This is a genomic window from Bradyrhizobium sp. 197 (genome assembly GCF_023073375.1).
Lineage (GTDB): Bacteria > Pseudomonadota > Alphaproteobacteria > Rhizobiales > Xanthobacteraceae > Bradyrhizobium.
This window is the reverse complement of the sequence record NZ_JADPJJ010000172.1, coordinates 1-57421: the sequence shown is the minus strand read 5'-3', so window position 1 is coordinate 57421 and position 57421 is coordinate 1. Positions and strand designations below refer to the sequence as shown.

The following is a 57421-nucleotide window of genomic DNA, read 5'->3' as shown; positions in this document are numbered from 1 at the left end:
ATTAGGGCATTTCAAAAGCTAACCGACCACGGCACACGGCGCGCGGTGCTCTTGTACGTCGAAGATCAGGTTCAGAAGCAGCAAGCCGAGGGATCGGTCGAGTGCTCCACCAAGTCCTCGCCTGGGAATGGCAGCAGCATAACCGTAGATTCGTAGTCGTCGGCCTGCAGACATGCAAAGCTAAGGCATATTTCGCGTCTCGGAGGAGAAACCCGATGCGCCTTGCATTGCCTTATCTAGGAATTGGTCTCTGTGCGTCGCTGGCAGCATGGATGTCGGTGATGCTTCGTCCGTCGATGCGGGCGATCCTTAACTGTCTAGCCGGGAGGGTCGTTTCCCTTCGGTTCCTGCAAGAATTTTGGCAAGTGTCCACGCGCTTCACGACCGCGTGGAGCGGGGCGCTCGGACGGGTCTCGGCCGAGCTTGGCCTGCAGCTCGACGAGGTCGGTGAAGACGTCGGCCCGGCGGCGCAGCTCGTCGGCGATCATCGGCGGCTGGCTGGCGATCGTGGAAATCACGGTGACCCGCACGCCGCGGCGCTGAACGGCCTCGACCAGGGAGCGGAAGTCGCCGTCACCCGAGAACAGCACCATCTGGTCGATGTGTTCGGCGAGCTCCATGGCGTCCACGGCGAGCTCGATGTCCATGTTGCCCTTGACCTTGCGGCGGCCGGAGGCGTCGATGAACTCCTTGGTCGCTTTGGTCACGACCGTGTAGCCGTTGTAGTCCAGCCAGTCGATCAGGGGGCGGATCGAGGAGTATTCCTGATCCTCAATGATCGCGGTGTAGTAGAATGCCCGCGTCAGCGTCCCGCGGCTCTGAAATTCCTTCAGAAGGCGCTTGTAATCGATATCGAAGCCGAGAGTTTTCGCCGTCGCGTAGAGATTGGCTCCGTCAATGAAGAGCGCGATCTTGTCGGTAGAGGAAGGTGACATTCAGTTTGCGCTTTCGGTGAGACAACGCGGATTAATCTGGAACCATCGCAGGCGCGCGACGCGGATGCCGGTCGCATTCTATATAGATCGCTACCGAAGATCGTCGCGGAGACGGATGTTTTAAGCTTCAACTATTTTCAAATCGTATCACGCCTTGGAAATCTGATATCAGCCGAAAGTTGGCCTGTCAGATTTGTAATGTGTCCGGTCTTTTTCCAGGTGCTTGTTTCAGGGTGCTCGCGCCGTGACCGTTGGCGATTTTGCTCTGTTTGATCTTTGGATCCACCGGCGCGGCCGCGGCTGGCGGTGGTCTGTCTCAGCTCCAGGCACAGACGTTCTGTTGGTCGGAGCCGAGCGAAGCCGACCCGCAGCCCAATACATGGCTGCTCGAGCCGTGTTTCAGTTGCTGCTGAGCGCTACTTATCGCAATGGAATGAGATCTAAAGATAGGTCGGCGCCTTGCCGTCGACCTGAATGCCACAAGGGGTTTTCGGCGGTGGATAGCTTAGGCCGAGAAGGACGTCGCAGTCATTGAGGCGGGTCTGCAGTTCGGAGCGCGTGAGCGGACAGGAGCGGGTGACTTTGAAGACTGGTGCACCGAGCAGACCGGTACTAGCCGAGAGAGATTTTCGAAATGGCTTCGGCGCAAGGGGCACCGCGTCGGGAGTCGATCAATGAGGTTAGGGAGAACCTTAGGTGGCAGCCCGATGCCCGAGTGCTTCCAAGTTGTTCCTTCAAGATGCACGCTGATGCTGCCCCTTTGAGCCGGCTTTTCACTTCGCTGCTCGGAGTGGTGGGACTGGTGCCTGAACCCGTTCTCGCCGGTTTGTGAGCTGGCAGTGCTCGAATCCGGAGAAGATCCTGGGGTAGTACCTGGGCCCGCACCGCTAGAGGGTTTGCCAGCACTAAACGCGGCCCGATGTGCTCAATTGGAACCTCCTTCACGATTGGCGTGTTCATCGACAAACAACCCACAGGAGTTTGCCTTGAACAGAATGCTTTTGTCGCTCGGGACAGCAACCTTGATGGCACTCTCAATTGCCAACGCAGCTGCGAAAGATAAGCAAAGCGAAACGTTCCTCAAGAAGGCAATCGAGGGCAATTTCGCTGAAGTGAGCATGGGAGAGCTGGCGCAGCAGAACGGTCAAAGTGATGCCGTCAAGTCATATGGCAGAATGCTTTCCACAGATCACGCTGCCGCCAATCAGGAGGCTTTAGATGCTGCCCAAGGACTGGGAATGAACTCACCAAGCGGGCCGAATGCGAAGCAAAAAGCCGACCATGACAAGATGTCAAAAATGTCCGGCGCAGGCTTCGATAAAATGTTCGCGGCTCACATGGTCGCAGACCACCAAAAGGATATCGCCGAGTACAAGAAGGCATCAAAAAGTAAGGATGCTGCCGGAGAATATGCTTCCGGCCAAATAGATACGTTGCAAAAGCATCTGGACACCGCAAAATCGCTGAAGGCCGGTAAATAGTCCGACGCCGGAATTGGTCGGCAGGAGCGCGGCAAGCCAACTTCACGATAGCGGGCGTTTCATGGAGCAGCGCGAAGACTACTTGCTCCGGCTGGCGAGCGTTTTGGAAGATATCGGGGCGGACCAGCAGGTGACAATTCGGGACCGGTACATCGAACAGGCGTTCGGCGGCAATGGTGCCCTCGCACTTGCAGAGGCCGGAGTCCTCGTCCGCGCTCATGGCTGCACGTTTCGTTACGATCGGATTGAGCAACGAGGCGTCTTCACCCGGTCGTATCCCGCCGGTGGACGGGCTTAACCTGGCATTGAGTCGTCAGGGCAGTTTGGCACTCGCCTCCGGTTCGACGGCCGGCTGATCGGGTTTAGGTACTGCGGGTTCTCGCACACTATCTTTGGGCGCTTGTCGGTTGCTAGACGGGCGATCATTCAGGAGATTTGTTGGTCCGCATGACAGAGGCCAACCGAATGCTGCTAGCACAGCTGAGGCGGATCGACCGCCAGACTCGGCGACAACAGCGACTGAGCGGGGGGGGTGACGCGCGTAGCCGGCCGTCCGGCTGTTGTGAGATTGCCGCGACCATCGGCCATCAGTTCGTCGGACTTCGTCGCGCCGAGCCCAGCGTACCTCGCCGCCTCGCTCGCACTTAGTAAAAGCGCGGTGTTCGCTTCTGACGGCCGAACGGAAACGTTAAAGCATTACCGCTCCTGGACCCGAAGCAGACGGAGCCCTGGGAAGGTATACGACAGCCGAACCCTTCGAAATGGGCCAGGCACTGACGGGAGCGCAACGACGGTCGTAGTGAGCTCTTAGTCAGTGTTTCTGACCGCCTCAGCCAGCATGGAGTAGAGCAAACCGTTGGATCGGATATTTATTGTCTCGCGGTCAGCACGTCCTGGTAACGGCGGACGTACTCATGCGCCATTCGTTTCGCGGTAAACCGCTCCTCAAAGCGCCGGCGCACCGCGCGCCGATCTATTCGGCTCAGCCGCTTGATCGCCTCGATGGCTTCGGCCTCGTTGTCGACAACAAAGCCGGTGACTCCCTCGTCGATCACCTCCGGCACCGAACCGGACCGATAGGCGATCACGGGCGTCCCGCAGGCCATTGCCTCGATCATCACCAGCCCAAATGGCTCCGGCCAGTCGATCGGAAACAACAAGGCCGCTGCCTCCGAAAGAAATGGCTGCTTCGCCGCGTCATTGACTTCGCCAACGAGCTGTATGTCCTGCCCGTCGATCAGCGGCTCCAACTGTCGTTTGAAATAGCCGGTCTCGCCTCGCGGCACCTTGGCCGCCATCCGGAGCGGCATTCCGGCGGCACGCGCGATGCGAATTGCCCGTTCGGGGCCCTTCTCAGGGGTGAGCCGGCCCAAGAAGGCCAAATACATTCCGGGACCGTATGAAGGACGAAGCAACTGTTCCGGCAGCCCGTGATACACCGTGCCACACCAGTTCGCACCGGCTAACGGAAGACGCTGGTTGTCGGAAATCGAAATGAAGCAGGCCTCCGGAAAATTCCGGAATACGTCGGCTAATCCGGGCAGGTCCAAACGTCCATGCAAGGTCGTGACAAATTGCAGGCGCAATCGGGTGAGCAACGGCAAATGCAGCCAATCGATATGGGCGTGTATGACGTCAAACTCGCTGGCCCGCTGCGACACCGCTTCCAGCAAAACGGCGTAGGCCGCATACGGATCTACTCGCGGTCGACCAAGGCGAAGTGCCCGAGCGCATGCGGGGTGAAGTGCGCCGCGGGTCTTTGAGTCTCCACTTGCAAACAAGGTGACCTCGTGTCCGAGCTCCACGAGTTCATCGACGAGCCATGCAACGACTCTTTCGGTGCCGCCATAGAGTTTGGGAGGGACGCTCTCGGCCAAGGGTGCAATCTGGGCAATGCGCATGAGGCTCTTCTCCAATGTTCCGCGGAGACGAGGCGGATTGGAGAGCAAGCAACGGCCTTGAGGGATACGCGTTCCGTAACGGCGGCAACCCGCGATCCAAACGCAATGCGTGCGGAGCAAAATCGGAAGACGGGATCGCTTCGAAATTACATCTTGGCGCGACTGGAGTGCGCCCGGCGCACGCTCGCTGCGGTGGGGGAACAAGTGGCAATCTGGCCGGTTGTGATCCGAGGCGTCAGCTTGCTCTCTGACGCCTTGTGCAATTGGCGACGCCGCAGCTGTGGACGGGAAGATTGCTCGATCTCTGGTACAAGAATGCCGTCATCTACAGCCTGAACGTCGCCACCTACAAGGACGGCAACGGCGACGGCATCGGCGACTTCGCAAGGCTGATCGAGCAATTGGATCATATCGCCCAGCTGGGGGTCACTTGCCTGTGGCTGCTTCCGTTCTATCCCAGTCCGGGGCTCGATCACGGCTACGACGTCACAGATTACTACAATGTGGCGCCGGCCCTCGGCACGCTTGGTGACTTTGTCGAGTTCAGCCATCAGGCGAGACTCCGCGGATTGCGGCTGATCGTCGACTTGCCGATCAACCATACTTCGGAGCAGCACCCGTGGTTTCAGCAGGCGCGAGCCGACCCTGCATCGCCCTATCGAAAATACTATGTATGGGCGAACGCGGAGCCGGAGAACAGCGCAGACGGGGTTGTGTTCCCTGGCTTTCAATCCAGCGTCTGGACCTACGACCTGCGCGCCCGAGCCTGGTACTATCATCGCTTTTTTCAATATCAACCCGACCTCGACATCACCTGCCCCGCCGTTCGCGAGGAAATCTTCAAGATTCTCGGCTTCTGGCTGGAGCTCGGTGTATCCGGTTTCCGGATCGATGCGGCCCCGTTCGTCGTCGAAGAGGTCCGTCCGAACCGATCTCCGAAACGTCACTACGAGTTCTTTGGCGAAATGCGCGACTTCCTGTCGTGGCGCAAGGGCGACTCGGTGCTGCTGGCGGAAGCCAACGTGCGCGCCTCCGAACTCCCGAGATATTTCGGCGACGGCTCGCGCATCCACATGCTGTTCGCCTTCCTGGTCAATCAGCACCTGTTTCTATCGCTTGCGGAAGAGCGAGCCGAGCCCTTGCGGCAATGTCTGACCACAGTTCCGAAGCTGCCGCAGTCGGCCCAATGGGCCCAGTTTCTGCGCAACCATGATGAGTTGGATCTGGGCCGCCTGCCACCCGAGCAGCGCGATCAAGTATATGCGGCGTTTGCACCAGAACCGAAAATGCAACTGTACGGACGAGGCATTCGCCGCCGCCTCGCGGGCATGCTGGGCAATGATCGCCGGCGGATCGAGCTGGCATTTAGCCTCTTGTTCAGTCTTCCGGGCACGCCGGTCATCTATTACGGCGACGAATTGGGAATGGGGGACGACCTCAGTCTGCCCGAACGGTGGCCGGTTCGAACGTGCATGCAATGGACCGACGACCCCAACGGCGGATTCTCGACGGCACCGAACGACCGTCTGCTGCACTCGGCGATCACCGATGGCGAGTTCGGTTCGAAGCAAGTCAACGCCGCCGCGCAGCAGCGCGATACGAATTCACTGCTCAACTGGCTGCGTCGGCTCGTCGAGGTGCGGCAATCCTGCGCGGAGATAGGCTGGGGTGCCTGCAGCTTGCCGCAAGCCGATACCTCCTCGATTCTGGTGCAGCATTATTCGCTCGAAGCCAAATCCGTCCTCATCCTGCACAACCTTGGGCCGAACGAGTGCAAAACGATGCTCGATGATATCCCAAGCAGTGACAAGCTGACCGATGTTTTCGGAAATCGAGTCTATGCGACCAAACGCACCGCGGGTGGCGAGATCGAACTCGACGGCTATGGCTATCGTTGGTTTCGGATCGACTCTGGCTGATGCCAAGGACGGCGGAATAAACTATTCGTGGCGGCAAACGAAGATGCCGAATCTGCATGAGCGCCTGCCAGGAGCGGGCACAAGCAGCACCTGTACTGGAATCGGCTGAAGTCCACCCGGAGAGAAACAACGTATCAGAGGAATTCGGCGGTCGGCTGATACCGCTTCAGCCGTTCCTAAGCAGGACGCGAAGTCTCCGCGCGTGTTGTGACGTAAGGCGGCGGCGACGGTAGCGTAGCTGTTTGATGAACCCTGTCCTTTTCGACAGGTGCGGCCGTCCCGAGACGTGGGCATGATCGCGGCAAAAAGGACGAAGGCCGCGGCGGATGAGACGTTACTACTTCCGGATTTTCCACAAGGGAGAGACGCATGCGGATGATGTGGGAGAGCTATTTGGCTCTGCTGAACTAGGTATCAAATATGGCGTGTCGCTCGGGACATCGCCAGTGATCCCGAATATGACCGTGGTGCGGGCACGATCGTAAATCGTGGTTGGCGCGTCGGATACCGAGATCGCGCGGCACAGGGTCGGTAGTGTTACCACAGCTGTCTAGCAGGAGAGCGTTATGGCTGCGGTCAAGGCCGCAAAGACGGGGTGGGGGTGAGGGGCTAAGTTATCTCGAACCCCTTGCCGTCAGGTCGGCCGACGTCCAACGCCGATATCGCCGGTGAGGCCGAACAGCGGGCCGGCGTTGAACAACAGTCCAATGACGTTCCGTCGGGCCGGCGAGCTAACAGCCGTTCGAGGTTATCTTGCGCAGGTGCAGTGGGAGCTGCCGGAGGTCATCCCCGCCCATGGCGAGAACGTCAAACACGTAGAGCTGCACCTCGTGCTTGCGGGAATGCAGCGCGTTGAAATCGGAGATGCCATCGATGCCGAGAATTACCGCCTCGCCGTCGATGATGAAATGCTTCTGCCGCTCCTTGAGCGCCGCCTCGGCAATCCACGGATAGCGCTTGGTCCAATCGGTCCCGTTCCGGGAGAGCAGCCCTACGCGACGATCTCGTGATGACTAGCGTCCGGCACCGGTCGTGCCTCATTTCGTGGATCCGGTCCGGCCCGAGGCGACCTGCTTGCCGACGTCGCCAGGCAGAGCTCGTACGCCATGTGCATCTGCGAAAAGATAGGTTTCGGCGGTATTTGGCCGTCGGGAACAACCGGCAATCCGGGGGCGTTTTCTTCCAGCTCCGGGCAGTGTCTCGGAGCAGCGTAGCGTAGACTCCCGGCCTCAAAGGATTGATCCTCCTGAGGGGCCGGCTTTTTGGGCGCCGGCATGGCATGCGGCCGGTTCACGCTGGTAGTTTTTAGTGGGTCGCAACCAGCGCTGCCATGCTGAATGCGACTACGCAGGCAGCAGCCAAGGACCAGAGCGCTATAGCGATCTCTTTGGGCATGGTCGTGGCCTCCTGACGAAAGCCGCCTAACCCTTACTGCCGTACGAGCTTAGAGCGCATACCGATGAGCATTGTGTAGGCAAGCCGACGCCAAATCAGGTTCATCAGGACTAGCATGTGGCATCCCCGTATTTGATACGGTCAACGTCGACCTGTTATGTTTCAAGAAGATTTCGCCGGGGGTGCGAAATGGCTTCGTGCCGGTGATGGAGAGGCAGCCCGGCCCGTCACGCTGGCGGGCCTTTCTGGGCGGAGACACGGCCCCGGCTTCGGGTCGGTTGGGGATTAAGGGCCGGGGCCGCTCCGCCAGCTCGGGCGTGAGCCAGCGATGACTCAAATGTCCGCCGGCGCTTGTCGTTCCTTCAGGCGTGACCATTTCCATTACGGCGACAGGTTGCGGCGATCAGCTTTCATCTACGTTATGGCGCGTAGCGGCTGTGTGATATCAATCATCAATTGCCAATTGCAGGGATTAGAGCCACATGATTACGGCCTCCAAATGCAAGGATCTCGCAAAACAGTACAAGTCCCTTTCCTCAGCTCCCAATACCTCCGAAAACCGAGCCTTTTTATTGAGAAATATTGCCAAGAGCCTTGCGGGTTTAGCCGGTCAACTGGAGAGACTTGACACGCTGATTAGAGACGAGAAGCCCCGGAGGCGGGCCTCAGCCCGGTAACACCCGCTCCCATATATCTCATTGCGTTTCGTGAACTCGCACGCACGATGGGCGGCATCGGCGGCAGCGCCGACGCTCGGTCCCCGTGCTGCGGATCAGGTGCGGACCTCCGATGCAGAGGCCGATTTGCCGTTGCAAGGACACGTTCAGCGATCCCTTTTTAGCTTGCGCCGCCCCCCAATGCGGCTCCTTTCCCTTCGGGTTAAAATCGGGAACGTGTGCCGGTTCAATGCCCGCATGATGCCGATCCGGGCGAAGATGGTCGGGCCGCCGCCTTCGGCTACCAGGATCAGGGCCTCCATCGCGGCTTACCATTCAGGCGCGGCGTGCTCCTTCTTCGGCAGCGTAGAGATGTACTCGCCCGTATCGAGCAATGTCACGATCTCACCGCCGTCTGGCAGCACGATCGGCGCGTCAAACGCGGCGGACCAGGTCATGCCTTCGCCAGCAAATCCTCGCCCGGCGTCAGCAGACGCACATAGGTCCCGCTTTCGTGCAGCTCTAGCCAGCCCTTCTCGATCGCGTATCGGATGCCGGCGCCGAACTCGGTGCCGCTTCCCTTAAGCGTGTAGAGGAAGGGATAGTTGACCTTCTCAGTGTGGATGCGACCGTCCTGTACCGGCTGAATGGCGGCCGCAAGTTCGACCAGCTTACGCGCGGCGACTTCCGGATCAGCGAAGGGACGTTCTGTCACGAGTTTCATTGCGGAATCAAAACCTCAACCCCCATGCTTGGCCTGACTTGCCCGCGACTGTCATGCCAGTTCGGGACGATATGCACAGATCCTGCGGCGGCGCATGCGGAGCAGACCAGGCGCAAGCCGACGCGCGACCACGGCTGATCCTGCGGGAGTGTATCGAGCCGCACGTCGGCCCTGCGATGACAGCGGCCGTTCAGGCATTGGATGTTGCAGGTCATATGGCCGTCGGCCAGCCATTCCGCAGGGCTGCGGGGCGGATAGTGGCGGGACCATTTGGTGTATCGACGAGCGCGCATGCCGCCATCAAAGCGGCATCGTAAGCACCTCGCAAATTATCGATTCCTAGTAGCCCGGAACGCGCGCGAGCTACCTCTTGTCGTAGGTGGGGAAAAGTCCCTTGAAGCTCCGCCGGTTCACGCTGGCAGGTGCTCGCCTGAGCCGACAAGCTAAATAAGGCCGCCGGGCAAACAATACCTTGTCCCGGCGGCTCGATATCCGTCCAGCCCCGGGACGGGATTAGCAAAAATCCCGGATACTCCTGAGTATTGGCGCAGAGTGTGAAGGTTCAGTTCGCTTCAGAAAATGTACCACAAAGCCCGCCGGCTCACGTTAGCAAGCTGCCATGCTACAATCGAAGAGCGATCGGGAGTCCTCTGCCCGCAGTGGCTGATAGCGATGCCGAGGGCCGTGCCACTAGTTTCCTTGTAGCGATTCAATCAGCTGCAGGTAGGGAGTGCGCAGAATGATTAGGCCGATTTTATTTGCTTCCGTTGCTTCGGTTCTGGTCGGCGGCGCTGTCCAGGCTCAGCAGGGCGGGGCTCGCAACCTTCAAAATTGGAAAGGTGCCAGGAGCTCCCTACCGAACGCGGTTTTTCGAGCGCGGGCGGAAGAGCAAAGGGACAAGGGCACGCATGCACGGGAAGCAGAGCTGAGGGGCCATCTTCGGACGGGCCGGTTCACCGGGCCATTCTTTCTTGGAAGGAAGCGACGATAAGCGCCTGGGCCGCTTGGGCTGGCCTCCGGATGATGTAAGTTTCCTTGCAAATCCCTAATGATTCGGGGGGCCGTGGGTACTTTCTTACTCTCGCTCGCAGCGTGCGCTGTTGGTGTTCTTCTCCTACTTGCATTCAGCTGATAGGACCGAATCCAGACGCATGAGTTGCCTTGAATCCTCAGCCCAGCGCCGAGGTTAAGCCTTTCGGCGGGTTGTTTTTGACTGTGTGAGATTGAGCGCGTTCACTCCATGACGTGGATGGAGACGAACGTGATCACTTGGCTGCTAGTCATCATCATCGCGGTCAGCGTTGCGATCCTGATCGCCCACGCGATTGACGCCATACGTTCCTGAAAGCGCAGGGCAGGGGCGCGAGACGTCTGAGGTACGGCAGCGGTTCGCGCGAGAGTTCATTCGAGATGTCCCCACTCTGTAGGTCTAGCGCTTAATCGCGGCCGCAAGCTGATTGCTGGGGCGCTCAATTCCTACCTTCGTGATTATTCCTTCCTATTCGCCGAACGGCCATCATGACTCGCTGACCCACGCAGGATCGCGCCGCGCTGGCCACAAGGCTCACCGCCCCTCGAGATCGGAGAGCCTGCATGTCCGTCGGAGAGGCCGCAGCACCGCCGCAGGCGGCCGCGCGGGCTATTTGATCGACCTGTCTGATGTGCAAAGGCGGCCGGGCTCGCCGCCGGCGGCTGACCAGGCCGGCCTCGTGATCGACGTCACGCCGAACCCTAGCTCATGAACGTGCCGCCCGGAATCACCTGGCGGCCTACCGCAGGTCATTAGCTGGAGCCGGTGGGCGAGATTGGTGCGCTTACCTGATTGATCAGCGGATCAAATGAGCGTTTCCTCCTCCGCCTTTCCAGCAATGAAGTCAGCAATGCGCTGAGCCTCTCGCGGATTTCCTTGCATCCACAGACCTATAAAAGCGGAGGACACGATCGCCACTGGAATGAGACCGGCCTTCTGTCCAACCTGACTGAAAAGAAGGTGAGGATCTCGGTTAGCCTGGTTGACCTCCTTGACCACCGTTTTTACTCGTTCTTCTTGCTCCGGCTGATGCGATTAGGGAAGGTAACCCTCGGCCGCAGGTCTCGGCTCCTGAAGTCGCTTTTTGCGAGCCGTAACCATCGACCTGATTCAGAGGTGAAATGCAGGTGCGGTGAGAATGCGGCACCATCCGCGTGCCGCGATCTTGACGCTGGCAGTTTCTCCGACGTGCTCCTCCAGGTGCCGCCGGCTCTAGAAGTTGCGCCCAACGGGACGGTGCCCGCCCCTCCGAGCTGCTGGTTGAGTGGTGCCGTCCCGGACCTGGCGATGGATCTCTCCATCGCAGGCGCGCGCCCTGCGCAAGTATTCACATGGCACTGGGCACATCCGGCCAACCCCGCGACCGTTTTGGTTGCTGCCCGCGTCTCGCCCAAATCGCGCCGGCTGCCAAAGGCCGCACCGTCGGCAAGCCGCATTGCCACCGGTGAATATCGGCTGGTGGGATCTCGTCCCGCTCAGGCTCGGGCACTGTCAGTTCCTCAATCGTGCTCGGTCCACGCGTGACGACATTGACGAAGCGAGCGCTTGTCCGGCACGTCGTGCCAGGCGAAATACGTAGTCCCGCCTAGTGAGGCGCACGACATAAAAATATGTCGGCGCTCACGAAAATAGGAACGAGGTGTCCGCTTTCACATTCCTTCCGAAGTGCAATCGGGAGCCTCAGCATGGCAACGCAGATCGTGATGGATCACAGCGGCGACAGCCGCTACTTCTTCGACAACTCCAGCGATGATGCTCTGGCGGAGGCGGAGAGACGTTTTCTTGAATTCACCGCGAAAGGATACACCGCAGCGGTGCGGAGCGGCCCGGAGGAGGTAACCAGGATCACCACATTTGATCCGACCGCCGAAGAGACATTGTTTTTTCCGCGGCTAGTCGGTGGGTGATGGCCAGGTGGAGGAACTTAGCTCGAGTCAGTCGGTGGTCCCTTCGTAGCCTGTCTATAGGGAAGCTCTATGAAGCATCCAAGGACGAGAAAACGATTTACGCTCGTGCGCTACGCCTCCTTCGTTCTTGGCTTTCGCCTCAGCAGAGGGCGGACTTTGATAGGAAGGGATATTTCGACGTCGTGGGATGCGATACTGGGAAGCGATACCGAATCCGGCGTGGGACGTCCGCCAACGTCAACGAGATAGACGAATACGGGCGGCTCGGAACGGGGCACTGCTTCGTCCCGTTAGGTGGCTTGGCTCAGGGCGACGTCATGCTTGCCCAGAAAGTAGCTCTCGAAACCGACGAGAACCGCGCGTGAGCATAGCCAACAGCTTCCCGGGACCGCTAAGCTGGCGCCTACCCAGGCGTCGCCCCCCGGACGCTAGGAGCTCGGGCGTACGCCTTTCCCCGAGCTAGACTCGAGCCACGGTGCTGCTCAATGCGGTGACGCTACAGCGGCCTCTCGATCGCAACCACAACCTTGGTGGTTGACGACTGTTGGATCATCTGTCCGGTACCACCGATGGCGCACATTGCCTTGTTGGTTTCGGAGTGCAGCCCCAACCGATCGGTTCTTGAAATCGGCAATACGGGAAAGGTCTTCGTCGTCTGCTGAGTAAGCCGCTATTCGGCCTGAGCGATAACCCAAGGAATAGGGCGTTCAAACGGCAGCTACTTTGTCTCAAAAAATGCAGTTCTGCACCTCGTTTTCTTGAACGCGGCCCTGGATGAAAAGCGCCGAAGGGCTGCGGGGAAGGGCAAGAACAGTCCACCGCCTTCGGATTAATTTCCCCCTGGAGTGACGCTGCCCGGACGCGCAGGAAAGCTCGACACAAAGGTGGCGCGACGTGAAAGCCTTCAGTTAGGGTCGATGGAATTCGCCCGCCCGCTGTTTCAAAGAAACTCTAGCCGCGAAGCCTGCCTGCAGCCACGCCATGGCCTGCGTGTGCCCAGCTTTGCGTGAACTCTCATTTCCCCACCAGGCACTGAACTCATAAGCTGACGGCGGTAACGGCCTCTCGAGAATTTACTCGATTTCCGAGAACGTGAGCCGAATAGTTTGCGCTCTTGTGCGCCCCAGCTCCCTCGATTGCGGATCGTAAACGGACATGACGCTCGGCTCGTCACGTCGGCCGGTCATCGCCGCTCGCGGGAATGTTGAAGCCGCGCGCTGCAAGTTCTAGCTCGAGCTCAGTGATCCGCTCGAAGATGCGAGCAGCAATCGCCTCGGAATCTTCAGCGCTTAATGACCGAATGCCTCTTAGAGATAGCTCGTCCCTGAGAACCTTCGCCACAAGCAGTTGGATTGCCATTGGATTAAATCCTAAAAAGACGATCCAACCGCAACCGAAGGGCGGACGCAAGTGTTAGGTGGTGCTGCCGTGCTTTGGCTAGTTGTCTTGGCTCGGAATGCTGAAGCTCCGCAGCTACTCGCACAAGCGTTTCTGCCGCAGCCCTTAACAGCAAACCCGTGTGCCCCATCGGGTGCCCTAACCCGCGTGATCTGTAGCCGATTGGCCGTCTCGCTTTGCTTGAACACGAGTCGTTAGCTTATCCAGCTTCGATTGCTCCTCGCTGAGACGTCTTTCGACATACTGCCGTTCGAACTCCGTCAGAGTGGTTTGCAATAACAGGTGGTAGCGTTGAATATTGTTGCGATGTGCCCGGACCAAATCGTCGTCAATCATCGTCGTCGGCTTTCCGGGAGTGAAACGACAAACAATTCATCATCGAGCGAGATGGGCAGGACCGAGCAACAGTAGGCCGGAGCATCTCCGCCGCTCTCTGCATGCTAGTGAGCTTTTCTTTCCCAATCTGTGAACTATTTCACACGGCCTTGCGATCGTCGGCTAGGTGGCAGCAGACACAGTGCAGTGGTTTGACCGGGCGTGGGTCGGCTGCATCCAGCCCGATGACGGCGGTATGGATGCCTAGCACAGTGGGGCGCGCCGGCTCATCGAGCTTGGCTGAAGGCCAGATGGTTTTCTATGAAGTCCAAGTCGATCAAAAGCGCAGGAAAAGAGGTGCCAAGTCTATGCGTCTGACGACTGTGGCGCCAATGGCATGGCGGTTTGATCACTGCATTTTCTGCGCGAGGTCTCTCAGCAGCGTGTGAAGAAAGTCGCTGGCATGGTCGTATTGCGCGTTGCCGTTCGTGATTTGACGGACGCGTGGATCCATTAAGCGACCAACGGTTTCGGAGCCGAGCAACTCAGCTCTGTCCGACCACTGCTGCAGCAGCGTATCGGGTATATCGTCCGCAGATCCAAACGTCCGCAAAAGGGAATGTCCGGCCTCAGGCTTGTGGTCGTGATGAGCCTTCGCCGCATAGAAAGCGAATAGCCCCCGGAAGGCGTCACGGGAAACGGCAGGTTTTCCCATCGCAATGTCCCATGAAAAAAATACGTTCTCAATGGACGCAAGTTTGACGCCTCCGATCGGGAAAAGCTACAAAAAACCAATTCGAAGGGTTTGCCGTCGGACGCTGAGTGAAATGCCAACCCGTCAATGATCGTGACCGATTTTGACGGCGGCCTGGTTGGGCATTCGAGGCGCTCTCTGGCTGTTCTTGTTCCCCAGCCGCTCCATTGGCTGAAGCGCGAGCCGGCGGAGGGGCCATCTGTAGGAGCCAGCGCAGAAGTTGCGCCGACCGCGCGGCTTGCACTAAGCTCATTCGATTAGATCCGAATTGTTTTGTGGAGTAGCGTCATGTCGAGTGCAATTGAGTTGATTGTGGATGGCTACGCAAGAGTGAAAGACCGCCAGTCGCTTGAAGAGCTGAGGATCCATCGCCGGCGACTTGCCGGAGACCTGAAAGCCTGGGTGGGCTTTGACTGCAGGTTGTCGATTGCGCAGATCGAGCAGGACATCGCGGCAATAGAGGCGGGACTGGAGACGTTGTCGGGGCCGGTCGGCGGCTAAGCTAAGGAGCCTCCCGATGGCGGCGTGCGCGCAAGGAGGGCAAGTGCTGCGATCTTTCGTCATGGCTGCCCTCATAGCGGTTTGGCCGTGCTCGTTTGCGCTGTGCCTGACGTCGGAGGAGATTGTCGCTAAGCTTCGCGCCGCAGGCTGCTCGCAGATCGAGGTAGTGCCGGCCGGAAAGATCAAGACTTACAAGGCCGTCAAGAAGGTACCGCGCGCTCGCTAATCGTCGACAGCACTGGCCACATTGCAGAGGTGGCAAGGTAGCTAGACGGGCAGACGTAGCCAGACATCCTTACTGGACAGCGTGCCTGTTGGGGTCGCAATCTCCATATCGACAACACGAAACGAGCCATGACTTTCATATACGTAGCGAAGGTGCCAGACCGGGCCGGGTTCCGGCGAGATGGCGAAGTCGTCCAAGGCAGACGCGACGTATCGAATGGCATCGCGATGTCGCATCGGCGCGGAGAACATCGCCTCTATCAGCGCGGCCAGGCTCATGCCGCCGACCAGCATGGCTCGTGCCGCTTCGTCGCCGTGAGTAAGCCGGAGCGCGGTCCGATTGCCGCAATAGCGTCGGGGTTCTTCAGAGCCACGGTAGATTCGCTTCCGCCAGCAAAACCATAATGCGGATGCCACCCCTTTCGTGCAAGCGGCATCGATTCTCCGCCAACTGTCCCAATGGCTAAATGCCCAGGGCGAGCCGCCCTTGCGAACTTCGATCAGCAGTATTGATGGTAGTGCCTGAGCGGAGCAGACGGGAAAGCTGCGGCTGGGGTACGGCTTGAGCCGTTCTCAAGGTCCTCCGTCTATGAGGCCTCGACGACAGCGCGTACCTTGAGGGGCGCTCACCGGTTCACGCTGGCCTGCCGTGCGGCGAAGGCCGCAGCGGGAGGTTAACTCGCTGCGGCTCACGCGTCGTCAAATGAAGTCGGGTTAAAAACACCAAGTGAAATATATAGCCAGCCCCGGTAGCAAAAATTCTGCCGCAGCTTTGTCTCTTTTGCAAACGCAATTTCGGTAGAACAGAAATCCACCAACCGGGCATTCTGTTCCGATGCCGGAACAATTCTGCTTTTCTACCGCTGGGAAGCGAGGGGGCGCTGCACAGAGACCCAGTCAATCTGGCCGGTTGAGACCCGGTTACGGGCATTACGCCGATAGGACCGACTGCGGACGCAAGAGTTGCCTTGAGTCCGCAGCCCCGCGCTGAAATTAAGCTTTTCGGCGACTTGTTTTTGACTGTGCGCGTTTGAGCGCGTTCACTCCATAATGTTGATGGAGACGAACGTGATCAGTTGGTTGTTAGTGATCATAATCGCGGCCAGCGTTGCGGTCCTGATAGCTCACGCGATCGACGCCATCCGCTCCTGAAGACGAGCGCAGCGGCGGAAAGTGGCGCCCAATCTGATGACTATTTGAAGGACGGAGCATCCGTCGGCTTGCTATTCCACAAAATCCGGGTGGCGGATGCTTGGCGAGAAGCGCCCTGTGTGCGTTTCGGATCAATTTCGCCTGAGTTAAGCAGAACGGCCGTAGAAGCTAGGTGGCGACTATATAGCCGTCGAATGAACAGTTCCTGTACTTCCAGATCGGCCGGGCGCAGCGTTGCTTGGCCTCGAACGAGACGGCCGAAACAGGGGCAACAGCGGTCCTACAGTGATGAGCAGGGCCAATGAAGCCGCAGGATCGCTCAGTGTCATGCAAACGGAGGCGGTTCGCCGCCAGTACGCTTCAACTAAAAGGGACCCCATATCATCGACTGATCAGCTTTCGAAACGAAAGCCTTTTCAACATGAAGAGAGCGCGGGTGCTACGGCTCCTTGCAAGGGAGCCGCCAGCTTCCGCGATCAGATCACACGATTGTTTTTAGATACAGACTGGGATCGAAATATTTGGTTGCCGGCGTGGAGTCCTTGATGCCTGCGTTGGCCATGAAGAAATCTGTCGACTGCTGCAGCCAGTTGGTGACCGTCCCGTCTGAGTACATTCGCTTCCACTCCCTGGACGTGAACATCTTCTGGGCCTTGAACGATTCGTTGATGTCGGCCAGCGGGGTTTGGCTATAGTGACCCTTCTGCAGCTTCTCCATCGCTTCGTTGCTGTTCGCGACAATGTAGTCATTCGCATCCGCCCAGCCACGGATCAGCTTCGCCAGCGTTTCCTTGTTTGGTTCGGAATAATCGTTGGCCGCCGCCCAGCCGCCGATGATAGCGGCCTTTGGATAGTAGGCTGACGCATCGGCGAGCTTGACCGCCCCTGGCACCTTGTCCCGAACCGTGACGTTGAAGGGTACCCAAAGAGCGACGGCCGGTACCGCGCCGGAGATAAAGGCGGTCACGGCCGCTGGCATGGTCTGGTTGACGAGTTCGACCTCCTTCGGATCGACCTTGTTGGCGCGAAGCGCGGTATCCAGGAACACATGCGCGGTGGTACCGGTCGCGGTCGCGATCCGCTTGCCCTTCAGGTCATCAAACGACTTGATGCCCTGGTCGCCGCGAACCCAGAGCTGTGCGGTCGCGACCTCAATGTCGTTGATCAGGAACACCTTGCCCTGCCCCCGGGCAGGGAAGTTCGAGAGCACGGCGCCGGTGGCCAGTACGTCGAGGCTGCCGCCGATCAGCGCCTGGAAGATCTCGAGGCCGGTGTTGAACTGTCGCAGCTCGAGATCGAGGCCCTGCTTTTCAAAGGAACCGCGATCCATGCCGGTCCAGATCTGGCCGTCGACCGCGACAGTGTGCAGATAGCCGACTCGGACTTTCGTTTTCGCTTGCGCGATCGCCGGTGCTGAGGCCGTGAAGGTGCCGAGCGCAAGGCCCGCCGTCGTGGTCAGAAATTGTCTGCGGTCCATGGTATCCTCCGTTTTGTTTGTTATTCCGAGAATGATGCCGGACGCATTTGCGCCTGCTGCGCGCGATACTCGTCCATGACGAGCTGCCTGATGTAGCTTCGCAACTCGGCGAATTCGGCCCGCTCCTGGATTGATTCATCGCGCGGATAGGCGAACGGCACGTCGATGATCTCCCTGATCCGTGCCGGCCGCGCGGTCACCACCACGATGCGGGAGGCGAGGTAGATCGCCTCTTCCACGGAGTGGGTGATTAGCATGACAGTCTTGCCTTCGGTCTCGAGCACTTTCAGCAGTAGGTTCTGCATGTTGGATCGGGTCTGGGCATCGAGCGCACCGAACGGCTCATCCATCAGCAGGAACTGCGGCTTGACGGCATAGGCACGCGCGATCGCGAGCCGCTGACGCATGCCGCCGGATAAATGCTTCGGATAGGAGCTGGCGAAGTCGGACAATCCCATCAGACCGAGATAGTGATCGCAGATGGCATCGCGCTCACCGGCCGGGACGCGGTTGGCGCTGAGCTTCAGGCCGAAAGCTATGTTCTGCTTCACGGTCAGCCACGGGAAGACGCCATATTCTTGAAAGATGACGCCGCGCTCGGGCCCGGGGCCCGCGACGGGACGTCCGTCGAACAGCACATTGCCGGTCGTGGGCCTCTGGAAACCCGCGAGCATGCTCATCATCGTGGTCTTGCCACAGCCGGAGGGGCCGATCACCGCGATGAAATCCCCATCGTTGATGTCGTAGCTTACGTCCTCGACGACGTTGAGGCGGCCCCTCGGAGTTTCGAATGACAACGAAACCTTTTCGAACTGCGCACGCTTCTTCATGCGATGACCCGATCCTGCCACACCAGCAACCGCGCCGTGATCTTGCGCAGGATCATGTCCATGAGCAGAGCGATCAGGCCGATGCAGATGATGCCAACATAAATGACATCGAGCAGGAAATAGGTGGAGGCATTCTGGATCATCGCACCAAGTCCGCGCTGGGCCGCGATCAGCTCAGACGCGACGAGAGTTGCCCAGGCCACGCCCAATGCGACCCGCAGCGCGGTGAGGATATGCGGGACGGTGAGGGGAATGATGACCTTGCGGAAGATTTCCGCCTGAGTGGCGCCGAGGGTCTGCGCCACGCGGATGTAGAGAGGCGTGATCTGCGAAACGCCTTCATACATCACGATCACGCCGGAGAAGAACGATGCGTAAAGCAGGATGACGAGTTTTGCGACCTCGTCCACGCCGAAATAGACAATCACCAGCGGGATCAGCGCGATTGGTGGCAGCGCGCGGAAAAAGTTGATCATCGGGTCGGCGAAGGTGCGGGCCGGGCGATACCAGCCGAGCAGGAAGCCAACGGGCACCGCTGCAAGAATCCCGAGCGCGACGCCGAAGAAGACGCGTCTGGTCGAGGCGAAGATGTCGACGAGGAGGCCTTCCTTCGTGAGAAGCTCGAAGAACTTGGCGGCGACCTGGTGCGGGGCGGGGATCAGCGAGACGTTGACGAAGCCGCTCCAGCGCACCGCGTACCAGAGCAGGATTGCACCGATCCACGGAATCAATCCGAGACCAAAGCGTCTTACGCCAGCTCCGTTCATTCGACGCGTCCACCCGGATAGCGGTTGATATTTCCAAGGGTCATATTATAAATAGGATGACCATACAAGAGCGCCTTTGGTCATAGGCGTCGCAGGCCTTCTGAGCATGACATCGTCGCCTTTCACCATTCGCAGCGTCCAGGCTTTCGGCTATCGCTATCCGTTGACGACACACGTCATCACCTCGTTTGGGCGGATGGCGGATCGGCCTGCCGTTTTCGTTTGCGTCGAGGATACGGACGGTTACGTGGGTTGGGGCGAGGTGTGGTGCAATTTTCCGGCGCCGGGCGCCGAGCACCGTGTTCGGCTGGTCAACGAGGTTCTCGCGCCAGCCCTTATCGGATTTAGTGCGCAAGACCCATCAGCTGCTTTCGAGCGCCTGACGCAGGGAACCTCGGTGCTCGCGCTACAATCCGGCGAAGCGGGTCCGTTCGCGCAGGCTATCGCCGGCATCGATCTTGCTATCTGGGATCTCCACGCGCGCCGCCAGAACGTTGCGCTGTGGAAACTGCTCGGCGGATCCCGGAACAGGATCAAGGTATATGCCAGCGGCATCAATCCCGCAGGGTCAGAGCGAGCCGCAGCGGCATCCCTCGCGCGTGGCTACCGCGCCCTGAAGCTGAAGATAGGTTTCGATCCGGTGGCCGACCGTGCCAATCTGGCGGCCCTGCGGCGGCTTGTTGGCGAAGGCCTGCTCGCCGCTGACGTTAACCAAGGCTGGACCATCGCGCAGGCGCTTGAGCTTGCTCCGCAGCTGGAGGCGTTCGGCCTTGGCTGGCTCGAGGAGCCGATCCGCGCCGACCGCCCGCGGCAGGAGTGGAAGCAGCTCCGCCAGTTAATCAGCTTTCCGCTCGCGGCGGGCGAGAACATCGCCAGCCACGCCGGATTTGCCGAGGTGCTGGGTGAGCCGGTTCTCGGCGTGGTCCAGCCGGACATCGCGAAATGGGGTGGACTCTCGGCGTGCGCGGGCATCGCCCGCGATATCCTGCAGTCAGGCAAGATGTTTTGTCCGCATTATCTTGGTGCCGGCATTGGACTTCTCGCATCGGCCCATCTTCTGGCCGGCATCGGCGGCGACGGGCTGCTGGAAGTCGATTGCAATGAGAACCCGCTGCGCGATCGCTTCTGTGGCCCCGTGCTTGATGTCCGGGAGGGTGCGATCGAACTCGGCGACGCGCCAGGTCTTGGGCTCACGCCTGATCTTGCGTCGATCGAACAGTACCGGACCGCGTGATGTCACCGCAGGGCTACGATTACATTATCGTCGGCGCGGGCTCCGCCGGCTGCGTGGTCGCAAACCGGTTGTCAGCCGATCCCGCCTGCCGCGTGCTGCTGCTGGAAGCCGGTGGATCGGACCGGAATTTTTGGCTCAGGCTTCCGGTGGGGTACTATCGGACCATCTACAACGAACGTTTCTCGCGCCTGTTCAGGACGGAGCCGTCGGAAGGCAGCGGCGGCCGTTCCATCCTCTGGCCGCGCGGCCGTGTGCTCGGCGGATCCTCGTCGATTAACGGCCTGATCTTCATCCGCGGCCAGCACGAGGATTTCGACGACTGGGAACGCCTTGGCGCCGATGGCTGGAGCTATCGTGACGTCCTGCCGTATTTCCGGCGCTACGAACGCTACCGCGGAGGCGAGAGCCAGTTTCACGGCGGCTTCGGCGAGTTCGAGGTCTCTGATCTCCGCAATGACAATCCGGCGTCCAGGGCGTGGGTCGAGGCAGGCGCGCAGTTTGGCCTGCCACGCAATCCGGACTTCAACGGCGCAACCACGCTCGGCGTCGGCACCTACCAGCTCGGCATCGGGCGTCACTGGCGGACCAGCTCCGCCTCTGCGTTTCTGCAACCGATTGCCGGCCGTCGAAACCTCTCCATCGTTACCCATGCGCATGTCAGCAAGGTCGTTTTCAACGGACGCGTCGCGACCGGCGTCGAATGGATCAGCAAGGGACAAGTGCACCGCGCGACAGCGGATCGCGAGGTCATTTTGTCAGGCGGGGCGCTGCAGTCGCCGCAGATCCTTCAGCTTTCCGGCGTGGGTCCGGCTGATCTACTGCGCAAGCTCGGCATCACCGTCGTTGCCGATGCTTCGGAAGTCGGCGCAAATCTTCAGGACCACTATCAAGCCCGGCTGATCGTCCGCCTGAAGGAGCGGATCTCGCTCAACGATCAGGTCCGAAATCCGGTCGAGCTTGCGAAGATGGGCCTGCAGTGGATGCTGGCAGGCAGCGGCCCGTTGACGGTCGGCGCAGGGCAGGTGGGCGGCGCAGCCTGCACCGAATACGCCGTCGGCGGCAGGCCAGACGTGCAGTTTAACGTGATGCCACTGTCGGTCGACAAGCCCGGTGAGCCCCTTCACACCTATTCCGGATTTACTTCTTCGGTCTGGCAATGCCACGGAAAGTCGCGCGGCCGGCTTGCGATCAGTTCGACCGATCCGTTCGAGCAGCCGCGGATCGCGCCCAACTATTTTGCTGAGGAGACCGATCGCAAGACCATCGTTGCGGGCCTGAAGATACTGCGCGAGATCTATCAACAGAAGGCGTTTCGTCCGCTGTGGGACGTCGAGGTGGTGCCGGGAGACGCAGCAAGGAACGATGCCGGGCTGTGGGATTTCGCGCGCAACACGGGTGGCACCGTGTTCCACTGTGTCGGGACCTGCCGCATGGGCCGTGATCAGCGAGCGGTGCTCGATCCGCAGCTGCGCGTGCGCGGCGTCGAGCGGCTCCGCGTGATCGATGCCTCGGTGATGCCGCAGATCACTTCGGCCAACACCAACGCGACCAGCCTGATGATCGGCGAGCGCGGTGCAGCTCTTGTCATGGCCTGATCGGTTCATTGATCTTCCGGAGGCGAGATGGAATTGAATTCCGACAGTCACGTCCCCAAATACGCGCAGATTGCCGACATCTTCCGCCAGCGGATTGCGCGCGGCACCTGGACCCGCGGCTTTCGCCTGCCAGCCAATGAGGAGCTTGCGGCCGAGTTCGGGGTGTCGCGCGTCACGATCCGCCAGGCGGTCGAGCTGCTTGCCCGCGACGGCGTCATCGGGGCCCAGCAGGGACGCGGCACGTTTGTCACGGGCTCTTTGCGGCAGGATCGCTGGCTCAAGGTCGAGACTACGCTGTCGGACCTTGCGGACATGTACCGCGACACCTCGCCGGAGATCATCAACATCTCGGAAAGCCGCAGTGATGCGCCGCTGCTTCCCGAAGACGGCAAGCCGGCCGAGAAATACGTCATTATGCGCCGCCTGCACTCACGCCAGAAGCAGCCTTACTGCGTCATTTCCATCTATCTCGACGAGAAGATCTTTCGCAGGTCGCCAAAGCGCTTTCGCAACGAGACCGTGATCCCGATCCTCAACGATCTCAGGGATCCCGCGATCGCCAGCGCCCGTCAGACGCTTACGATCGGCACCGCGGATCTCGAGGCGGCGCGGCTGCTTCGCGTGCCCCTCAACTCGCCCGTGGCCGAAGTCCGTCGTGTCTTCACAACCAGCGACCGTACAGTGATCTATCTCGGCGAGGTCACCTATCGCGGCGATTTCGTGCGTATCGACATGGACTTGCGGCCGTAAAAGCGCGATGCGGCTTTCCGGCCAAGGTCATGCTCAAACCCGGGCTTTGACCGTCTACCGGGAAAACAATTCCTGGTTCCGACGCTCGAGTTCTTCGCCATAGGTGCGCAGCACGTGGGATTCGCTTAGCGTTCCGATCGCTATGCGACTGTCGCCGCGGTCAACGACTGCTAGGACGTCTGCCTCGCTGCGCTCGAAGGCTTTCAGGATCTCACGAACCGACGTAGTCGGAAGCAGGCATTCATCCTGTTGCTGCGCCAGTGATCCGAGCGGCTCGTCGTCCCGGTTGGCGACCGAATGCAGCGTCGCGGCCGGAACGATGCCGGCATAAGCGTCGTTGGGATCGAGCAGCACGACCTGCCGGACCAGCGCCGGCGAAAACAGCCTTTGCGCCTCGCCGATCGGCATCGTCGTCGGGGCGTTCTCGAAGTCCGTGCGCATCAGGGACGCCGCGCTCATTTGTCTGGCCCAGCCGATGTCCTGCGGGCCACGGATGACCTCGCCCCTCAAATGGAAGCGCCACGTCGCAAAGCTGTAGCCGAAAAGCTCGCGGACAATGAGCGCGCAGACCGATGATGCGACTACCGCGCCAACCGTGACGGAGAAGTCGCCGGTGATTTCAAGCGCGAGACAGACCATGCTGAACGGCGCGCCCAGCACGCCGGTGCCCAGCGCAGCCAGCGCGGCAATGGCAGCGGTGCCCGGTTGCAGGGCGAGCGTAGGAAGAAGGCCGGTCAGCACGATGCTGTAGAGCTGCCCGATCAGCGCGCCGAGCAGTAGTGAAGCGAAGAACAGACCGCCACGGAAGCCCGAGCCGAGCGAGATGGCTGAGGCAAGAATCTTGAACACGATAGTCGTGGTGAGCAGGAGCCATGTCGGATTGCTGACGAGAAGGATCTGCATCGCGCCATGGCCGGCGCCCAGCACGGTCGGCGTCAGCAGGGCAAGACCGCCGAGCAGCACGCCTCCGAGGATCGGCCGTACGAATCCCTTGAATACCATGATGCGCTGAAAGCACCGTTCCGAGAATGCGACTGCGAGCATGACGATAATGCTGACGAAGGCGCAGATGACGCCGATCAGCACGGTTTGCCCGATCATCTCGACGGACACCGGTGAGGGGAAGCCGGGCACCATCAGGAACGACTGGTGCGTCAATTGCCGCGCGACCAGCCACGCAGTAACGGCGCTAGCGGTGACGGGAACAAGTGCGGCGGAAGTGTACGCGCCCAGCACGACCTCGAAGGCGTAGAAGGCGCCGGCCAGAGGTGCAGAAAACGCAGCGCTGATCGCACCCGCGGCGCCGCAGGCGACCAGGAGCCGCATATCGTTACGTCGTGCGGCGAGGCGCTGCCCGACATGAGAGCCGAACATCGCGCAGATCTGGGTGTAGCCCGCCTCCAGTCCGACTGATCCACCGAAACCGTTTGAGAGCAGCGTCTGCATCGAAATCAGGAGGCTGCCGCGAAACGACAGCCGGCCCCCATAGAGCGCATTCGCCTCGATCGCGTCGGCGAGCTGCTGGCCCTTTACGCGTCGGGCGAAGTAGAGCCCGATCAGCGCCAGCACCAAGCCGCCGAGCATCGGGATCAGCAGTGTTCGCTGCCACGAAATCACGCCGGTGGCGCTGAGATGTGCGTCGACAGGAATGTCGAACAGCAGTGCGTGAGAGACCTGGCTGAGGCTCGAGATCGCGGCCACGAGCACGCCGCTGAGCAGTCCGACGACGATGGCGACCAGCACGAGGCCGGTCTCGCGATTGCGCACGAAATTGCGCAGGAACAACGGCATCAGGCGGACGCCGGGAGTACCGGCCGGCTTCGCAGGATGGGGTGCCGACTCCATAACTACGCCGGATCCCGCAGCGGCTCGGTACGCACGACGCGGAAGCCGATATTGCTCGACGAGGAGTTGGGCGTATTGGAGCTTCGCGCCGCGACGCGGTAGCGGTTGCAGTAGGATTCGTGGCAGAGGAAGGATCCGCCGCGCATCGAACGGTTCGGAGCCGGTTCGCGGTTCAAGGGATCGTTAGATGTTGTGAGGCGGTGATAGCTCGGCGAAAAATAGTCCTCGCACCATTCCCAGACGTTTCCGGCCACATTGTGCAGACCGTATCCGTTTGGGGCGAATGCATGAACGGGCGCTGTACCAAAATAGCTATCATCCATGGTATTGCGGTCGGGAAAGTTGCCCTGCCAGATGTTGCAGCGATGCTCGCCGTCGGGCTGTAGCTCGTTGCCCCATGGATAGGTGGCCTGGTCCAACCCGCCGCGCGCGGCCATCTCCCATTCCGCTTCGGTCGGCAGCCGCGTCCCTGACCATGCGCAGTAATTCTGTGCGTCGTTCCAGGAGACGTGGACGACGGGGTGGTCGAGCCTGTCGAGAATGCTGCTCGCCGGTCCCTCTGGCTGTGCCCAATATGCGCGCAGCACCGGAAGCCACCATGGTGTTTCCTGAACGCGTGTCAATTGGACGGTGCGCGTTTCTTCCGGCAACAAGTCTTCAAAGACAAAACTCCAGCCGTAGCGTTCGGCCTCGGTCGTATAGCCCGTAGCGCGGACGAAGTCGCCGAACTGCAGATTGCTCACGGCATGACAGGCGATGGCGAACGGCGACAAGGTGACCGGCCGCACCGGGCCCTCGCCATCTTCGACGAACCTTTTGTCGGCCGAGCCCATGTGGAAGGTGCCACCGACCAATGAGCTCCAGCGGCGCTGGATCATCGTCGGACTACGGGGGATAGCTCCTTGCGCCTCGCTGGACGGCGCCGACTCCTTGCCCGCGTCGCCTCGGATGCAGCAATGTGAACGATCCCCGGTCATGTGCTATTTCTGCTTCTCTTCTTCCCAGAAGGCCGTGCCGCCTTCCGCCTTCATCAATTCGAGAATCTTCTCGCGCGGTATCACGCCGCAACGATTAGCCCATTGCTGATACTGCGCCGTCATCTCGCGGACGCGATCCGGATGTTGCGCGGCTAGATCGTTCATCTCGGTGCGGTCGGTTTCCATGTCGTAGAGTTCCCAGGGGCGAGGATATTTCCGCACCAGCTTCCACTTGCCGGTGCGCACAGCCGCATTGCCTTCGTGCTCCCAGAACAGCGGGCCCCGATTGCCATAAGCCGCCCCGAATGATGGCACCAAGCTCTCACCCTCGCAGGGCAAAATAGTGTTGCCGTTGTATTCACTGGGGTAGGTGGCACCGGTGACGTCGAGAATGGTCGCCATCACGTCGGTGAGCTGGCTTGGATTGTGCCGCAGGCCGCCCTTTTCGGAGATGCCGCGCGGCCAGTGCACAATGAACGGCGTGGCGATACCTCCCTCGTGAACCCAGTGCTTGTAGAGCCGGAACGGGGTGTTGGAGAGATTGGCCCAGGCGGTGCCGTAGCTCTGGTAAGTGTCCTCGCCGCCGGGCATAAGGTTTGGATCGTTGCCGAAACGCACCGGGCGGCCGTCGCGGGTCTTTGCCTGCGCGATCATGAGCTGGTCGACCAGCTCCTTCGCAGTGACGCCTTCCGGAATGTCCTCGGCGCAGGCGCCGTTGTCCGAGAGGAAGATGATTAGCGTGTTGTCCATGTGGCCGGTTTCTTCCAGTGCCTTCAGGATCCGTCCGATGCCCTGGTCCATCCGGTCGATCTGGGCCGCGTAGACTTCCATGCAGCGCAGCGTCCATTGCCGCTGCTCGGCGTCGGTCCACGCGGGCTGCGTCGGATCACGATCGGTCAGGCGCCAATTCGGATGGATGATGCCGTCCTCGACGAGGCGCTTGAGGCGCTCCTCGCGCAGCTTGTCCCAGCCGGCGTCGAAGCGGCCCTTGTATTTTGCTGTGTCCTCGTCATGGGCGTGGAGCGGCCAGTGCGGCGCGGTGTAGGCGACGTACTGGAAGAACGGTGCGTCGGGCTTTTCCGCCTTGTGCTGACGGATGAAGGCTGCCGCCTGGTCGCTGATCGCATCCGTAAAGAAGAAGGACGGGTCCTTGACGGCCTCGTGCTCGATATTGTCGTTGCCGCGGGTCAGCGTATTCGGGTGATAGAAACTGCCGGCACCAATGATGGTGCCATAGAAATGGTCGAAACCACGCTGCATCGGCCAGGCGTCGGTCGGCTCGGTGAGGCTGCTGGCGATATGCCACTTGCCGCTGAGGTAGCTGGTGTAGTTCCTGCTCTTGAGCGCTTCAGCGATCGTTACGCAGCTCTTGTTCAGATTGCCGGCATAGCCTTCGGGACCGTTGCTGTAGGTGAGGATGCCGATGCCGGTCTGGTGCGGATGCAGGCCGGTGAGCAGCGAGGCGCGAGACGGGCTACAGCGCGCGGTGTTGTAGAACTGTGAGTAACGCAGCCCGTTCGCCGCAAGACGATCGAGGTTCGGCGTCTGGACCTCGCCGCCGTAACAGCCAATATCCGAAAAGCCCATGTCGTCGTTGAGGATGAGCAGGATGTTGGGCCTATCAGGGGTTTTTGCGCCATTCGGCATATTTGTCTCCTCGTTATTGACGTGTGGCGATCTTAGTGGCGACGCGTCAGGCTGATGCTGAGGCGGAAATATTTCGGCAGGTAGACCGCGCGCAGTAGCTCCAGCGCCCGTCCGTCCTTGCCGAAGGTGACGCGCTCGATGGCCAGCAGGGGGGACCCGACCTTCACGCCAAGCAGTTTTGCGCTGCCGGCGTCGGCAAGATCGGCGCTGATGGTTTGCTGCGCATCCTTGATGGCAAGGCCGAGCTCGTCCTCAAAGACGCGGTACATGATAATCGAGACCAGGTCGCGCTTTTCGAGATCGAGACCGATGTCAGGCGGATAGAAGGCGTGCTCGATCGCGATTGGCGTCTCGTCTGCGAGCCGCAGACGCTTGAGTTGCCAGACGGCGCGCTCGCGCAGCTGATCGCGAACGGCGGAGTCGTGGCGATTGGTCATGCCTTGCTGCAAAATCCTCGCGCCGGCATGGTAGCCGGCGTCGCGGATGGTCTCCGAAAAGCCCATGAGGCGGCCGACCCAGTTCTCAGGCTGGTTCGAGCGCAGGAATGTGCCGCGGCCGCGTGAGCGGTCGAACATGCCTTCGTTCACCAGCGGCGCAATGGCATTGCGGATGGTGATGCGGCTGACGCTGAAATGACGGCCGAGCTCCGCCTCGGTCATCAGGCGGCCAGTTGCGTCAATCAGCTTGCCGTCGCGAACCTGACTGCGAATGGACTCGCGAATCTGGACGTGCAGGGGCGTCGAGCCTTCCGCGACGACATCGCTGCCGAGCGGAGCGGGTTTCTTCTTGCGGGTTTGAACAGCCATGGTGTCAGAGCCGCATGCGGGTCGTTGGATCAAACAAGTGAATATCTTGGGGACGGGCGGTGATCGAGATGGTCTCGCCTTCGCCGGGAATGTTGCCGTCGCTGACGCGCATGCGGATCATGATGCCGGCGCAGTCGAGATCGAGTACGGCGGTATCTCCGAGGTCCTCGATCAGATCGACGCGCGCGCCGAGTCCGCCCTCCGTCATGCGCAGGGCGCCGGGACGAAGCCCGACCACCACATCACGCTCGCCCGCGGTTGTGGTCGTCGTCTTGAGACGATGCCCGGCAATGATCACGTCGCCGTCGACGTAGCGGGCGGGGACGAGGTTCATCGGGGGATTGCCGATGAAGCCGGCAATGTCGATTGAGTTCGGGCGCGCGAACACCTCAGCGGGCGTGCCGATCTGCTGGATCTCGCCTGACATGAACACCGCCATGCGGTCGGCCAGCGTCATGGCCTCTTCCTGGTCATGGGTGACGTAGACCGCGGTGACGCCCAGCGAGCGCTGCAACTTCTTTAACTCGGCCCGGGTCTCCAACCGAAGCTTGGCGTCAAGGTTGGAGAGGGGTTCGTCGAGCAGGAACAAGCGCGCCTTGCGCACGATGGCGCGGGCAAGTGCGCAGCGCTGCTGCTGACCGCCCGAGAGCTGGCCCGGCTTCCGGTCCAGAAGGTGGTCGATCTTCACTTTTCTTGCTGCTTCTTGCACGGCGGAAGCAATCTCGGCCTTCGGAAGCCTGGCCATCTCGAGTGGGAAGGCGATGTTCTCGGCGACGGTCATGTGCGGATAGAGCGCGTAGCTTTGAAACACCATGGCGATGTCACGATCGCGCGCGTCAGTCGAGGTGACGTCCTTGTCGTCGATCAGCACGCGGCCGGCGGTCGGCGCATCCAGGCCGGCGAGAATGCGCAGCGTCGTGCTCTTGCCCGAACCAGAGGGGCCGAGCAGCGCGAAGAACTCGCCCGGCTTGATGTCGAAATTGACGCCCTTGAGCGCGGCAAACTCGCCGTGCATCTTGACGATGTTGCGAAAACTGACCTGACCCTGGCCGCTCATCGGCGCCCTCCGCCTTTGACTGCACCGACCGTCAGGCCCTTTACAATATGCTTCTGTGCGACCACGCCGAGCACGACGACCGGCAGCATGGCCAGGACCGAGACCGCTGCGAGCTTGGCCCACAGCGTCTGCTCGACGGAGACAAAATTAAACATGGCGACCGTGACCGGCCGCACCGTATTGCCGCTGAGCACAACGGCGAACAGGAACTCATTCCACGCATTGAGGAACACAAACACGACGGTTACGGCGATGCCGCCGCGGACCTGCGGAATGATGATGCGCCACAGCGTCTTGAGCCTGCTGGCGCCGTCGAGATAGGCGGCTTCCTCCATCTCGAAGGGAATGTCCTCGAAATAGGATACCAGCAGCCAGATCGCGAAAGGCAGGGAGAACGACAGGTAGATCAGGATGATGCCCTGATAGGTGTCGATCCAGCCGATGTTCCGCAGCACCAGGAAATAGGGGATGATGATGCCGACCGGCGGCAGCATCTGTGTCGCCAGGACATAGAAGCCCGCGAACTTCTTGCCGCGAAAGCGCAACCGCGCCAACGCATAGGCCGCAGGCACCGCCATCAACATGGTGACGATAGTAGTGCCGACCGAGATGATGGCACTCGAAAGGAGGTTCGGGAGGATCGATCCGGAGCCGAACAGCACGTCGCGGTAGGCCTCCAGCGTCGGCGAGAAAACGAGCTTGGGCGGATAGGCGAGCACGTCGGAATCGGTCTTGAGCGAATTCAGCACGCTCCAGATGATGGGGAACGCCCAGGCCAGCAGGAAGACCATGGAAATCGCGAGCAGGGCGATGGCACGGAGGCGCTTTGCCGTCACTTCGCCCTCCGCAGGGCAAACAGGATGCCGGAGATGATGATGGTCACGATCAGCAGCGCCACCGCCAGCGCCGCACCGTACCCGATTGACAACTCAGTGAAGGATTTCCGGTAGGCATAGAGGTTGAGGATCTCGGTCGCGGTCCCGGGGCCGCCGCCGGTGACGGTGAAGATCGCAGCAAACGCGGTCAGCGCCACCATCGTCCGCATGATGATGACCATGACGATCGCGGGCCGCAGCAAGGGCAGGGTGATGCGGCGGAAGCGCTGCCAGGCCGAGGCCCGATCGAGCCGCGCGGCCTCATAGATGTCCTCGGGGAGTGAGGCCAGCGAGGCCAGCAGCACCATGAACGCGAACGGCGTCCATTGCCAGGTATGGATTGCAATCACCGAGACCATCGCAAGCGTTGGATCGCCGAGCCAGTTCTTGCTGCCGAGACCGGCGTTGATGGCGAGGAAGTCGACGATGCCGAATTCCGGTGCCAGCATGAAAGTGCGCCAGATCATGCCGACCACGGCCGGAGACAGCACGACAGGCAGAATCGCGATGACACGAAACCAGCCCTGGCCGCGCTTCATGTCCATGACCAGCAAGGCGAGCGCCAGCCCGATGATGACCTGGAGCGCGACGGTCGAGCCGGTGTAGACGAGGCTTACCAGCAGCGAAGTCCAGAAGCGCTCGTCGGAGAGCAGCACCTGGTAATTCTCGAATCCGATGAATCCGTTGGTGAACGGCATCGCCAGATCCATCCGGAACACGCTGGTATAGACCAGGAAGAGCAGCGGGAACGTCGTCGTGGCGAGCAGGGCGGAAAACGCCGGTGCAAGCAGGGCCGCTGCAAACCGGCGCTCGCGCTGCGCCAGGACGCGGCCGAAATCGCTGCGCGGCGCCTCGCTCGCGATCCCGGCCGATGTCACCGCTGTCGTCGCCATGGCTCAGCCGCGCATCATCGGTTCGATACGGCGCTGCGCATCGTCCAATGCGGCCTTGATCGTGGCCTGCCCGGAGAGGGCCGACTGGATCGCGGTTGCCATGGTGTCGCCGATCGCGGGCCATTGCGGCACGCGCGGACGCCAGTCGACGTCGGTGTCCTCCTGCAGGGCGCCCATCGTGGCCTCGACGAAGTTCTCGCCAAAACCGTTCATCAGCTTGATGTAGTCGGGATCCTTCCACACCGACGTGCGGTTGACGCCCGAGCGTTTGGTGGGACCGGCGAACTTGTGCGCGGTGCGCGCCTGGGTCTCGGCGCTCGCGGCCCACTGGATGAACAGCCAGGTCGCCTTGCGCTTCTTCTCCGGCAGAGCGGAATTGATCGGGAAGCCCCAGTTCCAGATCGACGTGGTGCGCTTGCCCGAGGGGCCCTTGGGCCAGCGGGCATAGGCGACCTTGCCGATCACCTTGGACTTCTCGGGATTGTTGATGACCGAGGCGGACGAATGTGCGTCGATGTAGCTGGCGACGGTGCCTTGCGAGAAGGCGTCGGCGATATCCGGCCAGTTCCAGTTCGCCGCCGCCGTCGGCGCGTACTTCTTCATAATGTCGACATACCAGGCAAGCGCCGCCTCGGCTTCGGAGCCGTTGACGGTGAGCTTGCCGCCCTTCATCCAGTCGCCGCCGAACTCGCGGAAGATCGAGGGATAGATGTACATGTTCTGGCCGGCACCGGCGACGCCGCGCAGCGCTGCGCCCCAGACCCGATCGTTCGGCGTGTTCAGCGCCGCGGCGTTTGTCATGTAGGCTTCCAGCGTGTCGGCCGGCTTGAGGCCTTTCGCGTCATAGAGGTCCTTGCGATAGACCTGGATGGTGACCTCGCCGTCATAGGGCATGCCGTAGAGCTTGCCGTCGATGCCGTTGGCGCTGCGCCAGGCCGGAATGATGTCGTCGAGCTTGAACCAGGTCTGATCGGTCAGCGATTTGTCTTTCAGATAAGTGTCGAGCGGCTCGACCCACTTGTTCGCGGCATAGAGCGCATAATACATGGGGTCCGCGGCGTGGGTCGCGTAGGTGCCGGTCTTCGAGGTCAGGTCGATGACGCTCTTTTGCCGGATCTGCGCCGGTGGGATTTTTTCGAAGCGCACGTCGATGCCGGTCAGCGCCTTGAACTGCGGCGCCAGCGTGATCAGGTTTTCGAAGTAGCTCGCCGGGATCACCGCAACGGTGATCGTCTCGCCGGAAACCTGCTGCCAATCGATCTGGGCTGATTTGTACGGCGCAAGGTCGGCATCCTGCGCGGCGGCTTGCCGCATAATCGCCGGGCCAAACGTTGCGAAAGCCGCAGCCGCGGTTCCGGTCTTGAGTAGCGCTCGTCGCGTCGGCTTGAATGACGTCATGCTGTCCTCCCGAAAATCCGGATTTTGGGTCCCGGTTAGGTAGGACATTTGCCGGAATGTTATAACAAGTCAACCGCGGCAAAGTAGCCGGGGGTGCGAGAGAATTTGCCAGGCCGAGTATGGTGTCGATCTCCTCGAGCTGGAGAGCCCGGTCGCCGCCAACAGCCCGCCAACCCGCGACGGCAGCGCGGAAGCCAAGGCCGGGCAGAAGGGTTCGATGCGATAGGCGCGATATCTGCTGCGAGCGGAACATTTGCTGGGTGTTGCTGTCGGGCGGCGCTACGCCGGAGAAATTCGAGCGCGTGCCCGACTACTCCTATGCGGCAGGGGCGAGCCGCTTCTTGGCCGGCCGCACGATCCGGCTCGATGCAGTTCTGAAGAATTTTCCGGATCGTGCAGCGGTGTCTGCGAGTCTGCGCAAGGACGGTCTCAACGTGCTCGAACGGCTCACCCAGCTGACCACGGCCAAGGGCACGGCCTGGAATCCGCGCTATCCTGTCTTCACTAATTAGGCAGGAGGGTGATTTCGCTCGCGCCTACTGAAGCACCCTTATCGAGAAAGGCATGTGAGGTCTTGATAAGAGTGATTGATAAGAAAATGCTCAGACGGTCGGATGCGGACTGATAAGGTTTGGCCACATAGCTTATCAGTCTGACATGAAGCTCGCATCCGCCCGTCGACCGCAACCCGTCATCAGCCGAATGACCGTCCTGACGAGAGCCTGCCCGTCCGTCCTACATGGCTGACGGGCGGAATGGTCTCGTATCTCAGGGACATCGGTTTACTGTCTCCCGACCGACCGTCGCTCAATGTGTCTACGGCTGGGGTGTGGTCCGTCCATGCTGCCGGTCGGCGGTACGACCGCTATTCGAGATACACTGGCTTGTTGTCGCTCGTCAGATCGACGGAGGTCCTATTTGGAAGGCTGACGACGCTCAAGTGCGCGGGTTACTATTGGATCGAAGCGCTCGTAATGATGTTTCAGGTAATTGTTGGTCCATCGGGTGGATAGGTCGAGATCAGTTCTGCGGAGGCGATTGTTCGTTCACGTCTTCTGTCCAAGCACTGCGACAGCCGGGCCCACCCGCACATCCAGCCACGGCCTTCGTTCTGCGTGGGCCGATTCTGAGCGAACTCGGCGGCAGCTGTCCATCAAATCCACCATCAATGTGCTGCCCCTCTCGACTCAGGTAAGGCGCGCGGAACATCGCCGACATCGTCAAGGTCAGGCGCCTGGCCGTATCCCATGCGTTTCATCTGCTCATGTACCTGCGCCATGTCAGCGTCGCTGAGGCGCGGCGGCTCGCCGATAGCCAACGCATGGACATACATCTTCGCCAGCGTCTCCATCTCCACGGCGAGCCAGAGGGCCTTTTCAAACGTCTGCGCCGTCACGATCAAGCCGTGGTGGCCAAGCAGGCAGGCGTTGCGATCTTCGAGTGCCTTGAGGGCATAGTTTGATAGTGCCTGCGTGCCGAAACAAGCATAGGGCGCACAACGGACATCGTTGCCACCCGCAACTGCGACCATATAATGAAAGCAGGGAATGCCACGCTCGTGAACGGCGAGAGTTGTGCTGAAGGTGGAATGCGTGTGGAGCACGACGTTGACGTCTTCGCGTGCTCGCAGAATATCGCGGTGAAAGCGCCATTCGGATGAAGGCCGATGGTTTCCCTGGTAGTTCGCGGCAAAATCCATCGCAACAATGTCCTCTGGCTGCATCCGATCATAGGGCAGACTGCTGGGCGTGATCAGCATGCCGTTTGGAATCCGGTGCGAAAGGTTGCCGGATGTGCCCTGATTGAGGCCGCTTCGATTCATCTCCCTGCAGGTATCGACAATGCCTTGGCGGAGATCTGTATGATTGTGGTCTGTCATAAAGCGGGCTCCGAGAAAGCGATCCACGACTGGTAAGCGGCGGAAAGATCGCGCGGATCGAACCCATCATTGCTGAGTGATGTGACGGCTTCAAGTACCACGCTCGAAACCGGCAGCGTACGCGAGAATCGTCGCCACAGCAGCGCGGCCCCAAGCGCCGTTCCGTCCGGGGATTGACTGACCCAGACGCTCTGCGAAGGTCGCAGGGTCGCAAGGCAGCGGGCGAAGGGAAGGTTTGCGGCAAAGCCACCATCGATGACTATGCGCTTTGAGCTCTCAAGCGCATCAAGACAGCGGTTTGCGCTGAATGCTGCGTAAAGCACCGCCAATGCCTGCCATTCGGCAGGCGTTCCAGGGGGCGGTCCGATCACGCGTCCGAGGCCAGCAGCACCCGGGAACAATCCATGATCGGCGATGAACGAGGGAAGTGCCAGCGTTCCCTTTGATAGCAGGGTCGGCAATGCGGCAAGGACGGCTGTATCAGAAGCACAATGTTCCCCGCCGATCAGGTCGTATTCGCGGCCGGTTGCGATCAATGTCGAAGGCGCGTTCTCACCATCGACATCGATATTGAGGACCATCGCGCGCGCGCAATCGAGCTTGTCCAAGGAGAGGCCACGCTGAAAGCCGATCATCCAGGTGCCGGTCGATAGGATCGAGGCATCGGCCATGCCTGCGGCCTTGTAGCGAAACAGGTTGGCATTGGAATCATGCACGCCGCAGAGGATTTCGGCTGATTGCGCCAAGCCGGTGCGCCTGGCTACGGACTCCGAAACCGTCCCTAGCACCGCACCGGCGGGTACCCGTTCGGGCAGCAGATGGCTCCAGCCGCGCTTGCGCAAAAGAGAAGAAGGCCGATGGTGGATGAGGTCCCAGATATGGCTCTGAGCCGCGAGCTGCGAGATCTCACTGGCCGCACGTCCGCCAAGCCGCAAGGCGAAAAACTGCGCGGTGGTCAGATAGGCTTTTGCGCGGGCGAATTCGACGGGATACGCGCTTTCCTGCCACAGCAGCTGCTTTCCAAGCCGCATCGCGCCCGCGATCCCGCAAAACACCTCATCGTAACCGGGCGCGATCCGGGCATAGGCTTCAGCGATTGCCGGCGGACAGACGGCATCATAGTCCATCATCGGCAGCACTGGCGTATCACCGTCGACGAGAACCGCGCCGCATCCATGCGCAGCCACTATCACGGCGCCAATGGCGTGGCGTCGAGACACGACGGCAAGTGTGTCGAGAAACCACTCTTCTAACCCGGCAAGGTCATAGGCGAGATACGAGCCCTGAGTCATCGACACATTCGGAATCGCATGTGTTTCGAGCGGCCAGCCTTCCTCGCTCGCCACTAGCAGTTTGAGATTGGTCTTGCCAATGTCGAGAACGGCGATAGAGGGCGAGACGATCGAGCTCATCATCGCTGGCTACCTCGGCGCTTTGCCGGCGAAATGAGGAACAGCCGCGACGGCAATCAAAATTCCACCCCAGATCGCCAGCGTGAGGAATTGGCTGAGGTTCAGAAGGTTAAATGCCGAGGAGATCACCTGAAGGATGACCAGCGCAAGCAATAGCCCGCCGACTTTTCCGAAGCCACCAAACGGATCGATGCCGCCGAGGACGGCCGCGAGAATGGTGACCAGCAGATAGCTCTCGCCGTATGCCGCGTTAGCCGAATTGAAGCGTGCCAACATAACCACCGCTGCGACCCCCGCGAGCAGGCTGGAAAACACATAGAGTTTGAGGAGGACGGCGCGGGTATTGACGCCGGAGTAGCGGGTCGCCTTCTCGTTCGAGCCGATCATGTAAACCTTTGCCCCGAACGGCGTCGCGTTCAGCATGAGCGCGACGGGCAGGGCGCAGAACGCAAGTACAATCAGAGCAAAGGGAACGCCGAAAACGGTTCCATTGCCGATAAACACAATGGGCTCCGGAAATCCGGAGATGACGTTACCGTGCGACAGGCCGATCGCGATGCCCTTGCAGAGCGTCATCGTGCCGAGCGTGGCCAGGATCGGCGACACGCCGAGATAGGCGATGACAAAACCATTGAGGAGGCCCACCAATGCGGCCACTGCAAATCCTGCAGCGATCGCCAGCACCTGAATGCCGACCCACGCAAGGCCTTGGCTCCCCGGGATGTAGCGCGTCAGCAGGAAGGCGATGGTCAGTCCGGACAGATTGGCGGTCGCGATGATGGAAAGGTTGAGTCCGCCGGATAGCAAGGCCAGCATCATCGCAAGTGACAGGATGCCGAGTTCTGGCATCTGGAAAGCCATAGATTGCAGCGTGTTGACTGAGAAGAATCGGTCACCGATCGCGATAGCGAACACCACCCAGAGCGCGAGCAACAGCAGGACGAGTGTGGCGACCGTGCCGCTGCCGGCGAGGCCGACCATACGCTGGCGAAGTGAGAAGGCGGGCGCGTTGCTCATCGGAGCGCGCTCCGGGTTCGCCGCTCTCGCTGCGACCAAGCGGTCGTTGAGACCGAAATGAGAATAACCAGACCGACGAAGAACGGCGACCAGTATGACGAAACGCCTAGCAAAACGATTCCATTTTGGAGGACCGCGAGAAGTGTCAGGCCCAAAAACGTGCCGAGGACGGTACCGACTCCGCCCATCAGGCTGGCGCCGCCCAGCACGACGGCGGCGACCACATCGAGTTCCTTGCCGACCAGCACTGTCGGGGCAACAGACTGCGCGAGTTGTGCTTGGATCAGGGAGGCGATTCCGGCCATGACACCCATGTAGCAATAGACGAGTATGTTGAGGCCGAAAATGTGGAAGCCGAGCCGCTGCGCGGCATCGGCATTGCCTCCCATCGCATAGATTTGCCGGCCGATATTGGTTCGGTTAAGCAGGAGCCAGGTGACGAGAAACGCCAGCGCGAGCGCGAGGATCTGCAGGTTGACGCCGTACGAGCTATCCTTGCCCCATTCGAACTCGAACCAGAATATTCCGCTCGCAAACCAGTCGGGCAACGAATAAATGTACTTACCGCCGGTGAAGAAGATCAGAAGTCCATAGAAAATGTTCAGCGTTGCGACCGAGACGATGATCGACGGTATTCGAAGTTTCTGGATGAAGATCGCGTTGAGGGCGCCGAGCGCACCGCCAATCCCGATCGCGATGGCGAAGACGCTGATCCAGTTCGCGCCGTAAGCATTGGCAAGCGAGAGTGTGACATATTGCGCCACCGATGCCGTCGCGGTGAATGAGATGTCGATTCCGCCGGCGATCAACACGACCAGCAGTCCCAGCGCCAGGATGCCGACGAATGCGTAGGAGGTCAGCAGGTCGAACAAATTCTGCATGGTCAGGAATTGGACATTCGCGAAGCCCAAGCTGGCGCAGAGCCCGAGGATTACTATCAGCAGCCAGAACTCATGGCTGCGACGAAACCTGCCGAATGATGCAATGCGCGATTCAGGCATTGACGGCCTGCCGAAGCGCATCTTCGGAAGTGGCTGCGGCAGCCACGTCGGTTGTCAAACGGCCTTCCCGCATCACCAGCACGCGATGACTATGATAGAGGACCTCGGGGATTTCGTCTGATATCATTAGGACCGCGACGCCGTCGTTGGCCAACCGCCGGATGATTTCATAAATTCCGTCCTTGGCGCTAATGTCGACGCCTACCGTGGGACTATCGAGGATAAGCACCCGCGGGCTGGTCGCCATCCACTTGGCGAGCACGACCCGCTGCTGATTGCCCCCGGAGAGGGTCTTCACCGCATTGGCCGGATTAGAGACCTTGATCCCGAGTTCAGCAACCCACCGAGCAACATGGCTCTGTCGCGCGCGTGCCGCAATCAGGCCGAATGCGCCAGCCAGACGTTCCAGCACCGTGAGCGTGACGTTCGCCGTGACGGACTGATTCAGGATGAGACCAAGCGTAAGCCTATCTTCGGATACATAGGCGATCCCTCGATTGATCGCTTCTGCATTTGTGCGGAGCGCAATCGGCCGCCCGTCAAGCACGATGGTGCCGCGATCGGGCGGCTTCATGCCGAACAGCGACAGCGCGAGTTCGGTTCGACCCGAGCCGAGCAGACCGGTGAGACCAACCACTTCCCCTGCGCGCAACTGCAAGCTTACATCCTCATACTCACCCTCGCGGCCCAGACTCTTAACTTCCAGCACGACGGGGCCAGCGGCAAGCTCAGGCGCCTGTACCTGGTACTCAAAGGACTTGCCGGTCATCAGGTGGCTGAGTTTCCGCCCGTCGATTGTGTCTGCAGCAAAAGTACCGACTTTGGCGCCATCCCGCAGGACCGTTACGCGTTCTGCGATTTCAAGTACCTCGTCGAGACGGTGGCTGACGAAAACGACGCAGATGCCAGCACGCTTTAGCTCGCTCACGAGCTCGATCAGGGCGTTCACCTCGTGCCGGGTCAACGATGCCGTCGGCTCATCCATAATCAGGAGTTTGGCATCCGCAGCCAAGGCCCGGCAGATCGCGACCAGCTGGCGTCCGGCAATGCTGAGCTCTGAGACCTTTGCGTCCGGGTCGAACTCAACGCCGATCTTTGCCATTGTGGCCTTCGCGGTGGCGCGCATTGAGGCCCAGTTGACCGAATGGAGACCGCCAAGATGGTGCGCCATCGCGATATTCTCGGCGACGGTGAGGTTGGGGAATAGCGAAAGATCTTGGTAGATGACTTGAATGCCGCAATGCGTGGAGTAGACCGGATTTAGTTTGGGATATTGCTTGCCGGAAATTACGATCCGGCCGCCAGGCTCCGCTGCCTCGACGCCCGAAATGATCTTGATCAGGGTGGACTTGCCGGAGCCGTTTTCACCGACCAGGCAATGCACCTCGCCGGCTTCCAGAGTGAGATCGACGTCCCGGAGCGCGTGCACGCCGCCGAAGCGCTTCGATATGCCGGACATCTCCAGGAAAGTCGCCAAAGGTTCGCCTGCAATGGACCGTTCGATCGTGTGATCACTCGAGTGGTACCGCATTCCCGACCGGAAGGGCCGGGAATGCAGCGCGATGAGGCGGCTGAACCGGTGTTCGCCTAGAGCCCTCCGGCGATCAGCCCGTCGACGGTTTCCTTGTTGATGCGCATGATCTTGTCCACCTTGATCTGCCTTCCTGCAACGTCGACGGCTGCCTTGCCAAGGCCGGGTATATCGACGCCATCCGTGATCGGTTTGCCATCGAGCACGAGTTTGGCCACCGCGACCATTGCGTAACCTGCATCGGTGGGATTCCACAGGAAACCTTCGCGGATCGTGTCATCTGCGATAAGCGACTTGGCCTGGCTCGGCAGCACGGTGCCGACTACGGCGATCTTCTTGCCAAGGCGTTGCTGACGCACAGCATTCCCGGCCCCGATCGGCCCGTTCGAACCGAAGCCGAGAATACCACGCAGATTCGGATAGGCCTTAATCACGTCGAGCGTCGTGCGTTGGCTGGTGTCGATCTCGTCGGCGCCGGGGAAGCGGTCGGCGACGAGCTTCATTTTCGGAAAATTCTTCTGCTGGTAGGCAATCGCGGCATCGGCCCATTTGTTGTGAAGCGGCGTCGTGAGAGTCCCGACATAGACCACATAATCACCTTCGCCGCCCATGTCCTTGGCGAGACGTTCCATCTGCACCTCGCCGAAGCGAACGGAGTCGATCAATTCCACATTCCAATCGCGGCCTTCCTGTTCCGGACCCTCATGCGTGATGACCTTGATTCCGGCGGCCTGGGCGCGCTTCAGCACGGGCTCGCAGACTTTTACATCAAGCGGCACCAAGCCGATCACGTTGACCTTCTTGGCAATCAGATCCTCAAGGAGCTTTACTTGCTGTGCCGGATCGACGTTCGCCGGGCCAACCATAGTGGCGTTAATACTGAAATCCTTCGCACCCTTCTGGATTCCCTTTTCAAGTGCGTTGAACCACGGAATTCCCGCGATCTTCACGACCGTGACCATTTCCTTCTGGGCTTGCGCAAAGGCAAGGCCCGGAAAACCTGCACCGGTCAATGCGGCCGTACCACCGATCAGCTTGAGCGTCTGGCGTCTGTCCATCGTTCCCTCCCAGGAAACTATCTTGGATTCCGCACCCTCGACATGACAGTCGCTGGGTGCGCAGTCGAGCCTGTTCTTGCTTGGGGGCAGAAAGTGTTGCCGTCCAACCGCAGGACCTTGAGGGAGATTAGAGACCGGCGCTCCAGAACGTGTCAAGCAAGTGGCGTGTTCGCCAGCCGTCATCGCAGTGCGATACCTGATCTCACCTTCTTCGAGCTGCTGAGTGAGGAGCTGCGAGCGATCGACGTTCCTACAGCCATCATCTTCAGCGAAGGAGCGCCACGCCACCCCGCCGGAAGAGCAAATAGTCCCAGCTTCTGGCTTCAAGATCTAACTTCTGCAAGCGGGCTTCGTTCGGTTTTCGCATAGCGCTTCACACTTTCCCCTGAGTGTCATTTTTCTCGTCAGGCGCGTGGGTGCGACCGTGAAAGGCCGGCCGTGACCGGCTTCGCCGTTGCACAATCCCTTGCCGGCCACGAACATCCGACTGTCATTGTTACGTTTTCTGCTTCCCGCAATCGTCATCGTTCGGCCGTGCGTTCACATCGTGTCTCGCGCCCGAGCGTCCGCCCTCGGCTTGTCAGCATCGCGGGTCGCGTGCCATCCTAGCTCGGCACGCGCACGGGAAGGTCAATTCCCGGCATGGCAACGCGCCGCGCTAACGTGGAACAGAAACGCTCAGGGAGAAATGACATGGTGTGGACGCTTCGTCTGGCGGTGCTGGCTTGTGCCGGCTTGCTGCTGTCGTCGGTCAGTGCTCTGGCAGGTCCCAAGGTGGTCTCCGGCCCCGGCGCCGACCCCGCCTGCTTCAAGCCATGGTCGTCCGGGACCAAATTTTTTCAGTGGCCCAAGAAAGCAGGGCCCTACAGGATCGCGCTGGTCAACGGTTTCGTCGGCAACACCTGGCGCATCCAGATGGTGAAGACTGCCAAGGCTTTCGCCAATCAGCCGGGTATCAAGGAGAATATCAAGGAGTTCAAGGTCGTTTCCACCGGGACCGATGTGGCAGCGCAACTCGGCGCGATGGAGGACTTCATCAACCAAGGCTTCGACGCAATTGTCACCATTGCGGTCGCGCCCGACGGTTTTGATCGCATCATCCGCCTTGCCGACAAAAACAACGTCGTGGTGGTACCGTTCGACAACGTCCTCGACACCGACAAGGTGATGATGGTCAACGAGGACCAGAAGGAAATGGGCCGCATGTCGGCCAAATGGCTGATCGACGAGAGCGGCAAGAAATCTGGCGACATCCTCGAAGTGCGCGGCCTGCCGGGAAACTCTGTCGACCGCGACCGTCATCTCGGCTTCCGCGAGGTCATGGAATCGCCAGGCAACAGCTTCAAAATCACCGAGGTGGTTGGCAATTGGGACACCGGCACCTCGCAGAAGGTGACTGCGGATGCGCTGGCTGTGCATGGGCATTTCGACGGAGTATTCACCCAAGGCGGATCCGACGGCACCGTGCAGGCGCTGATGGCTGCCAAGCATCCCTTTGTGCCGATGTCGGGCGAGGGCGAAAATGAGTACCGCAAGCAGATCGCCGATCACGCTAAGGACGGACTGAAAGGCATGTCCTACGGCCAGTCGCCGGCGCTGGTGGCGATCGCGACCAAGGCGGCGATCTCGGCGCTGCAGGGCAATGCCATGCCGCAGCTGATTTCGATTCCGATTCCAGTAGCGACCTACAAGGATCTCGAGCCAGGCACGAATTACTGGCCTGAGCTCAATGCCAACTTCTTTGCGCCGAACCAGTTCACACCGTGCGGCGTCAACTTCACTGCGCCGGAGATCATGTCGCAGAGCGAGAAGAACAGCCAGTGACGGCTCCAGCGATGTATCTGCCACAGCCCGGCTTTCGCCGGGCCGTCGTTGCGTGAAGGCCCGGCCATGCCGGCTGCCAACCCGACGCAATCCGCCTTCCTGGAGCTTGCCGGCATCTCGAAGCGCTATGCCGGCGTTCGCGCGTTGGAAAGGGTCGATTTCGCCTGCGAGCGCGGCAAGATCCACGCCGTGCTGGGCGAGAACGGCGCCGGCAAATCGACCCTGATCAAGATCATTGCCGGCGTGGTGCAGCCCGACAGCGGCCGCATGCACCTCGCGGGAAGCGAGGTCAGCTTCGCCACGCCGTCGGCGGCGAATGCGGCCGGTGTCGTCTGCATCTTCCAGGAGCTATCGCTGATGCCCGACCTCTCGGTCGCGGACAACATCTCCATTGCATCCCCGCCGCGGCGGTTCGGCCTGATCGATGCGAAGGCCCAGCGCCGCCGCGCCGAAGAGCTTTTGGCCGAAATTGGTTGTGAGGACATCAATCCCCTGAGGCACGTGCGCGATCTGCCCCTATCGAGGCGCCAGGTGGTCGAGATCGCCAAGGCGCTCGGCAAGCGGCCGCAGTTGCTGATCCTCGACGAGGCGACATCGGCACTGACGAGCGCCGATGTGGAGAAGGTTTATGCGGTGCTGGCACGGCTCAGGGCCGAAGGCGTCGCAATTCTGTACATCTCGCACCGCATGCACGAGGTCGAAGCGCTCGCCGACCGCGCCTCCGTGTTTCGCAATGGCCGCCATATCGAGACCTTCGACATGGGGGTGCGCTCTACCGCCGAAATTGTCCAGCTCATGATCGGGCGTGACATCGCGGCCCAGTACCCGGCCAAGCCGGCACGCAAAGCTGCGAAGCTGATGCTGGCGGTCGAGACTCTGTCCTGGGAAAAGCATCTCGACCGCATCTCGCTGAGCGTCGGTGCCGGCGAGATCGTAGGCCTGGGCGGCCTCGATGGTCAGGGCCAGAAGTCGCTGCTGCTCGCTCTGTTCGGCGTTTTGCGCGGCGTCACCGGTCGCCTCTCGGTGGCCAACCGCGAGGTGCGTCCCGGCTCCCCAGCGGCGGCAAAATCGGTCGGCATCGCGCTCGTGCCTGAGGACCGCAAGACCGAGGGACTGATGTTGCCGATGTCGATCGCGGACAATCTTGCGATCGCTTCGCTCGACGCCCTCTCCATTGGCCCATTTATCGATGCCGGCAAGGCACGCACGGCAATCCAGCGCGCCATCGCGCGGCTGCAGATCAAGTTGAGCGCAGCGAGTGATGCCGTCTCGACGCTGTCGGGCGGCAACCAGCAGAAGGTGGTGCTCGCCAAATGGCTAATGACCGATCCGCGCATCATCCTGCTGAACGATCCCACACGGGGCATCGACGTTGGCACCAAGCAGGAGCTGTATCGGCTGATGCGCGAACTCGCCGACCAAAGCGCCGCGATCCTGTTCTACTCGACGGACTATGACGAGCTGATCGGCTGCTGCGACCGGGTCGTCATCATGTATGACGGCCGCATCGTGCGCGAGCTCGAGGGCGACGACCTCACCGAGACCAATATCGTCGCGAGTTCCCTGAATATCGACACCGATTCCGCAGCGGGGGCCGCGCATGCTTGACGATTTCGCGATCAGGATCCGCCAGAACATCGGTCTTCTCACCGCCATCCTGTTATTCTGCGCCCTGTACATTTTCTACAACGCCGCGCACCCCCGGGGTTTCTCCTCCGCCGTGCTGGTGCAGAATGGCGACGAAATCTTTGCGCTCGCCATGCTGGCGATGGCGCAGACCGTGCCAGTCTTGATGTCGGGTCTTGATCTCTCCGTTGGCGCGGTCATGACCATGGTCGGCTGCTTTGCGAGCTACCTGCTGACCGGCGCGGCAGGTGGTGCGCCGCTGCATCTCGACATGTTTGGCGTGCATCTCAGCCTCGGCACCTTTCCGGGCGGCGTGAGTGGCATTTTGCTTGGGATCGCCGTGTGCCTTGCGATCGGCACGGCTGCCGGCCTTATCAACGGCTGCGTCGTCGTCTATGGGCGCATCCAACCGATCATCGCGACGCTTGCGACGGGCGCGGTCTATATTGGCATCGCGCTGTTCCTGCGTCCGACCCCGGGCGGCAAGATCGACGAGGATCTGAACTGGGCGCTGACTAATTCACTCGGCGATTTCGCATCCACCGTGCACATCTTCGACGACGGCGCAGCTCCCTGGTTTGGGCCGCTCGCCCGGATCCCGGTGGCCTTTGTGCTTCTCGTGCTCATTCCGCTCCTGGTGTGGGTGCCGTTCCGCCGCTCCGTTCTTGGCCGAGCCGTCTATGCCATCGGCTCGGCCGAGGGCGCGGCTTATATGTCCGGCCTTCCGATCGAGCGCGCCAAGATTGCCGCCTTCACGCTCGCGGGGTTCTTCGCCGGCTGCGGCGGTCTCTTCCTCGCCATCCAGACTTCGTCAGGGAATGCCGACATTCCGCAGGCCGGGGCCTATACGCTCAACTCCATCGCCTCCGTAGTGATCGGCGGCACTTCGCTGCTCGGCGGGGCGGGCAGTGCGATCGGGTCGATCTTCGGCGCCATGGTCTTGCGCGTGATTTCCTTCTTCTTCCGTATCTTCGACATTGCGCCTCTTTTGCAGCCGCTATTCGAGGGCGTGATCCTGCTCGCCGCCGTCAGCATCGGCGCGCTGGGTGTGCTGCGCGTCAAGAACACGCTGGAGCTGTTCCGATGACGACGGCCTCACTCGGCCTCTCACGGGACGATCGACCGATCCTGATTGCGGCTTTGTTCATCCTCGTCATCCTCGTCGCTGGCACGGTTTACACGTTCGCCCGTTTCGGCAGCGCCCCCCTGTTGTCGCCAGCCTATCTGCTGCAGCAATTGCAGATCGGTGCGTTCCTTGGCATCGTCTCGGCGGGCATGATGATCGTAATTCTGATCGCGCAAATTGATCTGTCGGTTCCATGGACGCTGGCCGCCGCCGCCATGATGGCGACCTCGGTCGGCGGTCCCTTCGCCATTCCGGTCGGGCTCGGGATCGGCATTCTGGTCGGGCTCGTCAACGGCGTCGGGGTCGCGTATCTGCGGGTCCCCTCAATGATCTTCACGCTGGGCGTGAACGCCGTGATGCGCGGCCTGATGGTTGCGCATACCGGCGGTTACGCGCCGCAGACCGCAGCGACCGACCTGATGCGGATGCTGGCGGGAGATCGCACGCTCGGCATTCCGAACGCACTGTTCGTCTGGGCCGCGGTGTCCGTGCTGGTGGTCGTCATCCTGCAGCGCATGGCGCTCGGTCGCTACATATACGCCATCGGCAACAAGGAGGCGGCAGCCTATCTCGCCGGCGTCAATACGCGTCGTGTCACGGTGGTCTGCTTCGTCCTTTGCGGCCTCGCTGCCGCGCTCGCCGGCGTGCTCCTCGCCGGCTATTCCACCAAGGCCTATCAGAGCATGGGCGATGCTTATCTGCTGCCTTCGATCGCGGCGGTCGTGATCGGTGGCACCAACATCCTCGGTGGCCGCGGCCGCTATCTCGGCACGCTGATCGGCGTTGTCCTGATCGTGCTCCTGAACAGCGTACTGTCGATCATGGAGATGCCGGAGGCAGGCCGCCAGGTGATCTACGGCCTCGTCATCATCTTCATGCTGCTCGTCTACGGGCGCGGCGAGCGCGTCACGAGCTAGACGGCCGGGCTCACAAAGCCCCGCCTTGCTTTACGAATGGAAACCATCGCGAATGATCTGAAAAGTTTAGCGAAACGAACTGCCTTGCTCGGAGTCGTATCGGCGGTGACCACGTATTATGACCGACAGGGAGTTCAGAGAGCAGCAAGTCCGGATCGCGCGCTATCGCTTCGTGGAGCGCGAGGTGACCGATCCACTGGCCATACGCCTGCTTTACGCCATCGTCGAGGAACTCGAATCCGATCTACGGAGCGGTGGGAGGCCCCCGACGAGCCCCAAAAGCACCGGCAGAACGGTTGAGGATGGCGCCCCACGTCGCCCCCAAGCCTTTTTCCCTTTACACGACCGCGCGCGTATTGAGGAAGATCGAATACAGCGAGGTCTGTGCGCAAATGTAGAGGCGGTTCCGCTGCGGACCGCCGAAACAGACATTCGCCACGATCTCGCCGACGGGAATCGTGCCGATATGGGTCCCGTCGGCTGCGTAGCAGAACACACTCCGTCCCGCCGATGTCCAAACATTGCCATGGATGTCGCAGCGAAACCCATCGTAAAGGCCGTCGGGGCAGGTGGAAAACAGCGCGGGCTCAGCGACCTTCTTTTCCTGCACGCTATATGACCAGATCGTCGCCGGCAGCCCATCGATGTGCGTCGCACCGGTATCGGCGACATAAAGCACCTTTTCATCCGGCGAGAACGCCAGTCCGTTCGGCTGCACCCGGTCCGAGACGACGCGGGTGATCTCGCCGCCCGCAGGATCGATCCGGTACACGTTCGAGGCGCCAATTTCAGATTTTGTCTGTTGGCCCTCGTAATCGCTATCGATGCCGTAGGTAGGATCCGAAAACCAGACCGAGCCGTCCGATTTCACCACGACGTCGTTGGGCGAGTTCAGCCGACGCCCCTCGAACTGGTCGGCAAGGACGGTGATGGAGCCGTCGTGCTCGGTCCGGGTGACGCGGCGCATGAAGTGCTCGCAAGTGATTAGCCGTCCCTCCCGATCGGTCGTATTGCCGTTCGAGTTGAAGCTAGGCGAGCGAAACACGGACACCGATGAATCGGTCTCGTCGAAGCGCATCATCCGGTTGTTCGGAATGTCGGACCAGATCAAATAGCGGCCGGCTGGAAAGTAAGCGGGCCCCTCCGCCCAACGGCAGCCGCTGGTGAGCTTTTCGAGATTGGCGTGGCCGAAGACCAGGCGTGCAAAGCGCGCATCGTGCGTGACATACGGGAGCATCGTTCCTCCTTTTGCTGCAGGTCGTGAGGCCCCGCGTGCCGGTTTCCGCTATCCTTAACAGCCCGACGGCACGAGCGGAACAGCCCGAGGGGACGCATTCTTCGCGACATGTGACGGCAAATACATACGCTGCGCGTCGCTGACAATAAGACCAGCGGGCGAGCGAGGCGCAGAGAAGGGAGAGCAAGCCATCATGGTTTCGCAATCAGTTTTGCCGCGCCGCTCACTTGGTCGGACCGGGCTCGACGTCTCCATTCTCGGGTTCGGAGCCGCACCGCTCGGCGATCTCTTTCTCAAGCTCGACGACCAGACTACGATTGCAGCCGCAAGCCGCGCCTTCGAACTCGGCATCAATCTGCTCGATACATCACCGCACTATGGCAATGGCCTGTCGGAGCATCGCTGCGGAACGGCGCTCAGACGCGTGCCGCGCAAGGACGTGGTGCTTTGCACCAAGACGGGTCGCTGGATGGATCCGTTTCACCAGCCGGAGACTCGGTCCGGATTTGTTGGCGGACAGCCGCACCGGGCCATCGTCGACTACTCCTATGATGGCACCATGCGCTCGGTCGAGCAGTCGCTCTTACGGCTTGGCACCGACCGGATCGACCTGCTGCTGATCCATGATGTCGATGTGTGGACGCACGGCAAGGACGCGATCGAGGACCGGTTTCGCGAGGCGATGTCCGGGGCCTATGTAGCGCTCGACAAACTTCGTTCCGAAGGCGTGGTCGCAGGCATCGGAATCGGCGTCAACGAGGCCGAGATATGCGTGCGCTTCGCGCAGGCCGGATCCTTCGAGGTGATGCTGCTCGCCGGGCGTTATTCGCTGCTGGAACAGCCGGCACTCGAGGAGTTCATGCCGCTGGCGCTGAAGCAGGGCATCGCCGTGCTGCTCGGCGGCGTATTCAATTCGGGGATTCTGGCGACGGGCGCCACTAGGGGCGCCAAGTACAATTACCAGGACGCGCCGCCGCAAATCCTTTCGAAGGTTGTCTAAATCCAGCATATCTGCGCAGCTCATGGAGTCGCGCTGCCAACGGCCGCTCTACATTTCGCGCTCGGTCATCCCGCGGTCGCGAGCGTGGTGCTCGGGGCGGATAATGTTCAGGAGGTCGAGCGTAACGTGGCAGCGCTGAGCGCCACAGTGCCGTCCGCGCTCTGGAGCGATCTCAAAGCCGCGCGCCTGCTGGAATCGGAAGCGCCTGTTCCGACGTAGACCGGATGAGTACGCTTGAATCGGTGCAAGCCGAGGACACGGATCATCTCTCTCTGCGCGGAGAGGTGCGCCGCGACGACCGGCCGTACTTGATCTCATCCAGTGGTTCGCCGCTACTGCCCGGCACCCGTCTCAAACGGCTGACGATATAGGGTTCGAGGAAGATGCCCACGACAACGAGCGGCGCGATCGCGGCCGTCGACAATGCGGTCATCGACCGCCAGTTGATGCTTGCGAGCCGGTCTGGCTCGCCACCGTCACGAGCAGGGTCTTGGCATCCGTGCTCGTGAGTAGCGCGGCGAAGAAATATTCATTCCAGCACAGGATCAGCGAGAGGACAAAGGCGGCGACCATGCCGGAGACCGCAAGCGGAAGAATGATGCGCAGGAACGCGCTCCATGCCGATAGGCCATCAACATAGGCGGCTTCATCCAGCTCGACAGGAATTGCATTGAACTGGTCGCGCATGATCCAAATGACGATCGGCAGCACCGTCAACGTGGGCCGAAGGTGATGTCGACCAGAGCCGGGGCCCTGTTCAGCTGCGACATGACGATGCCCTATGGAGCCCGATCTGCTCGCGGCCGATCTGGTCTGTCAGCTTCTCCCAGGCCGTGGCGATGTTGTTCGCATCGGTCTGCGCGTCGACCTTGTCTGAGAAGATGTTAGTCAGCTCTCGCGCCTTGCCGTTTGAACACGAGGTCCTCCCCATGTTTGACGCTGTTTAAGTCGAACCGTCTTCAAGGCAGTAGTTGGGCCGCAAGCGCGACGTGAGGCTTTGTCGCGTACGCCGACGGCGTCGGCTAGGCTGCATCGGGCGTGATGACGCCCTTCTTGAAGATGAAGCAGCCATAGAAGCGCCGTTCGCCGGTCTGGATCACGCAGTACGATTTCTTCGCAAGCTCATAGAAGGCGAATCGCTCGATCGACCCTAGCGGAAGCGCGCGTCTTTCCGCAGCGTCGATCTCTTTCTGCACTTCCACTTGAACGGTCGGAACTTCGTTGGGCTGGTCCACGATCTGCATACGCAAGGCGGGTTTGTCGACAAACGAATCGAGGGGCAGCACCGAGAGGATCGCGCGCGCAGCTCGAGCCGAGGTGACGTTGTCGATACGTAATAGCTTTCCGAGCACCGTCTGGCGGGCAACGGAGTCGGCCGGGAAATTTGCGTCACAGAGCACGAGATCGTCGCCATGCCCCATGGATCGCAGCGCGTAGAGGACATCCGCATTCAGAATGGGATCAATCGACTTCAGCATGACGGGCCTGTTATGTTCCTCCCATGCTAGTTAGATCAGCGACCGTTCGTCAATGCTCGGGTGTCTGCGCGATTTGGATTCGTACTTGAAAACATAAAGGTTTACTCGACAAAATTTCAGTTTGCGGGCTTGGAGGCGGCACCGTCGTGGGGCAGCCAGCTCGAAAGTTCGAGCGGGCCCAACTCGCACTGAAGCGGACCATCCCGTCGGGTGACGCTTGATTTGAGAATAGCTCCTTCTTCATACGCCTGGCGCAGTATCTCCCAAGCTGCTGTTTCTGGTCGCACGGTGAGAAGCGGATACTCGAGGAGCGCCGGGCGCTTGCCGGGGATCTCGCATCACCAGCCGCTGCGCGTCTTATCGGGAGGAGGAGCTGTTGAGCTTCGTTACTACCGCGGGACGGGGCGCCGGTGGACGCCTTAGCGAACGCAAGCGCGCGCTCTCACGCGCTCCTAACCTGCAAGTTTCATCCGTGGCTGCCCCGATCGTCGATGGCGACGGACGTGGTGATTTCCGCTACATGACGGCGCAGGACTTGATCCGACGCTTGCCGAAAGACTCATTGTGGCAGCCGATTGTTCTGCCGTTCGTGCTCGCAGATCGAATTTCCGGAACGTCGACGAGGTAGCGATCGCTCGCTATTGGACAGCGCCGCTACGGCCGCGCTACGCTGGACGCGGCTCTTGAAGAACCCACTGATAGCCCGCCTCCGCCACCGAGTCCCAATCGGGAACAACGACGCACGTTATCCTGATCGGCAACTTTGGTGGTCCTTGAGACGGTCCGATCTGTCGCCGGCACGACTTGATCTAGGGTACCATTCGCGTCAAAAAAGTATCATGATTGGCCGCCAAATGTGGTGGCAGGCATCGACGTGGTCGCCTACCGTTACGATCAAACAAGAGCCGCTAGCAAGTCGGCCGGGTGGGAACGGGGTCGTTGCGGCGAGTGCATACGACTGGGAGGAAGGACATGGAGCCGGATCTCGAGTTGGTCCAGATAAGGCCCGGCGAGTCGTTTGCCGCCTGGTCTCACGGTTATCCGTTCCGTACCGTACGATGGCATTTTCACCCGGAGTATGAGCTGCACATGGTGGCAGCGACCTCCGGCCGCTACTTCGTTGGCGATTTCATTGGCAATTTCGCGCCCGGCAATCTGGTGTTGACTGGGCCCAACCTGCCGCACAATTGGGTCAGCGACATTCCACCGGGGGCTAGCATTCCGCTGCGCTGCCGCATCATCCAGTTCAGCGAGGAGTTCATCGACGGCGCCATCAAAGCGCTACCTGAACTAGCGGCGCTGCAGCCGGTGCTGGAATCGTCCCGGCGCGGTGTGCTGTTCAGCGGCGAAACCAGTAGGGAGCTGTCGCCGTTGCTGGAGGAGACCATGCATGCCAACGGCGTGCGCCGCATCGAGTTGTTCATGCTGATCGCCGGCGTGTTGAGCCGCGCACGGGGCACCCGCATGCTGGCCAGTGCCAGCTATCTGCCCGATCCGTCCGGCTATATGTCCGTTGGCATCAACAAAGCGCTCGCCTATCTCCGCAAACATCTGACCAAGCCGTTCAGCGAGATGGATCTCGCCGAGATCGCAGGCCAGACCACAAGCGCCTTCTCGCGTGCGTTCCGCCAGCACACCGGAATGTCGCTGACGCAATATGTCAAGCGGCTGCGGATCAATCTTGCCTGCCAGATTCTGATGAGCGATGAGCAGGCTTCGATCGCAAGCATCTGCTACGAGATCGGCTACAACAACCTTTCGAATTTCAACCGACAATTCCTCGCCGAAAAGGGAATGACGCCATCAGAGTTTCGGCGGCTACTGTTTGAGAACATCAAAGCGCCCAAAGCTGCATGAGGGGGCTGTACAGGATGGCCGCGTAGCTGGAAGCGCGGGAGACAACGTATCATCGACAAACACGGCGCGAACCGGCTTCGACCGGTTCGGCGAAAGGAAGATTGTCGTGTTCAGCGATTGGCAAAAAGAGAGGGACGTCCGGTTCCCCGGCGCCAACCCCACGCATTCAAGGCAACCGGAACGGTTGCTCTCACCCCAGGGAGAAGACCATATGACACTAGCATCATTGAACGGAGTCGGGATGGCGGCGCTCGCCTTGTGCGTCCTGGCTGGCGGCCCCGCTTTCGGTCAGAATGCCAAGGTATCGGGCGCCACGGTCGCTTTTCTGATGCCGGACCAGGCTTCGACACGTTACGAAGAACACGATCGCCCTGGTTTTGTGGCTGAGATGAGCAAGCTGTGCCCGTCCTGCAAGGTGCTATACCAGAACGCCGATGCCAATGCGTCGCACCAACAGCAGCAGTTCAATTCCGTCATTTCGCAGGGGGCCAAGGTGATCGTCATCGACCCCGTCGATTCCACCGCTGCGGCGTCGCTCGTGAAGCAGGCCCAGGAGCAGGGCATAAAGGTCATTGCCTATGATCGGCCGATCCCCTCCACGCCCGCGGACTTCTACGTGTCTTTCGACAACAAGGCGATCGGCAAGGCAATTGCCAAATCGCTGGTCGACCATCTCAAGGCAACCAAGGTGCCGACCGATGATGTCGGCGTGCTGGAGATCAACGGCTCACCGACCGATGCCGCGGCCGGGCTGATCAGGGACGGCATCCACGACGGTCTGGCCGGCAGTGGATACAAGACCCTCGCCGAGTACGACACGCCGGATTGGGCGCCGCCGAAGGCGCAGCAGTGGGCCAGCGGCCAGATTACCCGTTTCGGAAAGAAGATTGTGGGCGTCGTGGCCGCCAACGACGGAACCGGCGGTGCCGCGATCGCCGCTCTCAAGGCTGCAGGAGTCAATCCGGTGCCGCCGGTCACCGGCAACGACGCTACGATCGCGGGGCTTCAACTCATTATTGCCGGGGACCAATACAACACCATCAACAAGCCAAGCGAGATCGTCGCGGCCGCGGCTGCCAATGTGGCCGTCCAATTGCTCGCAGGGGAGAAGCCAAAATCTGAAACCACGCTGTTCAACACGCCGTCGCAGCTGTTCACGCCGACGCTAGTTACGGCCGACAACCTCAAGGCAGAGATCGTCGATAAACGGATCAACGGCAAGCCGATCCAGACAGCCGAAGTGCTCTGCGGGGGCCGCTATGCCGAAGGCTGCGAGAAGCTCGGCATTACCAGGTAGAGCTTCGTTAAGGTATCATTTAGCCCGGGCAATGCGGTTCGGTTCACCGCATGGCCGGGACGATCATGGAACGCCAGATATGACCGACCCGGCATCGCAATCCAATTCGCGGAACGGCCTGGTGCTTAGCCTGCGCGGCATTTCGAAAAACTTCGGCGCGGTCTCCGCCTTGACCAATATCGATCTGGATGTGCACGCCGGTGAGGTCGTCGCGTTGGTCGGCGACAATGGCGCCGGCAAGTCGACCCTGGTGAAGATTCTCGCCGGCGTTCATCTGCCGGATTCGGGAACGGTTACCTTCTGCGGCGATATAGTGGTCCTAGACGATCCGGCCGCGTCGCTGCGGCTTGGTATCGCGACCGTATTCCAGGACCTGGCGCTGTGCGAGAATCTTGACGTCGTCGCTAACATTTTTCTCGGACGGGAGCTCGATCCATGGCGCCTCGATGAGGTGGCGATGGAAATTCGAGCCTGGACCCTGCTCAACGAGCTGTCGGCGCGCATCCCCAGTGTTCGCGAGCCGGTTGCGTCGCTTTCCGGTGGCCAGCGCCAGACGGTTGCCATCGCCCGTTCGCTGCTGCTCCAGCCGAAGCTGATCCTGCTCGACGAACCAACGGCTGCGCTTGGCGTGGCGCAGACCGCCGAGGTGCTCGATCTGATCGAGCGCGTTCGGGATCGTGGCCTCGCCGTCGTGATGATCAGTCACAACATGGAAGACGTCCGCGCGGTCGCGGACCGGATCGTGGTGCTGCGGCTCGGGCGCAACAACGGCATCTTCCAGGATGCATCCAACCAGGAACTCGTGAGCGCCATCACCGGAGCCTCGAACAACGCCGTATCGCGGCGCACAGAGCGGCGACAGGCCTCACGTGAACACTCAGGGGAACCGCGGCCGTGAACGGCGACAAGGAACGTCGCGCAACCTCGGCGCCGCTCGATCGCGCCGACGAGCGGGTTCGCCACGATGCGGGTCTTGCCGCCGCCATACGCGCGTTCCTGGACCGAGTCCGCTCCGGCGATCTCGGCGCGCTTCCGGTCGTGATCGGGCTCGTGATCATCTGCACGGCATTCCAGAGTCTCAATCCGGTTTTCCTGTCGAGCAACAATCTCGTCAATTTGCTGTTCGACTGTTCGACGGTGGGGGTTATCGCGCTTGGGATCGTCTGCATCCTGATGGTCGGCGAAATCGATCTGTCGGTCGGCTCGGTTAGCGGTTTCGCTTCGGCCATGGTCGGCGTGCTCTGGGTCAACATGGAATGGCCAACCTGGCTCGCGATTGTCACATCGCTCGTCGTCGGCGGAGCCATTGGCGCGCTCTACGCGGTGTTGTTTAACCGCTTCGGGATGCCAAGCTTCGTCTCGACGCTGGCCGGCCTGCTCGCGGTTCTTGGCTTGCAGCTTTATCTCCTGGGCTCAACCGGATCGATTAATCTGCCGTACGGCTCGGCGCTGGTGAATTTTGGTCAGACGCTGGTCATGGCGCCCGCGGTCGCCTACGCGCTGGCCGCAGTGACCGGCGCGGTGATCTTCGCGACGGCGTTTCGAACGGCTGCCCGCCGCAAGCAGGCTGGTTTGTCAGCGAGATCGTTCGGGAGCCTGCTGCTTCGTGCGATCGTGATCACGATTGTCCTCGAGCTCGTCGTCTATTATCTCAATCAAGATCGCGGCGTGCCCTGGATGTTCAGTCTGTTCGTCGCCCTGGTCGTGGCGATGAACTATGCGTTGACCCGAACAAAGTGGGGACGCTCGATGAATGCCGTCGGGGGCAACCGGGAGGCGGCGCGCCGCGCTGGCATCAACGTGCGTCGGATCTACATGACGGCCTTCGTGCTATGCGCGGCGTTCGCGGCCGCTGGCGGTATCCTTTCGGCGGCGCGCCTGGCGTCCGCAAGCCAGCAGGCCGGCACCGGTGACGTTAATCTCAACGCCATCGCAGCGGCCGTGATCGGTGGAACTAGTCTGTTCGGCGGTCGCGGCAGCGCTTATTCCGCGCTCCTTGGGATCATCGTAATCCAGTCAATTGCCAGCGGTTTGACGCTGCTCGATCTGTCGTCTTCGCTCCGGTATATGATCACCGGCGCCGTGCTGGCGGTTGCCGTTATCGTCGATTCGCTGGCCCGCCGCTCGCGTATGTCCCATGGCCGGGCCTGAAATGACTCTCAACCAACAGGAACGCCATGACTCTCACGCTTTCCGGAAAGGTGGCCGCAATCACGGGAGCGGCTTCGGGGATCGGTCTGGAATGCTCCAGGATCCTGCTGCGGGAGGGCGCGCGTGTCGTGCTGGTCGACCGTGACGAGGATGGCTTGAAGTCGGCCTGCGCAATCCTCGGCCCGCAGGCGATCCCGTTGACGATCGACCTCACCAAGCCTGAAAGCGTCAGCCGCATGATGCCGCGGATATTGGAGCTGGCGGGCCAACTCGACATCTTCCACGCGAACGCCGGAACCTACGTCGGCGGCGATATCGTGGACGGGGATCCCGATGTCTGGGACCGCGTGCTGAACCTCAATGTCAACGCTGCCTTCCGCTCGATCCGCGCCGTCCTGCCGCACATGGTCGCGCGCGGGACTGGCGACATCATCGTAACGAGCTCGATTGCCGGTCTGGTGCCGGTGGTTTGGGAGCCGATCTACACGGCTTCCAAGCATGCTGTTCAGGCGTTCGTGCACACGGTCAGGCGGCAGGTCGCCAAGCATGGGCTGCGCGTCGGTGCCGTTGCTCCAGGTCCCGTGGTCACGGCCCTGATCAAGGATTGGCCCAAGGACAAGCTCGACGACGAATTGGCGGCGGGAGGCTTGATGCAGCCAGCCGAAGTGGCCGAGGCCGTGCTGTTCATGCTGACGCGGCCACGGAACGTCACTATCCGCGATCTCGTCATTCTACCGCAGAGCAACGATCTGTAGACGCGTTATCGCCAAAGAGGGTGGAATAACTGAGCATGTCAAAAAAGCGTTTCCTCGGCATCGACGTCGGTACCGGCAGTGCGCGCGCCGCAGTGTTCGATGAGTTCGGCAAGTTGCTCGGATCGGCCAAGGCGGAGATTGCTCTGTGGCACGAGGCAGGCCAGATTGTTGAGCAGTCCAGCAACGACATCTGGCGCGCCGTGTGTGCCTGCGTGCAGGGGGCGGTCCGCCAGGCCGGCATCTCAGGGCAATCGATAGCGGGCATTGGATTCGACGCGACGTGCTCGCTTGTGGTGCTGGGGCCGGGAGGCGAACCGTTGCCCGTGGGCCCCTCCGGCGACCCCGAGCGCAATATCATCGTCTGGATGGACCATCGTGCTGTGTCACAAGCGCGCAGGATCAACGCGACAGGGGAGGTAGTCCTCAATTATGTCGGCGGTGCCATTTCGCCGGAGATGGAAACGCCGAAATTGCTGTGGCTCGCTGAAAACCAGCCACACACTTTTCACTCGGCGTGGCAGTTCATGGATCTGACCGACTTCCTGACTTACAAGGCGACTGGGAGCTTGGCGCGGTCCGTGTGCACGGTGACATGCAAGTGGACCTATCTCGCCCATGAGCGGCGCTGGGACGAGACTTATTTCAGAAGGGTCGGTCTCGGTGGGCTGGTTGACGAGGCCTTTCGCCGGATCGGGACTGACATCGTCGACGGAGGCACGGCTCTCGGCAGCGGTTTGACCGCAGCCGCGGCCGCGCAACTTGGCTTAATGCCTGAAACGCCGGTCGGCGCCGGGCTGATCGACGCCCATGCCGGCGGTGTCGGAACAGTCGGGGCTCGCGGTGAGCCAGGAAATCTGCTGACGCGCTTGGCCTATGTGTTCGGTACCTCGGCCTGCACGATGTCTTCGACCAACGAAGAAGTCTTCGTACCGGGAGTATGGGGGCCATATTTCTCTGCCATGGTACCGGGCCTTTGGTTGAACGAAGGCGGTCAGTCCGCCGCGGGCGCCGCGATCGATCATTTGGTCCGCATGCATCCCGCCGCAGAGGAGGCTTCGAGACTGGCGCAGGCCCATGGGATCGGCCTTGGCAACTGGCTGTCGATTGAGGCGGAGCGACGAGGTGGGGCTTCGGCCGCAGTCGATCTCATGCGCGATTTGCATGTTGTGCCCGAATTTCTTGGTAACCGTTCGCCGTTTGCGGATCCCGACGCCCGGGGATTGATCGCCGGTCTCAGGATGGACAATGACCTCGATAGCCTTGTGGCGTTGTATCTCGCCGGGATGTGCGGGCTTGGCTACGGCACACGACAGATCGTGCGGTCTCTGCATGAGAAGAGCCTGCCGATCGACACGATCATCGTCAGCGGCGGTGCAGGCCAGAGTGAGCTGGCTCGTCAGCTTCTGGCCGACACGATCGGACAAGTGCTGGCGACGACGGCCTCAGCTGAGCCCGTGCTGCTCGGGTCCGCTATGCTGGGTGCAGTGGCCTCGGGGCACTATCCTGACATCATCAAGGCGATGTCGGCTATGTCGGCAATCGGCACACTCTATCGGCCCGACCCGGCCTCGGTTGAGGTGCATGAGAGGCGATTTAGAGCGTTCGAGATGCTGCAACAAACGGCAAGATCCGTCAGGCTGGGCGAATACTGATGGTAACCGGCTGAGCCCGGAGTGGGCAGAGAAGGTTCGCTCCGCATCATCAAGCGACCGGACGCAGCTACGAGGATCAGAGATGATGTGGTTGCCGCTTTCGGCCGACTAGACATCCTCGTCAACAATGCCGGCGGTTCGCGGCCCTTCGACGGGCTC

The 57421-nt window shown here is 60.9% G+C and carries 50 protein-coding genes and 3 pseudogenes; 22 read left to right on the top strand and 31 right to left on the bottom strand.

Annotated elements, in window-relative coordinates; genetic code table 11:
* Positions 1–317: 317 nt before the first annotated feature.
* The gene (locus tag IVB27_RS37940; protein WP_247447707.1) at positions 318–935 is read right to left on the bottom strand and encodes a LabA-like NYN domain-containing protein; all 618 of its coding nucleotides are present in this window, start codon (positions 933–935) and stop codon (positions 318–320) included.
* A 995-nt stretch (positions 936–1930) separates the two neighbouring features.
* Between IVB27_RS37940 and IVB27_RS37935 the strand changes: the two genes are divergently transcribed.
* Complete coding sequence (locus IVB27_RS37935; protein WP_247447721.1) at positions 1931–2416, top strand: DUF4142 domain-containing protein; 486 nt, start codon at positions 1931–1933, stop codon at positions 2414–2416.
* A gap of 61 nt (positions 2417–2477) precedes the next feature.
* The gene (locus tag IVB27_RS37930; protein WP_247447706.1) at positions 2478–2714 is read left to right on the top strand and encodes a hypothetical protein; all 237 of its coding nucleotides are present in this window, start codon (positions 2478–2480) and stop codon (positions 2712–2714) included.
* Positions 2715–3285: 571 nt separating this feature from the next.
* On the opposite strand, the gene IVB27_RS37925 is transcribed toward IVB27_RS37930, so the two are convergent.
* Complete coding sequence (locus IVB27_RS37925; protein ID WP_247447705.1) at positions 3286–4317, bottom strand: glycosyltransferase family 4 protein; 1032 nt, start codon at positions 4315–4317, stop codon at positions 3286–3288.
* Between the two features lie 293 nt (positions 4318–4610).
* Here IVB27_RS37925 and IVB27_RS37920 point away from each other — a divergent pair, with 293 nt between their 5' ends.
* On the top strand, positions 4611–6236 hold the full coding sequence (locus IVB27_RS37920; protein WP_247447704.1) for an alpha-amylase family protein: 1626 nt from the start codon (positions 4611–4613) through the stop codon (positions 6234–6236).
* Positions 6237–6967: 731 nt separating this feature from the next.
* Here IVB27_RS37920 and IVB27_RS37915 read toward each other — a convergent pair.
* The 5 genes from IVB27_RS37915 to IVB27_RS37900 all read right to left on the bottom strand — a co-directional run bounded on the left by IVB27_RS37915 (position 6968) and on the right by IVB27_RS37900 (position 11040).
* A complete protein-coding gene (locus tag IVB27_RS37915) occupies positions 6968–7180 on the bottom strand; it encodes an ATP-dependent DNA ligase (RefSeq protein ID WP_247447720.1) in 213 nt (70 codons plus the stop codon).
* A 1274-nt stretch (positions 7181–8454) separates the two neighbouring features.
* Entirely contained in the window at positions 8455–8610 is a 156-nt protein-coding gene (locus IVB27_RS37910; protein WP_247447703.1) for a hypothetical protein, read from the bottom strand.
* A 6-nt stretch (positions 8611–8616) separates the two neighbouring features.
* Positions 8617–8745 carry a hypothetical protein gene (locus IVB27_RS43075; protein ID WP_256468495.1) on the bottom strand — a complete coding sequence of 43 codons (129 nt, stop codon included), beginning with the start codon at positions 8743–8745 and terminating at the stop codon, positions 8617–8619.
* Complete coding sequence (locus tag IVB27_RS37905; protein WP_247447702.1) at positions 8742–9011, bottom strand: hypothetical protein; 270 nt, start codon at positions 9009–9011, stop codon at positions 8742–8744. Before IVB27_RS37905 ends, IVB27_RS43075 begins: the two co-directional genes overlap by 4 nt.
* Positions 9012–10845: 1834 nt before the next feature.
* Positions 10846–11040, bottom strand: a complete 195-nt coding sequence (locus tag IVB27_RS37900; protein WP_247447701.1) for a hypothetical protein — start codon at positions 11038–11040, stop codon at positions 10846–10848.
* 686 nt (positions 11041–11726) lie between these two features.
* On the opposite strand from IVB27_RS37900, the gene IVB27_RS37895 reads away from it, so the two are divergent.
* Entirely contained in the window at positions 11727–11948 is a 222-nt protein-coding gene (locus tag IVB27_RS37895) for a hypothetical protein (protein WP_247447700.1), read from the top strand.
* Positions 11948–12411: pseudogene (locus IVB27_RS37890) on the top strand (hypothetical protein). Before IVB27_RS37895 ends, IVB27_RS37890 begins: the two are co-directional and overlap by 1 nt.
* 445 nt (positions 12412–12856) lie before the next feature.
* Here IVB27_RS37890 and IVB27_RS43925 read toward each other — a convergent pair.
* From IVB27_RS43925 to IVB27_RS37880, 3 genes are all read right to left on the bottom strand, one after another.
* Entirely contained in the window at positions 12857–13021 is a 165-nt protein-coding gene (locus IVB27_RS43925; protein ID WP_524536548.1) for a DUF7662 domain-containing protein, read from the bottom strand.
* 97 nt (positions 13022–13118) lie between these two features.
* Complete coding sequence (locus IVB27_RS37885) at positions 13119–13307, bottom strand: hypothetical protein (RefSeq protein WP_106946043.1); 189 nt, start codon at positions 13305–13307, stop codon at positions 13119–13121.
* Between the two features lie 763 nt (positions 13308–14070).
* Positions 14071–14376, bottom strand: a complete 306-nt coding sequence (locus IVB27_RS37880) for a hypothetical protein (RefSeq protein WP_247447699.1) — start codon at positions 14374–14376, stop codon at positions 14071–14073.
* A 327-nt stretch (positions 14377–14703) separates the two neighbouring features.
* Here IVB27_RS37880 and IVB27_RS37875 point away from each other — a divergent pair, with 327 nt between their 5' ends.
* Both IVB27_RS37875 and IVB27_RS37870 read left to right on the top strand, forming a co-directional pair.
* A complete protein-coding gene (locus tag IVB27_RS37875; RefSeq protein WP_129276097.1) occupies positions 14704–14916 on the top strand; it encodes a hypothetical protein in 213 nt (70 codons plus the stop codon).
* Between the two features lie 61 nt (positions 14917–14977).
* Positions 14978–15142, top strand: a complete 165-nt coding sequence (locus tag IVB27_RS37870) for a hypothetical protein (protein ID WP_247447698.1) — start codon at positions 14978–14980, stop codon at positions 15140–15142.
* Positions 15143–15183: 41 nt separating this feature from the next.
* On the opposite strand, the gene IVB27_RS37865 is transcribed toward IVB27_RS37870, so the two are convergent.
* The 4 genes from IVB27_RS37865 to IVB27_RS37850 all read right to left on the bottom strand — a co-directional run bounded on the left by IVB27_RS37865 (position 15184) and on the right by IVB27_RS37850 (position 19367).
* Positions 15184–15435 (bottom strand): hypothetical protein, encoded by a 252-nt coding sequence (locus IVB27_RS37865; RefSeq protein WP_247447697.1) that lies wholly within the window; start codon positions 15433–15435, stop codon positions 15184–15186.
* Positions 15436–16774: 1339 nt separating this feature from the next.
* Positions 16775–17770, bottom strand: coding sequence for an ABC transporter substrate-binding protein (locus IVB27_RS37860; RefSeq protein WP_247447696.1), 996 nt, complete (start codon positions 17768–17770; stop codon positions 16775–16777).
* A 20-nt stretch (positions 17771–17790) separates the two neighbouring features.
* Positions 17791–18600: an ABC transporter ATP-binding protein gene (locus IVB27_RS37855; protein ID WP_247447695.1), complete on the bottom strand. Its 810-nt coding sequence runs from the start codon at positions 18598–18600 to the stop codon at positions 17791–17793.
* Positions 18597–19367 (bottom strand): ABC transporter permease, encoded by a 771-nt coding sequence (locus IVB27_RS37850; RefSeq protein ID WP_247447694.1) that lies wholly within the window; start codon positions 19365–19367, stop codon positions 18597–18599. Before IVB27_RS37850 ends, IVB27_RS37855 begins: the two co-directional genes overlap by 4 nt.
* 106 nt (positions 19368–19473) lie before the next feature.
* Between IVB27_RS37850 and IVB27_RS37845 the strand changes: the two genes are divergently transcribed.
* Genes IVB27_RS37845 through IVB27_RS37835 form a run of 3 tightly spaced genes read left to right on the top strand, consistent with a single transcriptional unit; the run spans position 19474 to position 22946 of the window.
* A complete protein-coding gene (locus tag IVB27_RS37845; RefSeq protein WP_247447693.1) occupies positions 19474–20601 on the top strand; it encodes a mandelate racemase/muconate lactonizing enzyme family protein in 1128 nt (375 codons plus the stop codon).
* A complete protein-coding gene (locus IVB27_RS37840; RefSeq protein ID WP_247447692.1) occupies positions 20601–22196 on the top strand; it encodes a GMC family oxidoreductase in 1596 nt (531 codons plus the stop codon). Before IVB27_RS37845 ends, IVB27_RS37840 begins: the two co-directional genes overlap by 1 nt.
* Positions 22197–22223: 27 nt before the next feature.
* Positions 22224–22946 carry a GntR family transcriptional regulator gene (locus IVB27_RS37835; protein WP_247447691.1) on the top strand — a complete coding sequence of 241 codons (723 nt, stop codon included), beginning with the start codon at positions 22224–22226 and terminating at the stop codon, positions 22944–22946.
* A 54-nt stretch (positions 22947–23000) separates the two neighbouring features.
* Here IVB27_RS37835 and IVB27_RS37830 read toward each other — a convergent pair whose 3' ends face one another.
* Genes IVB27_RS37830 through IVB27_RS37795 form a run of 8 tightly spaced genes read right to left on the bottom strand, consistent with a single transcriptional unit; the run spans position 23001 to position 32444 of the window.
* Positions 23001–24791, bottom strand: a complete 1791-nt coding sequence (locus tag IVB27_RS37830) for a chloride channel protein (RefSeq protein ID WP_247447690.1) — start codon at positions 24789–24791, stop codon at positions 23001–23003.
* 2 nt (positions 24792–24793) lie between these two features.
* Positions 24794–25768, bottom strand: coding sequence for a formylglycine-generating enzyme family protein (locus IVB27_RS37825; RefSeq protein ID WP_256468494.1), 975 nt, complete (start codon positions 25766–25768; stop codon positions 24794–24796).
* Between the two features lie 3 nt (positions 25769–25771).
* Entirely contained in the window at positions 25772–27415 is a 1644-nt protein-coding gene (locus IVB27_RS37820) for an arylsulfatase (protein ID WP_247447688.1), read from the bottom strand.
* A gap of 32 nt (positions 27416–27447) precedes the next feature.
* A complete protein-coding gene (locus IVB27_RS37815; RefSeq protein ID WP_247447687.1) occupies positions 27448–28221 on the bottom strand; it encodes a GntR family transcriptional regulator in 774 nt (257 codons plus the stop codon).
* 4 nt (positions 28222–28225) lie between these two features.
* Positions 28226–29278 (bottom strand): ABC transporter ATP-binding protein, encoded by a 1053-nt coding sequence (locus IVB27_RS37810; protein ID WP_247447686.1) that lies wholly within the window; start codon positions 29276–29278, stop codon positions 28226–28228.
* Entirely contained in the window at positions 29275–30114 is an 840-nt protein-coding gene (locus IVB27_RS37805; protein ID WP_247447685.1) for a carbohydrate ABC transporter permease, read from the bottom strand. Before IVB27_RS37805 ends, IVB27_RS37810 begins: the two co-directional genes overlap by 4 nt.
* Complete coding sequence (locus IVB27_RS37800) at positions 30111–31046, bottom strand: carbohydrate ABC transporter permease (RefSeq protein WP_247447684.1); 936 nt, start codon at positions 31044–31046, stop codon at positions 30111–30113. Before IVB27_RS37800 ends, IVB27_RS37805 begins: the two co-directional genes overlap by 4 nt.
* A gap of 3 nt (positions 31047–31049) precedes the next feature.
* The gene (locus IVB27_RS37795) at positions 31050–32444 is read right to left on the bottom strand and encodes an ABC transporter substrate-binding protein (protein ID WP_247447683.1); all 1395 of its coding nucleotides are present in this window, start codon (positions 32442–32444) and stop codon (positions 31050–31052) included.
* Positions 32445–32704: 260 nt separating this feature from the next.
* Here IVB27_RS37795 and IVB27_RS37790 point away from each other — a divergent pair, with 260 nt between their 5' ends.
* Positions 32705–32956, top strand: coding sequence for a beta/alpha barrel domain-containing protein (locus tag IVB27_RS37790; protein ID WP_247447682.1), 252 nt, complete (start codon positions 32705–32707; stop codon positions 32954–32956).
* 653 nt (positions 32957–33609) lie between these two features.
* Here IVB27_RS37790 and IVB27_RS37785 read toward each other — a convergent pair.
* The 6 genes from IVB27_RS37785 to IVB27_RS37760 all read right to left on the bottom strand — a co-directional run bounded on the left by IVB27_RS37785 (position 33610) and on the right by IVB27_RS37760 (position 40342).
* Complete coding sequence (locus IVB27_RS37785) at positions 33610–34323, bottom strand: class II aldolase/adducin family protein (RefSeq protein ID WP_247447681.1); 714 nt, start codon at positions 34321–34323, stop codon at positions 33610–33612.
* The gene (locus tag IVB27_RS37780) at positions 34320–35738 is read right to left on the bottom strand and encodes an acetate and sugar kinases/Hsc70/actin family protein (protein WP_247447680.1); all 1419 of its coding nucleotides are present in this window, start codon (positions 35736–35738) and stop codon (positions 34320–34322) included. The genes IVB27_RS37785 and IVB27_RS37780 overlap by 4 nt, the downstream gene beginning before the upstream one ends.
* Before the next feature lie 6 nt (positions 35739–35744).
* Positions 35745–36752 (bottom strand): ABC transporter permease, encoded by a 1008-nt coding sequence (locus IVB27_RS37775; protein ID WP_247447679.1) that lies wholly within the window; start codon positions 36750–36752, stop codon positions 35745–35747.
* Positions 36749–37753 carry an ABC transporter permease gene (locus IVB27_RS37770; RefSeq protein ID WP_247447678.1) on the bottom strand — a complete coding sequence of 335 codons (1005 nt, stop codon included), beginning with the start codon at positions 37751–37753 and terminating at the stop codon, positions 36749–36751. Before IVB27_RS37770 ends, IVB27_RS37775 begins: the two co-directional genes overlap by 4 nt.
* The gene (locus IVB27_RS37765) at positions 37746–39230 is read right to left on the bottom strand and encodes a sugar ABC transporter ATP-binding protein (RefSeq protein ID WP_247447677.1); all 1485 of its coding nucleotides are present in this window, start codon (positions 39228–39230) and stop codon (positions 37746–37748) included. The genes IVB27_RS37770 and IVB27_RS37765 overlap by 8 nt, the downstream gene beginning before the upstream one ends.
* Positions 39231–39340: 110 nt before the next feature.
* Complete coding sequence (locus tag IVB27_RS37760) at positions 39341–40342, bottom strand: autoinducer 2 ABC transporter substrate-binding protein (protein WP_247447676.1); 1002 nt, start codon at positions 40340–40342, stop codon at positions 39341–39343.
* A gap of 693 nt (positions 40343–41035) precedes the next feature.
* Here IVB27_RS37760 and IVB27_RS37755 point away from each other — a divergent pair.
* The 4 genes from IVB27_RS37755 (at position 41036) to IVB27_RS37740 (ending at position 45835) form a co-directional block, all read left to right on the top strand.
* On the top strand, positions 41036–42166 hold the full coding sequence (locus tag IVB27_RS37755) for a sugar ABC transporter substrate-binding protein (protein WP_247447675.1): 1131 nt from the start codon (positions 41036–41038) through the stop codon (positions 42164–42166).
* A 66-nt stretch (positions 42167–42232) separates the two neighbouring features.
* The gene (locus IVB27_RS37750; protein ID WP_247447674.1) at positions 42233–43774 is read left to right on the top strand and encodes a sugar ABC transporter ATP-binding protein; all 1542 of its coding nucleotides are present in this window, start codon (positions 42233–42235) and stop codon (positions 43772–43774) included.
* Entirely contained in the window at positions 43767–44879 is a 1113-nt protein-coding gene (locus IVB27_RS37745) for an ABC transporter permease (protein ID WP_247447673.1), read from the top strand. Before IVB27_RS37750 ends, IVB27_RS37745 begins: the two co-directional genes overlap by 8 nt.
* Complete coding sequence (locus IVB27_RS37740; RefSeq protein ID WP_247447672.1) at positions 44876–45835, top strand: ABC transporter permease; 960 nt, start codon at positions 44876–44878, stop codon at positions 45833–45835. Before IVB27_RS37745 ends, IVB27_RS37740 begins: the two co-directional genes overlap by 4 nt.
* A 337-nt stretch (positions 45836–46172) precedes the next feature.
* Here IVB27_RS37740 and IVB27_RS37735 read toward each other — a convergent pair whose 3' ends face one another.
* Positions 46173–47072 (bottom strand): SMP-30/gluconolactonase/LRE family protein, encoded by a 900-nt coding sequence (locus tag IVB27_RS37735; RefSeq protein WP_247447671.1) that lies wholly within the window; start codon positions 47070–47072, stop codon positions 46173–46175.
* A gap of 193 nt (positions 47073–47265) precedes the next feature.
* On the opposite strand from IVB27_RS37735, the pseudogene IVB27_RS37730 reads away from it, so the two are divergent.
* A pseudogene (locus IVB27_RS37730) lies at positions 47266–48291 on the top strand (aldo/keto reductase).
* 139 nt (positions 48292–48430) lie between these two features.
* On the opposite strand, the pseudogene IVB27_RS37725 reads toward IVB27_RS37730, so the two are convergent.
* Together IVB27_RS37725 and IVB27_RS37720 are read right to left on the bottom strand one after the other, a co-directional pair.
* Positions 48431–48792: pseudogene (locus tag IVB27_RS37725) on the bottom strand (ABC transporter permease subunit); the annotation flags it as partial.
* A gap of 302 nt (positions 48793–49094) precedes the next feature.
* Complete coding sequence (locus IVB27_RS37720) at positions 49095–49550, bottom strand: RbsD/FucU family protein (protein ID WP_247447670.1); 456 nt, start codon at positions 49548–49550, stop codon at positions 49095–49097.
* A gap of 972 nt (positions 49551–50522) precedes the next feature.
* Between IVB27_RS37720 and IVB27_RS37715 the strand changes: the two genes are divergently transcribed.
* From IVB27_RS37715 to IVB27_RS37690, 6 genes are all read left to right on the top strand, one after another.
* Positions 50523–51407 (top strand): AraC family transcriptional regulator, encoded by an 885-nt coding sequence (locus IVB27_RS37715; RefSeq protein WP_247447669.1) that lies wholly within the window; start codon positions 50523–50525, stop codon positions 51405–51407.
* Between the two features lie 211 nt (positions 51408–51618).
* Positions 51619–52704 carry an ABC transporter substrate-binding protein gene (locus IVB27_RS37710; RefSeq protein WP_247447719.1) on the top strand — a complete coding sequence of 362 codons (1086 nt, stop codon included), beginning with the start codon at positions 51619–51621 and terminating at the stop codon, positions 52702–52704.
* A gap of 79 nt (positions 52705–52783) precedes the next feature.
* Positions 52784–53602: an ATP-binding cassette domain-containing protein gene (locus IVB27_RS37705; RefSeq protein ID WP_247447718.1), complete on the top strand. Its 819-nt coding sequence runs from the start codon at positions 52784–52786 to the stop codon at positions 53600–53602.
* Positions 53599–54855 carry a sugar ABC transporter permease gene (locus IVB27_RS37700; RefSeq protein WP_247447668.1) on the top strand — a complete coding sequence of 419 codons (1257 nt, stop codon included), beginning with the start codon at positions 53599–53601 and terminating at the stop codon, positions 54853–54855. The genes IVB27_RS37705 and IVB27_RS37700 overlap by 4 nt, the downstream gene beginning before the upstream one ends.
* A gap of 26 nt (positions 54856–54881) precedes the next feature.
* Positions 54882–55610 (top strand): SDR family oxidoreductase, encoded by a 729-nt coding sequence (locus IVB27_RS37695; protein WP_247447667.1) that lies wholly within the window; start codon positions 54882–54884, stop codon positions 55608–55610.
* A gap of 35 nt (positions 55611–55645) precedes the next feature.
* Entirely contained in the window at positions 55646–57262 is a 1617-nt protein-coding gene (locus tag IVB27_RS37690) for an FGGY-family carbohydrate kinase (protein ID WP_247447666.1), read from the top strand.
* Positions 57263–57421: the final 159 nt, after the last annotated feature.

Coding starts and splice junctions, on each gene's coding strand:
- IVB27_RS37820 (WP_247447688.1), bottom strand. CDS start 27,415: ATGCCGAATGGCGCAAAAACCCCTGATAGGCCCAACATCCTGCTCATC.
- IVB27_RS37885 (WP_106946043.1), bottom strand. CDS start 13,307: ATGGCAATCCAACTGCTTGTGGCGAAGGTTCTCAGGGACGAGCTATCT.
- IVB27_RS37750 (WP_247447674.1), top strand. CDS start 42,233: ATGCCGGCTGCCAACCCGACGCAATCCGCCTTCCTGGAGCTTGCCGGC.
- IVB27_RS37745 (WP_247447673.1), top strand. CDS start 43,767: ATGCTTGACGATTTCGCGATCAGGATCCGCCAGAACATCGGTCTTCTC.
- IVB27_RS37800 (WP_247447684.1), bottom strand. CDS start 31,046: ATGGCGACGACAGCGGTGACATCGGCCGGGATCGCGAGCGAGGCGCCG.
- IVB27_RS37705 (WP_247447718.1), top strand. CDS start 52,784: ATGACCGACCCGGCATCGCAATCCAATTCGCGGAACGGCCTGGTGCTT.
- IVB27_RS37935 (WP_247447721.1), top strand. CDS start 1,931: ATGCTTTTGTCGCTCGGGACAGCAACCTTGATGGCACTCTCAATTGCC.
- IVB27_RS37875 (WP_129276097.1), top strand. CDS start 14,704: ATGTCGAGTGCAATTGAGTTGATTGTGGATGGCTACGCAAGAGTGAAA.
- IVB27_RS37925 (WP_247447705.1), bottom strand. CDS start 4,317: ATGCGCATTGCCCAGATTGCACCCTTGGCCGAGAGCGTCCCTCCCAAA.
- IVB27_RS37775 (WP_247447679.1), bottom strand. CDS start 36,752: ATGAGCAACGCGCCCGCCTTCTCACTTCGCCAGCGTATGGTCGGCCTC.
- IVB27_RS37880 (WP_247447699.1), bottom strand. CDS start 14,376: ATGGGAAAACCTGCCGTTTCCCGTGACGCCTTCCGGGGGCTATTCGCT.
- IVB27_RS37850 (WP_247447694.1), bottom strand. CDS start 19,367: ATGAACGGAGCTGGCGTAAGACGCTTTGGTCTCGGATTGATTCCGTGG.
- IVB27_RS37910 (WP_247447703.1), bottom strand. CDS start 8,610: ATGGAGGCCCTGATCCTGGTAGCCGAAGGCGGCGGCCCGACCATCTTC.
- IVB27_RS37940 (WP_247447707.1), bottom strand. CDS start 935: ATGTCACCTTCCTCTACCGACAAGATCGCGCTCTTCATTGACGGAGCC.
- IVB27_RS37845 (WP_247447693.1), top strand. CDS start 19,474: ATGACATCGTCGCCTTTCACCATTCGCAGCGTCCAGGCTTTCGGCTAT.
- IVB27_RS37720 (WP_247447670.1), bottom strand. CDS start 49,550: ATGCTGAAGTCGATTGATCCCATTCTGAATGCGGATGTCCTCTACGCG.
- IVB27_RS37930 (WP_247447706.1), top strand. CDS start 2,478: ATGGAGCAGCGCGAAGACTACTTGCTCCGGCTGGCGAGCGTTTTGGAA.
- IVB27_RS37770 (WP_247447678.1), bottom strand. CDS start 37,753: ATGCCTGAATCGCGCATTGCATCATTCGGCAGGTTTCGTCGCAGCCAT.
- IVB27_RS37825 (WP_256468494.1), bottom strand. CDS start 25,768: ATGACCGGGGATCGTTCACATTGCTGCATCCGAGGCGACGCGGGCAAG.
- IVB27_RS43075 (WP_256468495.1), bottom strand. CDS start 8,745: ATGACCTGGTCCGCCGCGTTTGACGCGCCGATCGTGCTGCCAGACGGC.
- IVB27_RS37840 (WP_247447692.1), top strand. CDS start 20,601: ATGTCACCGCAGGGCTACGATTACATTATCGTCGGCGCGGGCTCCGCC.
- IVB27_RS37835 (WP_247447691.1), top strand. CDS start 22,224: ATGGAATTGAATTCCGACAGTCACGTCCCCAAATACGCGCAGATTGCC.
- IVB27_RS37905 (WP_247447702.1), bottom strand. CDS start 9,011: ATGAAACTCGTGACAGAACGTCCCTTCGCTGATCCGGAAGTCGCCGCG.
- IVB27_RS37715 (WP_247447669.1), top strand. CDS start 50,523: ATGGAGCCGGATCTCGAGTTGGTCCAGATAAGGCCCGGCGAGTCGTTT.
- IVB27_RS37760 (WP_247447676.1), bottom strand. CDS start 40,342: ATGGACAGACGCCAGACGCTCAAGCTGATCGGTGGTACGGCCGCATTG.
- IVB27_RS37865 (WP_247447697.1), bottom strand. CDS start 15,435: ATGCTGGTCGGCGGCATGAGCCTGGCCGCGCTGATAGAGGCGATGTTC.
- IVB27_RS37690 (WP_247447666.1), top strand. CDS start 55,646: ATGTCAAAAAAGCGTTTCCTCGGCATCGACGTCGGTACCGGCAGTGCG.
- IVB27_RS37695 (WP_247447667.1), top strand. CDS start 54,882: ATGACTCTCACGCTTTCCGGAAAGGTGGCCGCAATCACGGGAGCGGCT.
- IVB27_RS37830 (WP_247447690.1), bottom strand. CDS start 24,791: ATGGAGTCGGCACCCCATCCTGCGAAGCCGGCCGGTACTCCCGGCGTC.
- IVB27_RS37855 (WP_247447695.1), bottom strand. CDS start 18,600: ATGAAGAAGCGTGCGCAGTTCGAAAAGGTTTCGTTGTCATTCGAAACT.
- IVB27_RS37815 (WP_247447687.1), bottom strand. CDS start 28,221: ATGGCTGTTCAAACCCGCAAGAAGAAACCCGCTCCGCTCGGCAGCGAT.
- IVB27_RS37795 (WP_247447683.1), bottom strand. CDS start 32,444: ATGACGTCATTCAAGCCGACGCGACGAGCGCTACTCAAGACCGGAACC.
- IVB27_RS37740 (WP_247447672.1), top strand. CDS start 44,876: ATGACGACGGCCTCACTCGGCCTCTCACGGGACGATCGACCGATCCTG.
- IVB27_RS37810 (WP_247447686.1), bottom strand. CDS start 29,278: ATGAGCGGCCAGGGTCAGGTCAGTTTTCGCAACATCGTCAAGATGCAC.
- IVB27_RS37755 (WP_247447675.1), top strand. CDS start 41,036: ATGGTGTGGACGCTTCGTCTGGCGGTGCTGGCTTGTGCCGGCTTGCTG.
- IVB27_RS37895 (WP_247447700.1), top strand. CDS start 11,727: ATGGCAACGCAGATCGTGATGGATCACAGCGGCGACAGCCGCTACTTC.
- IVB27_RS37785 (WP_247447681.1), bottom strand. CDS start 34,323: ATGACAGACCACAATCATACAGATCTCCGCCAAGGCATTGTCGATACC.
- IVB27_RS37780 (WP_247447680.1), bottom strand. CDS start 35,738: ATGATGAGCTCGATCGTCTCGCCCTCTATCGCCGTTCTCGACATTGGC.
- IVB27_RS37710 (WP_247447719.1), top strand. CDS start 51,619: ATGACACTAGCATCATTGAACGGAGTCGGGATGGCGGCGCTCGCCTTG.
- IVB27_RS37870 (WP_247447698.1), top strand. CDS start 14,978: ATGGCTGCCCTCATAGCGGTTTGGCCGTGCTCGTTTGCGCTGTGCCTG.
- IVB27_RS37860 (WP_247447696.1), bottom strand. CDS start 17,770: ATGGACCGCAGACAATTTCTGACCACGACGGCGGGCCTTGCGCTCGGC.
- IVB27_RS37735 (WP_247447671.1), bottom strand. CDS start 47,072: ATGCTCCCGTATGTCACGCACGATGCGCGCTTTGCACGCCTGGTCTTC.